A 56,321-nucleotide genomic window follows, 5' to 3' on the forward strand; every position below is an offset into this window, starting at 1 on the left:
CAATGTGTGGTGCGGTCATCGTGATGACTCCATTCGAGAGTGCTGTGAGAGGTTCACTCGAAGGATCACGCGGTGGCCGCACCACGTCCAATACCAGGACGATCACGGCGACCGCGCTACACCACTATGCGGGACTCAACTTCGGTCAGTCGATCGATCGACGGGTCGTCCACCAGGAGCACGCAGTAGCCGGGCAGAAATTGGGCGTCGCCGATCACCGCGAAGCTCTGTGGCAGTGCGGCCAGCACGGTCGGGTTCCGTCCGTCGTGCGCCGCACGGATGCGGTCCAGCTTCCAGTCCTCGGTCACGTGCTCGAGTATGCCGTCGCGCCGAGCGGCAAGCCCCAAGGGTCGAGGGTTGCGCGTGCGGCGCACGGCAGGGGATGGATCCCGAGCCGTCTTCCTTCCACTACTAGTTGACATAATGTCGATTATCGGATCGCAAGCAGCCGTCATATCCGGACGGGTTTTACGGACCTGATCGCCGCTCCCAGCCCAGGCCGTGTCCTGACGTGCGCGATGTCGGCCTCATCGACGTCGGTCTCTCGGACGGATGGCTGACGATTCGGAGGCGGCTACCTCGAGAGGTCAACGGATGTCGCGAGAGAGGACGTTCGCGATATCCGTTGACCTCTCACCGGCGACTAACGCGCAGCGCGTTACCGAGCCGAGACGATGCGCTGGAGTTCGGCCGGGTTCTCGATGCGGTGCGTCGCCAGCGAAAAGTCCTGTGCCGCGGTGAAATCGTTGTGTACAACGGCACAGTCGATCCCGGCGGCGACGGCGGAGCGCAGCCCTCTCGCCGAGTCCTCGACCACCAGCGCCTCTCCCCTGGCGGCATCGAATCGCTCCAACGCGGTCAGGTAGGGCTCTGCGTGCGGCTTGGCGCGATCGTAGTCCTCGCGGACGAGCACGAAGTCCATGAATCGTGTGAGTTGGCGCTTCTGGTGGATGAGATCGAAATCGGCACGCTTCGCAGTCGTCACGATCGCCATACGGACATGGCTCGACAATGCGGCCAGAACCTCGGGAACGCCTGCAATCTCGATGGATTCGGTCCGCAGATAATCCCGGTAGTACCTGTCACGCTTGTCACGCAGTCCGGCGATGACGCGCTCGTCGACGCCGGCCGCTCTGGCTTGTGCCCAGGTCGTCATACCGTCGGCGATGTCCCGGAGATACTGCTCGCGATCCAGTGGGAGTCCGATCTCTGCGAGAGCGCGTCGCCCGGCCTCGAAGTACCACGGCTCGGTGTCGACCAGGACGCCGTCGTGGTCGAAGAGGATGAACTTCTTGGGTGCCGTACCGGTGCTCATGGGAAACGCACTCGCTTCCAGTCGCCCTCGGAGACGACGCGAACCTCACCATCGACCACTGCAATCGCGGTCTGGTCATCGATGGCGTATGCCGGGGCAGAGATGGTCGCAGCCCACGCTTCGGCCTCGGCCAGTGAGTTGCCCGGCATGCCGTCCGGCGCGAGGTGGGGACAGATGGAGAAGTCGACGAGGCCGAGGGTCCGGTCGTCGCCGTTCGGCGGCCGCCACTGGATGAAGTCGTCACCGACCTCGGGTGTCATGACCATGCTTCCTGCGCTCAGGCCGACCCAGACGGTGTCGGCCAATGACGGGAGCAGGTCCACCAGGCCCGACTGCTGCATCCAATGGCACAGATAGAGCACGTCGCCGCCAGAGGCCAGCAGGGCGTCGGTCTCGCGAACCAGCGGAACCCATTGAGCTTCATCAAGACTCGGCAAGCTCGTGAGCTCGAGGACACCGACGGACTTCCACCCCAGATCCACCATCGGATTCGTCGAGCGACCACTGATGAACTCCCATGCCCTGACCCCGGGTCCGACCGCTGGATGTCCGTACATGGCCGTGGGGATGCACAGCGCAGTGCACTCGGCGATCGGCTTGCCGAGCATGTCGACCAGTGCGTCGCGGATGCTGTCGTTGGTGACTCCCCCGGAGGTGAGCAGAAGTCTCATGGCCGTCTCTCTACTGTGGGTCCGTCAGTGCCGGTCGACGTATGAGGGCGAGGTTACGGTTCGTCATTCTTAAGTGGTAGCGACAGCCTGCAACGCGGACCTCATCCGCAGCCACCTTGTAGATCAACCGGTGTTCATCGTTGATCCGCCGGGACCAGTAGCCCTGAAAGCCATGCTTCAGTGGCTCCGGTTGCCGATGCCCTCTTTTCGACGCGAGCAGGCCGCGCGTTAGCTGGGCTGCGCAACAGGTACGCCGTCTCCTTGAGCGACTCGTAGTCATCCAGCGACACGATGACTGTCGGCTCGTGGCGGGCACGCGTTATGACGACCTCTTCACGGTCGTCAACGACCGAGTCGAGCACTTCGGCATACTTCGAGCGCGACTCCGTGTAACTCATGGTCTTCATGGATGAGCACCTCTGTACAGGAAACCGTACCGAATGCTGAATATCCAGCAACACGTCGGCGTTGCTCGGACACGCGGGCGTTACCCGGCCCGGCCTGTCAGGGTCGATCACGCCCCAGGGCGCGCGTCGGAAGACGTGCCCCGCAGGCAGGGCTCGTATCCGGCGCGGTGGTCCATCGATCCAGCCCAGCCGTGCTGTGTCACGACATATACGTCCCCATCGAACGTTCCGCGGAAGTGATTGCTGTAGAGCCACGCACACAGCCAGTTGAACTCCCGTCGGCCCGCAATCACGTAGCCGTCACGACAGACCACGTTGTCCACAGCTGGTTCGGCTGTGGACAACCTGCCGCATGCTCGTGGCGAAGCTGCTTCGCTGTCGTGCCATGGGATTCAGCACGATGTACCTGGGACGCCTCGACATCCACCCGTCGCTCAACGATGCAGAGGCGGACTGGCTTCGTGCGTTCGTCGCGATCGACCGACGCTTCTACAGCGAGCCTTACGAGGTGGCCAAAAATCCACGTGCATTGGAACTCGATCGCTTGCAGCGACGACGGTCACACGACGAGGACGATGCCCTGAAGTCGCTGGGCCCGCGGGACGGCACGCCATACCCACATCTCGATTGGGGGCCATGTCCGGCTTGGATGACAGACCAGAGTTCGAGCACTTCACCTTCGACCATGTCGTCAACGGGGTGATCGCTGCGGAGCGCGACGACACACGTGAGCTGTTCCTGATCGTGTGCAAGGACAACACCATTCGACGAGAGCGCCTGGTCGCACCCGACCCTGCACCATGGGACATGTGACCGCGGATCTGTGCGAAGTCGACTGCGCCGCAACCCGCCATACGGTTCTCGAACCGCGCAGCCTGAGCGCACCCGTCACATCGTCAAGGAGCCAAACATGCACCTGTGGAAGACCTTCGCAGCCCTCGGAGCAGTCGGCCTCACCGCGGCCGTCATGCCCACAGCAACGGCCAGCAACCCGGAGCCACCGACCGTCCCGACCAAGGGCGCCTGCGCGTTCACCCCGATGGTCGACCAGACGTACTCGACCTTCGTCGGTCTCCCACCGGATCCGGCGAAGGCGACGCACGGCAACGCCGGGCTGACCCTGAAGACCAATCAGGGCGACATCCCCGTGGTGCTCGACCGAGCCGCCGCTCCGTGTGCCGTTCGCAGCATGGTCCACCTGGCACACCAGAAGTACTACGACGGCACCACGTGCCACCGGCTGACCGCCTATCACACTGCGCCGTATGCACTTTCGGTGCTGCAGTGTGGTGACCCGCTCGGCACGGGCTGGGGCGACCCGGGCTACTGGTTCAAGGACGAGCTGGGTTCTGCCAACGCCCTGCCGAACTGGCCCGGCTTCCCCGACGGCAGCCGGAAGAACTACACACGCGGCACTCTGGCCATGGCCAACGGCGGGCCGGACACGAACGGCAGCCAGTTCTTCCTGGTGTATGACGACTCGCGCCTCTCCCCCGACTACACCGTCTTCGGCCACGTGACGCCGGCCGGGATGACGGTGTTGGACAAGATCGCAGGGGGCGGCGTCGACCCGGGCACCGACGGCACGCCCGAGGACGGTGCGCCGGCGCTGACCACGATCATCGAGCGCGCGAAGAGCGGCGTCTGACCGTCAGCCCGCAGGGCCGAACGCACCGTCCACGAGAATCGGAACCACCGATGAGACGTCGCGTTCGGCCGCGACGGCGACATCGGACGCGAAACCCTTGGTAGCAAGCTCACGACCGCTCACCGCCTCATGCAGAACCGCCCCGAGATTGCCCTTCAGGCGGTCGAGAAGCGCTGCAGCAGCGAGCGACTCAGGACTCATCCGTGCGGCATACCCGCGAGCCCGAAGACAGGCAAGGATCGCTCCGGCGCCGAGCTGATCCTCCAACGCCGGGCGTAGCGAGTCGTCATACTCCCACCGCTCCCCCGCAGCGATCACCGCGACGGAGCGACCGCCCTGGAGTCCGTCCGCCAGCCACTGTGCGACGGCATCCGCGTTGCGGAAGCACCCGGCCACCACGAGCGAGTCCATGCCACGCAACGACGCTGCGATGGTGGAACCGTTCGGCGACGGCAACACGAGGCGCGGAACAGCCTCTCCCGCAAGCAATCCGGCCGGAGACAGGGACGGCGCTGACGGGCGTTCGGACTTCGTCGCCTCGAGCCTACCGACGGCGAGCACCGCATCGTGCGCGGCTGCGAAGTCCGCCGCCCGGTCATCCTTCCACGGGTAGGGAAAGACCGTCATTCCACGGCCGACGGCGATGGTCACCGACGTGGAGAAGCTGAGTACGTCGACGATCACCGCGACATCGGCACGCACCGCCCGCGCACCCGTCGGACCCCATTCGAACCGTATGTCGAAGTCGCGTTGTCCGAAAACGCTTGTCGCACCGGCAGATCCAGACTCGTTGTTGCTCACGACTTCCGGCCGAGATCACGCCGCAGCGGCAGCTTCTCGAACCCTGCCGAGACGTATGCCGCAACGGCACCGACGTTGGAGCTCGGCGTGCAGACCAGCATCGATGACGCTCCGAGTTCACGCAACGCGATGCCGGCGGCGTGACAGATGGCGCGACCGTACCCCTTGCCGCGGTGGTCCCGGTGCACGCCCAGCGGCTCGATCAATCCCGGCCTCCCGGCTCCGGCACCCCACACAGTCGTGGACGCCACCGGACGACCCTCGTCGTCATACCCGACAAGGCTGCGCGCGTCGGCGAAGGCCGCGCTCTGGGCCATGGACTGCCAACGCTGCTCGGTGAATGTCGATGTCGGGAACGCACCGCGCTGCACCGCCGCACTGTCCGCCGCGTGGTCCGCATCAATCACCTCGATCCGCAGCGAGGGCTCCGGCAGATCGGTCAGGGGGTGTCGCAGCGGTGTCCACTCCTCGTCCAGCTGCCATCCGTTGCCGTGCAATACATCTCGCACCAGTACGTCGTTCGGGACCTCGACAAAAACCTCGCCCTCGCCCAGCACACCGCGCGCCGGGTCTCCCAGGTCGGCGGCGAGCCGGCCCGCGAGTTCTGCGTCCTGGGCGAGGTCCGGTGCCATTGTCAGCCGGATCAGGTCCGGTTCGTCCGCCATACCGACGGCGATGATGCGACCGTCACGCAGCCACGTCCGCGTGGCGCGTGCCGTGCGCTCCGCGCCGAAGCGCTGGAACCAGCCCAGGTCACCCGGGTGGAACTGCAGGGGCAGGTCATCGCGCTGCCAGTCCCGCAGGGCGCCGTTGACCGCAGGGAGATCGGCGACACCGGGCGTGCGTAGTTCGATCGGCATACGCTGAGCGAACACCGCCGCGGAGACCGGCGGCAACCGATTTGCATCGCGCGCCCGACGGCGTCTTCCGGTCGAAGACGGCGACCTGCACCCTCATGATCGTCCTGCGCTCGATGCCGGACCGAGCGGCAACTGTGCGACGGTCTCGTGACGGGGCCGGCGGTGCGGTCCCTCGCCCAGGTATGACGCGACCAGCTCCACTTCGTCCACCCGCCACGTGTCACTGGTGAACGTGTCCAGGACCTGCAGCCAACGCCGCGCATCCATGGGGCGGCGCGGTCTCGCGACGCTCAGGTGGCCGACGAAGCGCTGCCCGTCCGGCGTCGCCCCGGCCGAGTTGGCCGCGTGCCGTACACCGGTCGCCAACGGCGTCAGATCGACGCTCGGACGTAGCCACAGGACGCGAGCTCCGAGCGGGTCGGGGAACGCTCCGGCCCCGCTCAACCGAAGCTCGCATGCGCTGTGCCGCAACGTGGTCCGGCGCAGCGCGTCGACGAGCTCGTCCTCACGGTGATCCGGCACGGCTGCCAGGAAAGCGAGGGTGAGATGCCACTGCGCGGGGTCGATCCACGTCATACCGTCGCGCGGCGCGAGGAACTCCGACAGCTGGTCGCGGACGCGCTCGGACGGACGGATCGCGACGAACATCCGGGTGGTGCTCATCGGTCGGCCTCCAGGAAGCGCAGCACTGCGGCGACCCGCCGGTCGGTGTCATCACCGGGCTCGAGTGCGAGCTTGGCGAAGACGTTGCGGATGTGCTTGTGCACCGCGTTGTCGGTGATGAAGAGCCGTGTGGCGATCGCCGCGTTGCCGAGGCCCTCGGCCATCACCGACAACACCTCGCGTTCGCGGGGGCTGAGCAACGCGATGCGGTCGTTCGCCCGCTGCCTGGAGAAGAGTTGTGCCACCACCTCCGAGTCTATCGCGGTGCCACCGTGGGCGACGCGCTGCAGTGCGTCGAGGAACGCCGCCACCCGCCCCACGCGCTCCTTGAGCAGGTAACCGACCCCTCCCGCTCCGTCGGCGAGCAACTCGGTCGCGAAACTCTGCTCGACATACGCCGACAACACGAGAACGGCGAGGCCCGGATGAGTACGACGTGCGGCGACGGCCGCACGGATGCCCTCGTCGGTGTGGGTCGGCGGCATCCGGACATCGACAACAGCAACGTCCGGCCGGTGCTCGTCCACCGCCAGCAGGAGCTCCTCCGGGCCACCGACTGCGGCTGCCACGTCGATCCCCTCCCCCTGCACGAGCAGGACCAAGCCTTCCCGCAGGAGCGCATCGTCCTCGGCGATCACGACCCGCACGGCAACTCCACCTCCACGACAGTCGGCCCGCCCGCCGGGCTCCACACCCTCAGCGTCCCATCGTGTGCCTCTGCGCGCCGCGCGATGCCGGCCAGACCGGAGCCGTCCCGCACCACCGCCCCACCGTGTCCGTCGTCCTCCACCCGGGCATGTAGCCGGTCTCCGGTGTGCGTGAGCACGACCATGGCATGGGACGCGCCGCTGTGCCGGGCGACGTTCGTCAACGCCTCCGCGACCGCGAAGTAGACGGTCGTCTCGACCGACACCGGTGCACGACCGGCTCGCACCCGCAGCGTGGCCGGCACCGGTGACTGAGCGACCAGGGCGGACAACGCGCCGTCCAATCCTTCGTTCTCCAACACGGTCGGCAGGATGCTGCGCACGACCGCACGCAGCTCGGCAAGCGCGGATTCCGCACTTGTCTGGACGCTTTCGAGGATCTGAAGCTCGCACTCCGTCCGCGTATCGGTGAAGTCGTCGCGGTCGCCTGCGCCGTGTTCGTCGGCGCCGTCCTGGTGACCGCGTGCCTGGTGATGGCCGAGACCGGACTCCGGTCGCACCTTCCCGCACATCGGCTGGCCGGCGCCGACCTGGTGGTCTCCGGACGCCAATCGGTCCCGACAGACCAGGATCTCGACGTGCCACTGCCCGATCGGGCACCCGTGCGCGCCGACGTCGTGCACCGCATCGCGGCCGTGGACGGCGTTCAGGACGCGTCGGCGGACACGACGTTCGCAGCCACGCTGCTGGCCGAGAACGGCACACCGCTTGCTGTCCCCGATGTACGGCACAACGGCCACGCCTGGAGCCGTGTGCTGTTGCCAGACAAGGCGTTCCGCGGTGTCCCGCCGCACGGGCGCGATCAGCTGGCCCTCTCGGTCGACGCGGCGTCGGCCGTGGGGACGGATGTGGGTGACCGCGTGCACGCCGTCCTCGACGGGCGGACTCGCACCATGACGGTCACCGCCGTGGTCGATTCGGCGCGGGGCGTGTATGTCGACCAGGCGACCGCACGCCGCCTGGCCCAGCGGCGCGGCACGGTCGATCTCGTGGCAGTCAGCGTGGACCACGGCACGCCCGTCGCGGAGGTGGCCGATCGCGTCCGCCGGGCGCTGTCCGGCACGGGCCTCGTCGTGACGACCGGTGCTGCCCGCGGCGATGTCGAGAACCCGTCTGCTGCGGCCGGCAGCGGGGAGTTGATCACGGTGGCCGGCTCTGCGGGTGGGGTGATCGTGCTGCTCGTCGGCTTCCTCGTCGCGGGAGCGGTCACGATCTCGGTCACGAACCGGGCCCGCGAACTCGCACTGCTGCGCGCGGTCGGTGCGACACCGCGACAGGTCCGTGCACTGGTCGCCAGGCAGTCGAGTCGCACTGCGTTCACAGCGATCCCAGCGGGTGTTGCTGTCGGCTATCTGCTGTCGCGACCATTGCTGACCTTGCTGGCGCACCACGACGTCGTGTCGTCCGAACTGCCCGTGGCCTGGAGCCCGGCTCCGGCAGTCCTCACGGCGCTGCTGCTGCTCGGTGCAGTCGGCGGTGCATCACGGCTGTCGTCCTGGCGCATCTCACGGGCGCCGGCGACGCGGGCGGTCGCTGACACGGGCACCGAACCCGCCACCGGCGGCGTGCTGCGGACGCGCACCGGCATCGCGCTGCTCGTCCTCCCGCTCGTCGCATCAGTGGTCCCGCTGTTCGCCCGCAACGACATCGCGCTGATCAGTGCGGCGTCGGGCATCCTGCTGGCGATGATCGGGCTGGCCATGGCCGCTCCGGCAGCGGTCCGGTCGCTGGGCCGACGCGCGTCACGCCGGCTCGCCGCCCGCAACCGCGCGGTGCCCACCTGGCTGGCGGCGAACAACAGCGGCGCCTATGCGCTGCGCACCGGTGGCGCACTGTCGGTGCTGGCGTTGGCGATCACATTGACGATGACGCAACTGTTCACCGGGACCACCATCGCGGCCGCCGCGCAGCACGACCAGGCCGCAGCGGCTCGTGCGGCAGCCGTCGTGACGGCGGACTCCGTCGGCGGCGTGACGCCGTCGACGTTGTCGGCCATCCGACAGGCAGCCGGTGTGCGCGCCGCGGTCCCGATGTCCGCGACCACCGTGGTGCTCACCTCGGTCAACGACGGGCAGCGGCAGGCGGAGGCTCTTCCCGCCACCGCACTGGGCCACTCGGCATCGTCCGCATTGGACCTGCAGGTGACTCACGGCGACCTGGACCGGCTGTCGGGCGACACAGCCGCGCTCGACTCCTTCACCGCGTCGACCAGGGGGATCGGGATCGGCGACCGTTTCACCGCCATTCTCGCGGACGGGTCGGTGGTGCATCCCCAGCTCGTGGCGACATACGCTCGCAGCTTCGGCTTCGGCAAGGTGGTGCTGTCGACGGACCTACTGACAGCACACGGCTCTCCCGCGTCGGACAGCGTGCTGATCGTCGCGCAGCCCGGGGCGACCGATCTCGTGCGGCACGTACGGGCGGCCGTGCGCGGCATGGCCGGCGTCGACGTGGCGGCCAGAGCCCTGCCTGCCTCGCTGGTCGGCGCCGCCGACCCGACGGCTGGAGTGAGCCTGCTCATCACCCTGGTGTTGCTCGGCTACGTGTTGCTGGGAGTCGCCAACCGACTCGTCGCGACGACCGCACGCCGGCGCAAGGAATGGGCTACCTTGCGCGCGATCGGCATGGCACCTGCGCAGATCCGGCGAATGGTGCGTGCCGAGGTCGGTCTCATCGTCGGCGGTGCGGTCGTCGTGGGGCTGGGCATCGCCCTGGTCCCGATGACGTTGATCAGCATCGGACTCGTCGGCGAACCGTGGCCACAGGGACCGCCACTGCCGGTGGCCCTCGTCTGCCTCGTGGTCGCGGCGACGGCGTATGGCGCCACCATGGTCACGACCCGCCGCACGTTGCGAGGCAGCATGACCTGACGCCGTGGCTGGGCGGGGAACCGCCGCCGCGGACGCGCCCGGGCGGCGCTGCTCGTCGAGGTATGCCGCCAGGAGACACTGAGAGCGTGAGTTGCCATGCCATGCCCGCGCTTTCGGCCCGCTGCGCCACACTGGAGGATGCGGAGGCACTGCTCGGCATCCGGCGTGAATCGGAAACCTGGCTGGCGTCGCGCGGCATCCGGCAATGGCCACCCGGTCACTTCACGATGGACCGGCTGCGCGGTCAGCTGGCCGCGGGCAGCTGGCTGGTCCTGGTCGACGACGTCGACCGGATCCACGCCGGCCTGGAGTCGCTGGAGGCCGACGAACTGTGGCCGGACGCACCACCAGGAGAGGCGCATTACATCCACGGCCTGATGGTCGACCGCCGCATCGCCGTGCCTGGCGCCGGCGGCCGGTTGCTCGACCACGCCGCCGCACGGGCCCACGCTGCCGGGGCGTCATACCTGCGCCTCTACTGCGTGGCGACCAACCCGGCCTTGCGCGACTACTATCTGCGCCGCGGATTCGTGGAGACCGGCCATCGCGACTTCGAGGACTCGTGGTTCAGCGCGCGGCTCTTCGAGAAACGGGTCTGAGTCCCACCGGAACCGATGCTCCCGCCCCCGGCAGCCCGTCTGCCGAGGTGAGGGACAATCGGCGCATGCGATGCGACTACTTCGAGGCCGGAGCATGTCGCTCGTGCACCCTGATGGGCGTGCCCTACGCGGATCAACTGCGCGATCTGCAGCGTTCCGTGGCGGAAACGCTGGACGGCCATGTCCGCCGAGACGCCTGGGACCATGCCGCGACCGGTCCGGAATCGCATTTCCGCAACAAGGCCAAGCTGGCCGTCGGCGGCACCCGGCACCGGCCGACCTTCGGAATTCTGGACGGTGACCTACGCGGTGTCGACCTGCGGGACTGCGGCCTGCACGAGCCAGGACTGCACCGCACGATCCACCAGCTCACCACATTCGTCACCGAACTCGGCCTCACGCCGTACGACGTGCCACGACGCAGCGGGGAGTTGAAGCACCTGATCGTGACTCACTCGCCGGACGGCGAGTCGATGATCCGCTTCGTGCTGCGCTCCCCCGGTCAGCTCCGTCGTCTCGAACGCGCACTGCCCGACCTCCTCGCCGCCGTCCCCGGCAGCCGGGTCGTCTCCGTCAACCTGTTGCCCGAACACAAGGCCGCGCTCGAAGGGACCGAGGAGATCGTGCTGACCGAGGCGACGTCGCTGCCGATGCGCCTGGACGACATCACCCTGCATCTGCGGCCGCGCAGCTTCTTCCAGACCAACACCGTGGTCGCCGCGCAGCTCTATCAGCAAGCGCAGCAGTGGATCTCGCAGCTCGCACCGGACAACGTGCTCGACCTGTTCTGTGGCGTGGGTGGATTTGCGCTGCATGCGGCGAAGGCTCTCGGTCTCGATACACCTCCCCCGCTGCGCTCCTCCGGCACTCGACCAGCGAGCTCCTCCTCCGGCACTGGACCAGCGAGCTCCTCCTCCGGCACTCGACCAGCGAGCTCCTCCGGCCGCCGGCCGGTGGTGGTGCGCGGTGTGGAGATCTCGCCGGACGCGGTCGCCAGCGCGCGCCTCAGCGCCGCGCAGCTCCTGCCCGGGGCGTCCGGCAGCGCCATCCGCTTCGAGGCCGCCGATGCGACCAGCGCGCTGGACGACGGTCGGCCCACGGACCTGGTGATCGTCAACCCGCCACGGCGCGGCATCGGTGACCTCGCCGAAGCGCTGGAACGCTCCGACGCCTCCCACGTGCTCTACTCCAGCTGCCACGCGGCCAGCCTGGCGGCCGACCTGGACCGGATGCCGTCATACCAGGTCCGGCGCGCCCGCCTGTTCGACATGTTCCCGCAGACGCGGCACCACGAGGTGCTGCTCCTCCTCGAGCGCTGACCGGCGAGCCGCATCATGACCGAACAGACGACCGACAGGACCAGTGCGCCCAGCATGCCGCGCGAGGTGTGGGTGATGGTCTCGGCCAGCTTCGTCATCGCGCTCGGCTACGGCGTCGTGGCTCCCGCGCTGCCGGAGTTCGCCCGCAGCTTCAACGTCGGCGTCACCGCGGCATCGGCCATCGTGTCCGCCTTCGCGGTGATGCGGCTGCTGTTCGCGCCCAGCACCGGCAAGCTGGTCAACCGCTTCGGCGAACGACCGATGTACCTGCTCGGCCTGTTCATCGTCGCCTTGTCCACGCTCGCTGCCGCTTTCGCCCAAAGCTATTGGCAACTGATGCTTTTCAGAGGCTTGGGCGGCATCGGCTCGGTGATGTTCACGGTCTCGGCGATGGGTCTGATGATCCGGATCTCCCCGCCCGCGATCCGCGGACGGGTGTCCGGCCTCTACTCCTCGAGCTTCGTGCTGGGCAGCATCACCGGCCCGATGCTCGGTGGTGCGCTCGTCGGCTTCGGGCTGCGCGTGCCCTTCGTCGTGTATGCCGTGGCCCTCTTCGGCGCGATCGCGGTCGTCCATCTGCAACTGCGCGACAGCACACTGGCCGTCATCGACGACTCCTCCGGCTCGGTGCCGGTGATGCCGCTCGCGGACGCGCTACGGATCGGCGCCTACCGGTCGGCGGTGCTGACCGCCGCAATCTTCGGGTGGGTCTACGCGATGCGCGTGTCGCTGGTGCCGCTGTACTTCGCCATCGTGCTCAAGCAGCCCGACGGTGTCGCCGGTCTCGCCCTGGCGACATACGCCTGTGGAGACGTGCTGGCGATGATCCCGTCCGGGCGCCTGTCGGACCGGATCGGGCGGCGTCCGCTGATCATCACCGGCATGCTGATCCTGGCCCTCGCCACGCTCGCCCTCGCCCTCACGCATTCGGTCGGTATCGCCTTCGGCTCGACGCTGGTCGCCGGCATCGGCACCGGCATGGTCAGCCCCTCCCAGCAGGCGGTGCTGGCCGACATCATGTTCGGCCACGGGCGTGGCGGGCCGGTGCTGGTGACCTACCAGATGAGCCAGGACATGGGCACGGTCATCGGCCCGGTCCTGGGCGGCGTGCTGGCCCAGGAGTGGGGCTTCCCGACCGCGTTCACCGTCACCGCGGTGCTCGCCGGGTGCGCCGCGGCCGCGTGGATCGTCGTCCGCGACACCCTGGTGATCCGCGAGGTATGACGGTCGGCCCGATCAGTGACGGGTCAGCCGGCGCAGCAGCGCACCGAGGACGGCGACGCCGCCCACCGCGGCCACGGCCTGCTTCCAATAGGCCTTCGCCAGCACGGGCAGCACCGTGGTGCCGAGGTCCAGCGTGTCGTCGTCCCCGCGCTGTGTTCCACCCGGTGAGGAAGCACCCGGCACGCGCGCGCTCGGCGGTGTCGGAGCGGGGATCTCACCGACCGTGCGCGGGCCGGCGCTGCGCTGCGGTGCGGCGACCGGCTCCGTGGCCGTGACATCCGCCGACGGCGCGACCGCGGGCGCCGCTTCGGCGGCCTCGGCCGGCTCACCGGAGTCACCGCCGGAGCCGACCTTCGTCTGCAGGCAGTCGACGAACTGACCGAGCAGCTTGTCCGACACGTCCTGGATGACGCCGCGCCCGAACTGTGCCGGCTTGCCGGTGATCGCCAGGTCGGTCACGACCTCGACCCTGGTCCCGCCGTCGGCCTCCGACATGGTCGCGGTGACCAACGCACCGGCCGTCCCGTTGCCGCGCTTGTCCTTGCCCTTGGCATCGATGACCATCCGGTGCGTGGCTTCGTCGCGTTCGGTGAAGGTGCCGGTCCCCTTGTAGACCAACGCGATCGGACCGAGCTTGACCTTGACGGTGCCATGGAACGTGTCGCCGTCGGCGTCGGTGATCTGGGCGCCCGGAAAGCACTCGGCGACAGATCGGATGTCCTGGAACGCCGCCCACGTCTCGTCGACCCCGGCCGGCACGGTGAAGGAATGTGTCAGATCCATGCGGTCATCCTCCCGCAGCGGCGAGCACCGCGCGACGCGTCAGCACCTGGGCGAGGTGCTTGCGGTAGTCGGCATCGCCGTTGAGGTCGGACGGCGGGTTGGTGCCGTCAGCCACGTCGGCGACGGCACTCCGTATGGCGTCCTCGGTGGCCGGCTGCCCCTGCAGGGCCTGCTCGACACCGGTCGCGCGAATCGGCGTGGAGCCCATGTTGGTCAGCGCGACCTTCGCCTCGGCGATCGTGCCGGCCTCGGCGCGCACGGTCGCCGCCACCGCGACGATGGACCACTGCTGCGCGATCCGGACGAACTTCTCGTAGTGCGCACCCCAGCCGGTGTGCTTGGGGATGCGGACCTCGGTCAGCAGCTCGTCCTCGCCGATCGCTGTCTCGAACAGATCGACGAAGAAGTCGGAGGCACCGACGGTCCGGGTGCCCCCGCCCTGGCCGGCGATGACGAACTGGGCGTCCAGCGCCAGCGCCGGAGCGCCGACGTCACCGGCAGGATCGGCGTGGGCCAGCGCGCCGCCGAAGGTCCCGCGGTTGCGCACCTGTGCGTCCGCGACCGTCCGCACCGCCTGGCCGAGCAGCGCCGCATGCTGCGCCACCAGCGGCTCGGAAGCGACGGCCGCGTGCGTGGTCATGGCACCGATGACGAGGTGATCACCGTCGTCGCGAACACCTCGCAACGCCTCGATCCTGCCCAGGTCGATCAGGAATTCCGGTGCGTTGAGCCGCAACCGGAGCACCGGGAGCAGTGACTGACCCCCGGCGATGATCTTCGCGTCGTCACCGTGCTCGGCCAACAGCGCGAGTGCCTCGTCGACGCTGGCCGGTGCGGCGTAGTCGAATGCTGCCGGGATCATTGACCCGCTCCTTCCGTCGCCGTGCCGGTATCGCCGGCCCGGCCGGCCGCGATGGCCGCGTAGACCCGTGCCGGTGAGCACGGCATGACGATGTCGGCGACGCCGAACGGCCGGACCGCGTCGAGCACCGCGTTGACCACGGCCGGGGTCGAGGCGATGGTGCCGGCCTCGCCGACGCCCTTGGTGCCCAGCGTGTTCGTCGTGGCCGGAGTCGACGCGTGATGCGCATCGAAGTCGATCAGGTCCGCAGCGCTCGGCATCAGGTAGTCGACGAACGAACCGGAGACCAGGGTGCCCTGGTCGTCGAAGACGGCGTCCTCGTAGAGCGCCTGCGCGATGCCCTGCGCCAGCCCGCCGTGCACCTGTCCTTCGACGATCAACGGGTTGATGATGTTGCCCACGTCGTCCACGCAGGTGTATTTGCGCAGCTTCACCTGGCCGGTCTCGGTGTCGACCTCCACCGCGCACAGGTGTGTGCCGTGCGGGTAGTTGAAATTCACCGGGTCGAAGGTCGCGTCCGCGTCGATCGAGGGTTCCATCCCGTCCGGCAGGTTGTGCGCGGTGAAGACGGCACCCGCGACGTCCTGGATGGACACCCCCGCCTCCGTGCCCCGCACCGTGAAGCGTCCGGTCGCGAACTCGATGTCGTCCACCGACGCCTCCAGCAGATGCGCGGCGACCGGCTTGGCCTTCTCGACCACCTTGTCCGCAGCCTGCACGAGTGCCTCGCCGCCGACCACCAGCGACCGGGACCCGTAGGTGTCCAGGCCCTTGACCGAGACCTGCGTGTCACCGTGCAGGATCTCGACGTCCTCGAAGGGCACCCCCAGCCGATCGGCGACGATCTGGCTGAACGCCGTCTCGTGGCCCTGACCGTGTGCACTGGTGCCGGTGGACACCTCGACCTTGCCGGTCGCCAGCATCCGCACGGACGCGTGCTCCCACCCGCCCGCGCCGTAGTCCAGCGACCCCAGCACCCGTGACGGGGCGAGACCGCACATCTCGGTGAACGTCGAGACGCCGATGCCCAGCTGCACGGTGTCACCCGACTCGCGCCGCCGCGCCTGCTCGGCGCGCAGCGCGTCATACCCGAAGAACTCCTTGGCCGTCGCGGTGGCGGCTTCGTAGTTGCCCGAGTCGTATTCGAGTCCGGCGACCGTGGTGAACGGGAACTCCTCGTGGGTGATCCAGTTCTTCTCGCGCAGTTCGAGCGGGTCCATGCCGAGCTCGTCGGCGAGGTCGCTCATCAGCCGCTCGATCGCGAAGGTCGCCTCCGGCCGGCCTGCGCCCCGGTAGGCGTCGGTCCACGTCTTGTTGGTCAGCACCGTCTGGCAGGCGAAGTGGTATGCCGGGATCTTGTAGATTGCGTTGTACATGAATGCGCCGAGCACCGGCACACCACCGCCGACGATGGCGACATACGACCCGAGGTCGGCGGTGAGTTCGACCTTGAGCCCGGTGACCTTGCCCTCCTTGGTGGCGGCGAGGGTGAGCTTCTGCCACTGGTCCCGGCCGTGGTGGGCGGCCATCATGGACTCCGAACGCGTCTCGGTGTATTTGACCGGCTTGTGCAGCTGGCGGGCGATCCACCAGGCCAGCCACTCCTCCGGTGTCACCTGCAGCTTGCCGCCGAATCCGCCGCCGACGTCCGGCGCGATGACCCGGATCTTGTTCTCCGGCACCCCGGTGGTGGCCGCCAGCGCGAAGCGCAGGATGTGCGGCACCTGGGTGGCCGACCACATCGTCAACTGTTCGCCGGTCGGGTCCACGACCACCGAACGCGGCTCCATGAAGGCGGGGATCAGCCGGTTCTGCCGGAACTCGCGCTCGAGGACCACGCCGTCCGTGCGCGCTTGGCTGATCGCGTCCTCGACGTTCCCGCCCGTGCCGGCCTCCGCGGAGTCGAAGACCCACAGCGCGGACTTGTTGGTGCCCAGGTCGGGGTGCGCGAGCACCGTGTCCTCGGCCGCCTCCTTCAGGTCGATCGCGGCGGGCAGCTCCTCGTAGTCGACGTCGACCAGTTCGGCCGCGTCCCGGGCCGCCGCCGCACTGCGCGCCACGACGACGGCGACGATCTCCCCGGCGAAGGTCACCCGGTCCGCCGGCAGCGGCGCGTGCACCGGCGTCTTCTGGTCCGGGGTGATCGGCCAGGCGTTGATCAGCACACCGGCGGACTCATCGAGGTCCGCGGCGGTGTAGACCGCGACGACGTTGGTCGCCTGCTTGGCGTCGGCGGTGTCGATGGAGGTGATCTTCGCGTGGGCGAACGGACTGCGCACCATCGCCAGATGCAGCATGCCGGGCAGCACGATGTTGTCGGTGTAGCGGCTGCTGCCGGTGATCAGCCGGCGGTCCTCCTTGCGGCGCCGGTCCTTGCCGATCTCGGCGGCCGGCCGGTCGTCGGTGACGGTCATCACTGCGCTCCCTTCCCGGCAGCGGCGGCGGTCCGCACCGCGCGCACGATGTTGTGGTAGCCGGTGCACCGGCACAGGTTGCCCTCCAGGCCCACGCGGATCTCCTCATCGCTGGGGTCGGGGTTCTCGTTCAGCAGGTCCACCGAGCGCATGATCATCCCCGGTGTGCAGAAGCCGCACTGCAGCGCATGGCATTCGTGGAACGCCGCCTGCACCGGGTGCAGGTCGCCGCCGTCGTATGTCGCGGCCAGACCCTCGATCGTGGTCACCTCGGCACCGTCGGCCTGGACGGCCAGCACGTTGCACGACTTCACCGCGTGCCCGTTCAGGTGCACCGTGCAGGCTCCGCAGTTGCTGGTATCACAACCGATGAGAGTCCCTGTCTTGCCTAGCTTTTCGCGCAGGAACTGCACGAGGAGCATGCGTGGCTCCACGTCGTCGGAGACCTTGCCTCCGTCGACGGTGAGTTCGATCCTGGTCATGTTCGGCACCCTTCGACTACGCAGACTGCTGGCGTCATGCCCGAACCTAGATGGCCCCGGGTTGGTGCAAGGTTGGCTTTACGAAGAGTCAACGTTTCGCCGCTGCGAGGCGGCCGCGCAGCAGCGGCACGGCCCGGTGCACGCCGGTGCCGATCCGGTGCAGGCAGGCCTCGAGGACCTCCGCGTCATACGGCGCGATCTCGCTGTAGCGCAGCACGGCGTCGGGGTCGGGATCGGCGAGCAACGCCTCGCGCACCGCGACCGCGACCACCTCGGCGAGCTCGGTCAGCGCCGGCGAGTCGGTGCCCGGCATCAGGTCGCCGCCGTATGCCGTCACCGCGGCCAGCACCTGACCGGCCCGGATCCGGTCGAGGACCTCCTCGACGTCGGTGACGACCGGAAGCATCAGCCGGTAGGGCCGGGACGAGATCGCCCCGCCGAGGGTGGACCGCAGGTGGGACACCTCCGCCTTGAGGGTCGAGAAGCTGACCGCGGCGTCGCCGTAGAGCAGGGCGTGCAGGCGTTCGAGCGACAGCCCGTCCGGGTGCAGTGCCAGCAACGCGAGGATCTCCGTCTGGCGCCGGTTGAGCAGCAGCCGTTCGCCGTCCAGCCGCGCCTCGGCCGCCCCCAGCAGCGTGAGCACGAGCCCCTGGTCGGCCGCCGGGGCTCCGTGCCGCGGGTGCTGACGGGTGTCGGGCATGGCGCTCTCGATCATCTGCGCCATCAACCGGGCCGTCGCCAGACCGATCGGGTGGGCCCGGTCCCAGGTCGTCGACAGATCGATGACGCCGAGGCGTTCACCGGTCACCGGGTCGTGCACCGGCGCGGCCCAGCAGACCCAGTTGTGCACGATCGGTGAGTAGTGCTCGGCGGAGAAGACGGTCGCCGGTGCGTCGAGGCGGCCGGCGAGGTCCAACGCGTTGGTGCCGACGCTGCCGTCGTCCCATCGACCGCCGGCGACGAAGTTGACCGTCTCGGCCTTGCGCCGCATCACCCGGCCGCCGTAGGTCCACAGGATCCTGGTCCGCGTGTCGGTGACGGCCAGCACCAGATCACCGTCCTCGGCGCTCCTGCGCAGCTCCTGCTCCACCGCGGACACCGCGGCCTGCAGCGGCGAATCCTGCCAGAACGCAGCGGTTTCGTCTTCGTCGGCCAGCGGCGCACCGGTGACGTCGAGCGCCCGGCCCTGGGCCGAACGACGCCAACTGGTCAGGATCTCCGGACGCACCCGGACCGCTTCGTCGCCCTCGGTGACGAAGGCGGTCCAGGCCCGGACGGCATCGATCCGGCGGTCGCGCAACGAGACGGCGGGCAGCACCATGACACCTCCAGTGTGAGCACCATCACACTATCTCGGGCCGCCGTCGGATCAGGCGTGAATGCGGCCTTCCGTCTCACCGAGCCGGCTGCCGCTGCCGCCCCATTGCCGCGCGATGATCTCCGCCGCGATGCTGATGGCGGTCTCCTCCGGCGTGCGTGCCCCGAGGTCGAGGCCGAGCGGGCTGTGCAGCTTGCGCAACGACTCCTCCGCCACCCCGATCTCGCGCAGCCGGCTGACCCGGTCGTCGTGGGTACGACGCGAGCCCATCGCGCCGATGTAGGCCACCTCCGGTGCCTGCAGGGCGACCTCCAGCAGCGGCACGTCGAACTTGTGGTCGTGGGTGAGCACGGTGATCACCGTGCGAGCGTCGATCCGTCCCGCCTCGATCTCACCGGACAGATAACGGTGCGGCCAGTCGACGATCACTTCGTCCGCGTCGGGGAACCGTGTGGTGGTGGCGAAGACCGGACGCGCGTCGCAGACCGTGACCCGGTAACCCAGGAACGAGCCGACCTTCGCCACCGCGGCCGCGAAGTCGATGGCGCCGAAGACCAGCATCCGCGGTGGCGGTGCGAACGCCGACACGAAGACTCGCATCCCGTCATCGAGGCGCTGTCCGTCGGGGCCGTAGGTGAGGGTCGCGCTGCGTCCGCTGGCGAGCAGACCGAGTGCGTCGTCGGCGACCGCGGAGTCGGCCCGGTCGCTGCCGAGACCACCCTCGGGTGCGGCCTCGGGCCGGATCACCAGTCTCCGGCCGAGCCAGGACGGGTCCGGGTGCTCGATCACCGTGGCGACGGCGACCGGCCGGTCGTGCTCGATGTCGTCGGCGACCGCGGCCAGTTCGGGGAAGCTGGTCTTGTCGACCTTCTCGACATACACGTCGAGGATGCCGCCGCAGGTCAACCCGACGGCGAAGGCGTCGTCATCGGAGACGCCGTACCGTTGCAGCACCGGGGTGCCGGATGCGACGACCTCGCCGGCGAGTTCGTAGACCGCGCCCTCGACGCAACCGCCGGAGACCGACCCCACCGCCTCGCCGCCGGGGCCCACGAGCATCGACGCTCCGGGCGGGCGCGGCGCCGAGCGGAACGTCGCCACCACCGTGCCGACGCCGACGGACTCGCCCTCGTCGTACCACTTCATCAGGTCTGCCAGCACTTCACGCACCGCCGACCACCTCCAACACCTGCTCGAACGCGCGCAGGGAGTGCCCTGCGACGAAGTGATCGCAGTGCGGCAGTGCCGCCACGATGCCCTGCTGCACCGGTTCGTAACCGTCCTTGCCGCGGTGCGGGTTGACCCAGACGACCCGGTGCGCCAGACGGCCCAGCCGGGCCATCTGGTCACCGAGCAGCTGAGCGTCACCGCGCTCCCAGCCGTCGCTGAAGACGACCACGACCGCACCGCGTGCCATTCCGCGCGCGCCCCAGCGGTCGAGGAACGCCTCGAGCGTCTCGCCCAGCCGGGTGCCGCCGGCCCAGTCGGGCACCTCGTCACCGGCGCGCACCAGGGCGCGATCCGGGTCGGCGGTGCGCAGCGCGGTCGTGATCCGGGTCAGCCGGGTGCCGAGGGTGAAGACCTCGACCGGTGCCCGGGTGGCCACCAGCGTGTGCGCGAGGCGCAGCAGCGCATCGGCATACGGCCGCATGCTGGCCGAGACGTCCAGCAGCAGCACGACCCGGCGCGCCTCGGTGCCGCGGCGCCGGTGCCGCACCTGGGCCGGCTCCCCCATCAACTGCAGGGAACTGCGCAAGGTGCGCTGCAGGTCGACCTCGCCGCGCCGCCACGGTGTATGACGCGAGGCGCGCCGCACCGGAGGGTGCGGCCGCAACGCCCGGATCATCGCGTCCAGGACCGCCTTCTGCGCGGCATCCAACGCGGCGACGTCCCGGTGGCGGAGAATCTCCGCCTCCGACGCGGCGGCGTGCACCAAGTCGCGCTCCCCCTGCCAGGCAGCGCCGTCCGGGTCGTCGGTCACCGGCAACGGCGCGGCGACGTCCTGGGGACGTTCCCGGGGAATACTGCGGGGCAGCCCCGAGCGGTCGCCGAACCATGCCTCGAAGACCCGGTCGAAGCGTTCCAGGTCGTCCGGACCGGAGCAGAGCGTGGCGCGTCCGGCGACATACACACCGGCCGGGTCGGCCAGTCCGACGATCGCGGCGGCGGTGAGGAAGTGGGCCGCACGGTCGTGGGTGACCCGCACACCCGCCGCCCGCAACGCCCGGGTGAAGGCGAGCAGGATGCGGTCCGGCTCGTGACTCATCTCGCGAGCATCCGGTCCAGGACGTGCTTGACCCGGTCGATGTCCTCCCGGTATTTGACCACCGCCCCCAGGGTGGCGGCGGCGTGCTCCAGATCCAGCTGCTCTGCTCCCAGCCGCTGCAGCGCGCGTGCCCAGTCGAGGGTCTCGGCGACACCCGGGGGTTTCAGCAGGTGCTCGCCGCGCAGTTGCTGGACCACCTCGACGACCTGCCGGGCCAGCGTCTGCGGCACGTCGGGCAGTCGCGAACGCACGATCGCGATCTCGCGCTCCAGCCCGGGGTGGTCGATCCAGTGATAGAGGCACCGGCGCTTCAGCGCGTCGTGCAACTCACGGGTGCGGTTGGAGGTGAGCACGACGCTCGGCGGCGTGGCGGCGGCGACGGTGCCCAGCTCCGGGATGCTGACCGACCAGGTCGACAGCACCTCCAGCAGGAACGCCTCGAACTCGTCGTCGGCGCGGTCGATTTCGTCGATGAGCAGCACGGCGGGGGCCTCCCGCAGCGCTCGCAGCACCGGGCGGGCCAGCAGGAAGCGTTCGTCGAAGAGCGACTTCTCCGCCTCGGCCGGGTCGAGCGAACCGTCCTTGCCGGCAGCCTCCAGGGTGCGCAGGTGCAGGATCTGCCGTGGGAAGTCCCAGTCGTAGAGCGCCTGGCCGGCGTCGATGCCCTCGTAGCACTGCAGCCGGATCAACGGCACGCCGTGAATCTGCGCGAGCGCCTCGGCGAGTGCGGTCTTGCCGGTGCCGGGCTCGCCCTCCAGCAGCAGCGGACGAGCCATCTGGTCGGCCAGGTAGGTGACGGTCGCCAGCGCCACGTCGCTCAGGTAGCCGGTGCCTTCCAGCGCCTGTGCCACCGCACTCGGTGAATCCATGCGTCCAGGCTAGTCAGTGCCGGGTTGGCGGGCGGTTGGGTGCGACCGGTCTCCCGACGGCTGCGCCGTGTCGACGTCGCGCCCGGTGGCCAGGTCACCGCACTCGACCAGCGTCGGCGCGTGCGGGCGCAGGTAGTCGCGGGCTCCGCGATCCCCGGTGGCGCTCGCCACCACGCCGGGCCAGTGGCCGCGACCGAGCAGCACCGGGTGACCGGGCACCCCGTGGTAGGCGGCACGCGCGAGCACGGCGGTCGTGTCCGGCTGCGCCAGCACCCGCTGTATGACGTCGGCGCCGACATCGGGCAGATCGACCAGTGTGAGCAGGCAACGCGTCTCGTCGGTGAGCGCGGCGAGTCCGGCACGCAACGAGGCCCCCATGCCGGTGTGCCAGTCGTGCGCGACGACGATCCGGACGGTCCGCTCACCGATCAGCGGCCGAGCCTCCTCCGCCCGCGCGCCCAGCACGACCACCACCGTGTCGCAGCCGGCCAAGGTGTCGACGGCATGCGCGAGCCAGCCGTCGACCAGTGCCTTCGGCCGGCCCATCCGGCGCCCGGCGCCGGCGGCGAGCAACACTCCGGCGGTCGTCATACGGGTCAGTATGCCGCCGGGCCGCCCGGCCATCTCGCCACCTGGGTCGCACTGCCGCCATACACCGTGGCGACCTAGGGTTGCCGGGTCATGCATCCCCTTGCCAAGCTCCGGATCGACGGCTTCATCGTGGCCATCCTCGCCACCGTCGTTCTGGCGAGCGTGTTCCCGGCGAGTGCGGGCTTCGCGCCCACTCTCGATCGTCTGGTCACGGCGGCAATCGCCCTGCTGTTCTTCCTGTACGGCGCGCGCATGCATCCGCAGGAGGCCGTCCGCGGCCTGCAGCACTGGCGCCTGCACGTGCTGATCCTGGCGTTCACCTTCGTGATCTTCCCGCTGATCGGCATGTCGTTGAAGGTGCTTCAACCGCACCTGCTGAGTGCCGAGCTCTACACCGGGGTGCTCTATCTGACACTCGTGCCGTCGACCGTGCAGTCGTCCATCGCCTTCACCTCGATCGCACGGGGCAACGTGGCCGGCGCGATCGTGAGTGCGTCGGCCTCCAACCTGCTCGGCGTGCTCCTGACACCGTTGCTGGTGATCGCGATGACCGGGCTGCACGTCATCGGCGGTGGCGGCGGCATCTCGATCAGTGGCGGATCGATGCTCGACATCTGCGTGCAGCTCCTGGTGCCGTTCATCGTCGGGCAACTGGCGCGACCCGTGGTCGGCGGCTGGGTCGAGGGACACAAGGCGAAGCTGAAGTACGTCGACCGCGGCTCGATCGTGCTGGTCGTCTACGCCGCCTTCAGTGAAGGTGTGCGACAGGGCATCTGGGGCGCGGTCGAGCCCGGCCAGATCGTCTTCCTGGTCGTCCTGTCGATCGTGCTGGTGGCCGCCCTCCTGTGGCTGACCTGGCACGCCGCGGAGCGTCTCGGGTTCGGACGGGCCGACCGGATCGCCGTGCAGTTCTGCGGCACCAAGAAGAGCCTGGCGAGCGGACTGCCCATGGCAGCAGTGCTTTTCGCGGGACACCAGGTGAGCCTCATCGTGCTGCCGTTGATGGTCTTCCACCAGGTACAGCTGATGATGTGCTCCTGGTTGGCCGCTCGGTATGCCGCCGAACCGGACGGCGCACCGCTGACCGCCTGAGCCGCCTCAGTCCGTCGCCGGCGCCGCGTCGCACTCCCGGCGCTCGATCGCCGCCGGCCGCCGTTGGGCGGCACGGATGCGGTCGACGTCGAGCTTCGCCGACCGGTCGAAGTAGTAGATGCCGTTCTGCTCCTGGAAGACGTCGGTCAGCTGGGTGTAGCAGTAGCCGAACATCAACGGATCGTCCAGCAGCGCATCGACCAGGCCGGTGAACCGCTGGTAGACCTCCTCCTCGGTGCCCACGGCCTGGCCGTAACCCCATGAGTCGTCGCCCTCCTCGGCCTGCGGGTTCCACCAGATGCCGCCGAACTCGCTGCAGAAGTAGGGCTGGCCGCGGTACGGGGTGGACCATTGGTCGTCACCGTTGGTGTAGGGCGCGCCGTGGGCGAGCGGTGCCATCAGCGCAGCGAACGTCGCCGGATCCTGTTCGTACAGATGCGAATCGTAGATGTCCGTCTCGTCGACGCGGTGCGCGTAGCCGGAAGCGTCGATCACCGGCCGCGTGCGGTCGGCGAGCTTGGTGGCCAGGAACATCCCCCGGGTCACATCGTCCAATGCGGTGATGCGGTCGTGGCGCAACTGGAACGTCTCGTTCAGCGGGCACCAGCCGATGATGCTGGGGTGGCTGTAGTCCCGCTCGACCGCCTCCAGCCACTGGGTGATGTATGCCGCGTCCGGCCGCTGGTTGTCCGCCGCGGCCGGACCGGGTTCGCGGCAGCCCCAGTCCCCGAACTCTCCCCAGACCAGGTATCCGAGCCGGTCCGCATGGTGCAGGAACCGCTCCTCGAACACCTTCTGGTGCAGGCGGGCGCCGTTGAAACCGGCCGCCATCGACAGTTCGATGTCCTCGATCAGCGCCCGGTCCGACGGTGCCGTCATCAGCCCGTCCGGGTAGTAGCCCTGGTCGAGCACCAGGCGCTGGAAGACCGGCTCGCCGTTGAGCAGCACCGCCGGACCGTCGATGGCGACCGATCGCAGCCCGGCATAGGACTCGACGGTGTCGAGGACGGTGTGATCCGCCTCGACCAACTGCAGCCGCACGTCATACAGGTGCGGGTCGCTCGGCGACCACAACCGGCGGTGCTGGTGCGGCACCGTCAGGTCGAGCATCGTGGTGAAGTCGCCTCCCGCCGGCCGTTCCACGCGATCCAGCACCGTGTCTCCGTCGCGGAGTTCGGCGACGACGCGCAGCCCAGCGGTCCGTCCGCGCAAGGGCAACTCCAGGTGGAAGACGCAGGCTCCGACGTCGGGGGTGATCCGCGGGCGTTCGAAGCGGGCCGCCGGCACCGGCTCCAGCCACACGGTCTGCCAGATGCCCGTGGTGCGCCCGTACAACGCCGCCCACCCGGTGTAGTCCCGGCTCTGCTTCCCGCGCGGCTGGGGGTCGCGGTGCGAGTCCCGGCACCGGATGGTGAGTTGTCTTGCCTCGTCGACGAATCGGTCCGCCGACCCGAGCTCGACCGTGAACGAGGTGAAGCCACCACGGTGCCGGCCGCGTTCGATCTCGCCGACCCACACGGTGGTGTCGTAATCCGCTGCGCCGATGTGCAACAGCAGATCGTGGCCGCGCCAGTGCTCGGGGACCCGCACCTCGCGGCGGTACCAGACCGCGTCCAGGAAGTCGGTGTCGCCGATGCCGGACAGGGTCGACTCGGGAGCGAACGGCACCGTGATCCGGTCGCGCAGCGCGGTGGTGAGCAGGCCGCGTTCCAGACCGCTGTCACCCTGGTCGATCTCGAACTGCCACGGCCCATTGAGGTTGAGCCATTCGGCGCGACGGAACGACGGGCGGGGGTATTCCGGTCGCGGGCACGTGTGCCGTGCGACGTCCTCGGTCATCGACGGGAACCTTTCGTCAGCGGGTGAGTGAGCGTCAGTGCGTCAGTGGATGGTCGGGCAGGTCGGCTCCCCCGGTGCTCGCGCGGACGGCGAGTCGATGGGGGATGACCACGTGGTCGTGGGACGAGCCCCGGCCCGCGATCTGGGGCAGCAACTGCTGCAGGGCGGCCCGCGCGAGGGCGTGCCGGTCGACGCTCACCGAGGTCAGACCGGGCACCGAGAACTGCGCGTCGTTCAGGTCGTCCCAGCCCATCACCGCGACCTCGTCCGGCACGATCACGCCTGCCGCGTCCAGCGCGTGCAGGACACCGAAGGCGAGTTCGTCGTTGAAGCAGAAGATCGCATCGGGGCGGATCTTCGCGGCGAGCAGGCGACGCGCCGCCGCAGCTCCTTCGACCCGCCCGTAGCCGCCGGGGGCGATGACCCATTCGCGACGCACCCGCAGACCGGCCGCGCGCATCGCAGCCCGGTAGCCGCGGGTGCGCAGAGCGCCGGTCTCGCCGCCGAAACCGTGCTGGTCCCCCACCACGGCGATCCGGCTGCGGCCACACGAGATCAAGTGATCGGTGGCATCACGGGACGCGCTCACGTTGTCGCTGCCGACCCAGGCCAGATCGAAGGTCGCGCCGTGCTCACCGAGCGCCACCAACGGCGCGCCCGCGTGCCGAGCGAGGTCGCTGCGGGTCATGCTCAAAGGACTGACGATGGCGCCGTCCCACAAGCCGTCGTCCAGACCCTGCCGCAACGGCGAGGTCTCGCTGTCCCGGCGGCCGTCGGTCTGGTCGACGACCACCGACAGGTCGCACTGCCGTGCCTCGGTCACCACGGCATCGGCGAGCTCGGCGAAGTAGTGCTCGGCGAGTCGTGGGATGAGCAGGCCGACCACTCCGGTGCGCCCGGAGCGCAGCCGCCGCGCCACCTTGTTGGGCCGGTAACCGAGCGCATCGATCGAGGCCTGCACCGTCGCTCGGGTCGCGTCCGCGACCTGCGGAAAGTCGTTGACAACATTGGAAACCGTGCGCACCGACACCCCGGCATGCGCCGCTACCTCCCGCAATGTGACCGCCACCCGAGGAAAGTTATCAGAAGTCCTTGCATCGTTGCATGCAACGATGCAAGGATCCATCGGGCACAAGGAGGTGCTGCTGTATGTCGAATCCCCCGGCCGAGCGATCGCCGCGCCGAACGTCCCCGCCGAGCCGAGTGAGCGGCCCGTTGCCCTCCCGCCGCGCACTGCTCGGTGCCGGTTTGGGCGCCGCCGCGGTCGGCGCGCTGTCGGGCTGCGGATCTCCGGTGACGAGAAATCTTTTCGGCGTTGCTCCGCCACCGAGCAAGCTCACCTTCTGGAACCTGTTCACCGGCGGCGACGGCGCCAACATGATCGCGATGGAGGACGTCTACTCCGCGCACCATCCGGCCACCGACCTCAACGCCACTGTGCTGGCGTGGGGCACGCCCTACTACACCAAGCTGGCGCTGGCCACTGCCGGCGGAGCGCCCCCGGACGTCGCGATCCTGCACCTGTCCAGGTTGCAAACCTTCGTCGACGCCGGCCTGGTGAGTGAATTCACTTCTGCGGAGCTGGATTCCGCCGGTATGCCGACATCCGATTTCACGCCTGCGGCGATCCAGAAGGCCACCGTCGGCGGGAAGGTGCACGCCGTACCGCTGGACACTCACCCCTTCGTGATGTTCTACAACGAGACCGTGTGCCGCAAGGCCGGACTGCTGGACGCCGACGGCTCCCTGAAGCCGATCCACGGACCGGACGAACTGACCGCGGCACTGCGCGCCGCGCAGCGGGTCACCGGCCACTACGGCGGCGTCGTCGCCGTCACCAACGACCCGTCCACGAATCTGCGGTTCTTCGCCACCCTCTACTACCAGCTCGGCGGCACCTTCCTGGCCGACCACGGCACGAAGATCACCATCGACGACGACCTCGCGATCAAGGCGCTGACCTACCTGCGCAGCCTCACCCGGAGCGGCCTGATGCCCAGCTCCGTCGACCCCACCGGGGTCACCTCGCTGTTCTCCACCGGCAAGGCGGGTTTCCTCTTCGACGGGGAATGGCAGATCCCGACGTACGAGGCGACATCGCTGAAGTTCAACGTCGTGCCCGTCCCCCACCTCTACGGTCCGAAACTGGCGACGTACGCCGACAGCCACTCCTTCGTCATACCGACGAACGGCGCGATGGACGCCGAACGCCGTTCGCATGCGGTCACATTCATCAAGTCGATCCTGCAGAACAGCCGCACCTGGGCCAAGGGCGGGCACATCCCGGCCTGGTTGCCCGTGCGTGACTCCGCCGCCTTCAAGGCGATGAAGCCACAGGCCAACTACGTCGCCGCGGCCGACGCGGCACAGTACGACCCGCCGGGTTGGTACTCCGGTGCGGGCAGCGAGTTCGAGAACGTCGTCGGGGCCGCCATCGCCGGATCCCAGTCCGGCGCCACGTCGCCCGCGGGTGCCGTGCGCGCGATGCGCGACGGCCTGCGGCCCTACGCCTCCGCCAAACCGCCGGTGGGATGAGGAGCAGCACACATGGCCACCACAGTCATCGATGACGGCACGCTCGTCAGCGCCCGTCCGGCCGTGCGCCGCAGACCGGGCGGCGGCAGCGACGAGAACCGTGCCGGCTGGGCGTTCAGCGCACCGTTCCTGGTGCTCTACCTGCTCTTCCTGATCGGCCCGGCCGTCTACGGCCTGGTGATGAGCTTCTTCAACGCGACATCCGTCAAGTCCGGGCTCGGCGAGTCGGTCGGGCTGGCCAATTACCGCGACATCTTCACCAGCTCCGACTTCTGGTCCTCGATGGGACACACGGTGTGGTTCACCGTGCTGACCACGCCACCACTGGTGATCCTGGCCTTCGTGTTCGCGGTGCTCGCCGAACGCGTCCGACGCGGAAAAGCGTTGGTGCGCTTCATCTTCTTCGCGCCGTTCGTGCTGCCGGTCACCTCGGTGACGATGATCTTCACCTGGCTGTATGCCGGCCAGATCGGCCTCATCCCGCACTGGATCGACGCACTGGGGATGACTCCCCCGAACGTGCTCGGCGAGACCAAATGGGCCTTCATCTCGGTGGCGGCGCTGACGGTGTGGTGGACGCTCGGATTCAACTTCGTGCTCTTCCTCGCCGGCTTGCAGGAGATCCCGACCGATGTCTACGAGGCGGCGGCCATCGACGGGTCGAGCCCCGCACGCACGCTGCGGTCGGTCACGCTCCCGTTGCTGCGGCCGACCATCGTGCTGGTCACGATGTTGCAGATCATCGCCAGCATGCAGGTCTTCAACCAGATGTATCTGATGACCGGCGGCGGCCCCGGGACCTCCACCCGCCCGGTCATGGAGTTCATCTACGACATCGGTTTCTCCGACTACCGCGCGGGCTACGCATCGGCGGCCACCATCGTCTACTTCGTCATCGTCGCGGTGGTCTCGGTCGTCTGGTTCCTGCTCCGCCGGCACTCCCGGAAGGCATCGTGATGGCTGTCCACGCGACCAACGCACTCGACTACAACGGTCGATCGCGCACGTTCAAGGTCTTCTCGGGCCTGGTGCTGGCCGTCTTCGCGGTCATCTGGATCATCCCGCTGCTCTTCGCGGTCGACACGTCGCTGAAGCCGGAGGGTGAGATCGCGGCGCGCCCGACCAGCTGGTGGAGCTCGCACTTCTCGCTCGACGCCTACAGCAAGGTCATCGACCACACGCCGATCATGACCTGGTATCTCAACAGTCTGATCATCGCCGTGCTCACGGTCGTCCTCACGCTTCTGGTCACCTCGATGATCGGGTTCGCACTGGCGCAGACGCGGTTCGCCGGCCGCGGCGGCTTGATCGCCTTCGTGTTGGCGGGTCTGCTGATCCCGGGCCAGATCCTCGTGCTGCCGCTCTACCAAATCGTGCACGGCATGCACCTGCTCAACACCTACTGGGCGATGGTGCTGCCGGCCGCTGCCGCTCCGGTCGCCGTGTTCATCTTCGAGTCGTTCTTCAGCGGCCTGCCGCGTGAGCTGATCGACGCCGCACGCATCGACGGCGCCTCGTGGTTCAGCATCTACTGGCGCGTCTGCCTGCCGCTGTGCCGGCCCGCTGTCTCCGCGGTCGCGATCTTCACCTTCGTGACCAGCTGGAACAACTTTCTGTGGCCACTGCTCGCGCTGAGCAATGTCGATCAGATGACCATCCCGGTGGGTATGGCGACCGTCGCCGGCGGCTTCGGGATCCTCTACGCACAGGTGATGGCCACCGCGGTGCTCGGCGCGCTGCCGCTCTTCGTGGTGTTCCTTCTCTTCCAGCGACACATCGTGCAGGGAATCGCCGGGACGGGGATCAAGTAGTCGCGGGCTGCGGGTGCGGCCGGCCGGCATTGCGGCGCAGCCGCTCAGCCACGAAGGACACCAGGTAGATCGCGAAGCTGGTGAATGCGATCAGCACGCTCGCCTTGATGTCGGTGTCACTCAGCGCGAGGCTGAGCAGGAATCCACCGTCCGCGGCCAGCAGCGCGAACAGCACCGAGAGTGCAGTGAACGCAATGGGGTTCGCTGTCCACCGGCGTGCTGCCGCGGCGGGGGTGATCGCCAGGCTGAGCACCAGCAGCGTGCCGACCACCTGCGCCGCTTCGGTCACGGTGAGCGCGAGCAGCAGCAGGAACACCAGGCCGAGCCGGCGCACCGGCACACCCCGGGCGGTGGCGACGGCCGGATCCACCGAGGCGAAGAGCAACGGCCGGAAGATCACCACCATGGTGATGACCACGAGCACCGCGAGCACGCCGAGGATCAGCACGTCCCTCGTCGAGGCCGACACGAGGGAGCCGAAGAGGATGTTGGTGGCGGCCGAGGAGAAGCCGTCGTAGAAGCTCAACAGAAAGACGCCGAGGCCGAGGCCGAAGGCGAGCACCACACCGATGGCGGTGTTGCTCTCGCTGCGGCGTCGGCCGAGCAGGGCGAAAGCCACTGCCACCACGCATGATCCGATGAGTGCGCCGCTGACGGCGTCACCAGCGATCAGCAGGCCGGCGACCGCGCTCGGGAAGGACAGCTCGGCGGTGCCGTGTACCGCGAAGGCCATGTCCCGCATCACCACGAACGGCGCCACCAGTCCGCAGGTCAACGCGATCAGCGTCGCGGCGATCAGGGCGTGCTGGGCGAACGGATAGTGCAGCATGTCCAGCATCTGGCTCATTCGCTGACCGCCAACTCGACGGAACCACAGTGATGGGACTGCTCGGGCGACTCGCCACCGCCGACGACAATGACCCGGCCGCGCACCCGCAACACGTCCACGGGTGCGCCATACAGACTGGACAGACGCTCGGTGGTCAGCACCTCGTCGGGCGTGCCGACCGCCCAGTTGCCGCCGACGAGATAGATGATGCGGTCGACATAGGGCAGGATCGGGTTGATCTCGTGGGTCACCATGACGACTGCCGTGCCCGCCGAGCGCCGGCGCCGGTCCAGGAGTTCGAGCACACCTTCCTGGTGCCGCAGGTCGAGCGACGTCAGAGGTTCGTCGCACAGCAGCACCTGGGGGTTGCTCATCAGGGCTTGCGCGATCCGCAAGCGTTGTTGTTCCCCTCCGGAGAGTTTGCCCACGGGCGCATCTGCGTATGACGCCGCGCCCACCGCGCGGATCATCTCGTCGGTCGCCACGCGCACGGCGGGACGCGCCCACGGCATACCGAAGCGGTGCCCGTCGGCACCGAGGGCCACCAGATCCCGTCCCCGCAGCCCGAGGTCGCCGTCGAAGATCTTCTGCTGCGGCACGTAGCCGACGTCCGAACTGCCGCGGGAGGGTTTGCGGCCCGCGACCTGTACGGTGCCCGCGGACAACTCCTGCAGGCCGAGCAGAGCTCGCAGCAGCGTGGTCTTCCCCGCACCGTTCGGGCCGAGGATCGCCACGAACTCCCCCGGCTGGACGCCGAGGTCGAGCTCCGACCACAGGGTGCGTCCGCCGAGCGTGAGGGTGGCGCCGCGGAAGTCGATCACCGGCGCCTTCGGTGGCGTGCCTGTCATGCTGATCTCTCCAGCGCCGCAGCAAGTGCTTCGGCCTGCTGCAGCTGCCACGACTGGTAGTCCGTGCTCTTGGCTGGCATCGTCTCCGTCACTGCGACCCGCGGGACGCCGGCGTCCTTCGCCTGTTGCTTCAGCTGGTCGGTCTGTTTGTCGGTGACCTGGCTGTTGTAGATCAGTGCGCGCACCGATCGCTGCTGCAAGGCCTTGTCGAAGGCAAGCGTATCGCCCGGGCTGGGGTCGTCCCCCTCTTCGACGGCCCGCGGGAAACCGGAGGGGATGCCCAGCCGCAGCCCGGCATCGGCCAGCAAGTAGCCGGCGACCCGCTCGGTGTACGCGATCTTCGCACCGCCGTCCTTGGCCCTGATCGTGTGCAGGACCTTCTCGACGGGTTTCAGCGACGTGGCGAACTTCCTTGCGTTGCGGCGGTATTCGCCGGCATTCTTCGAGTCGATCCTGCCCAGCTCGGTCGCGACGGCGTCGGCCACCTTGGGCATCGCGGGTATGTCGTACCACAGGTGCGGGTTGGCGTCCTTGCCCTCGACTCCCAACACCTTCGCTGCGGTGACCACGGTCTGGTGCCGTGAGCCGGCGGCGGAGGTCAGCTCGTCCATGAAGCTGTCGTACCCGAGGCCGTTCTCCACGACCAGGCGGGCGTCGTAGACCGTCGCGGCGTTCTTGGCGTTGGACTCGTACCCGTGCGGGTCCATGTTCGGATCGCTCAGCACCGAGGTGACGTCGACGTGATCGCCGCCGATCTGCCGGACGATGTCGCCGTACACGTTGGTGCTCGCGACCACTCCGATCCTGCCGTCCGACGTCCCCGCATCCTGACCGGAACCGCAGCCGGACAGGACGAAGACCGGCACGACCACGGCCGCGACCCACGCCAGACGCATGTGTTCCCTCAATTCGTATTGATAGTCATTCTCGTTAAGAACACACTAGCAGTGGCTGTCGGCCGGCACGAATCGGCGTCGCACGGCCGACTCCCCGCCGATCGAGGAGGACGAGGCGCCAGCCGAGCACCCCCTGCGCTGGTCGAGGAGGACGAGGCGCCAGCCGAGGCCGTATCGAGACCTCGCCCGCCAGCACAAGCCCTTAGGCGGGGTGGCCTGGGGGTGGTCCTTTACGACCATCGGTCACCTCTCGGGCGGGACGACGGGTCCGTCGGGGCGGATGACGGCGGCTTCGCGGGCGCAGTGCCGATACGTTTCACCGCAAACGTGTTCGAAGAATTTCTAGGTTTCCCCACGCCCCTGCGGTAGAATCAAAGTACGTCGAAAGCATTGCGCGGGAGGGAGGTTCGCGACATGGATGCCAATTCCCAGCTGACCGGCGAACCTCTCACGCTCTCCCGCGTGGGCACCGGTTCCGAAGACGTTGTCACACCTGCCGCGCCCGGTCGTGGACCGGAGTTACTCGCCGCGCTGCGCACGGTCGCGGACCTGTTGGACGAGGTGCCGGGGGCGGTGCACCAGCTCGGCACCGAGCAGGAGGACGAGTTGGTCGCGGTCCTGCTGCGGTTGCACGGCCGGTCCGCGCAAGTGGCCACCCTGGTGGCCGCCGACGCGGTCGACCGGGGTGTCGTGTCACCCTCGGATGCGGCCACCACCAGTCACTGGATCACCGGACACCTCACCGCACAGGCCGCGCACGGACAGGGCGGTGGGGTGCTGGTCGAACCGCGCACGATCCGGGCGATGGCAGCAGTGGCCGACGCCTGCCAGCACCGCAAGAACACCGTCATCACGCAAGCGTTACGGCAAGGGACCTGTTCGGTGGAATCCGCCCGAACCGCGCTGACCCAAGCCGACAAAATCGCACCCGTGATCCCCACCGCCGACCGCGACGAAATCCTCGGCTGGTACCTGCAGATCGACCCCGGCCTCGGATGCGCCGGGCTGACCCTGCTGACCCGGCGGATCCTCGCCCGATTCGCCCCCGACCAACTCTCCCGCGAAGACGAAAAACTCGAACGGGTCGAAACCCTGTCCTGGGGCACCACCCCCACCGGGATGACCCGGGTCGTCGCCGAACTGGCACCCGCCAACGCCGCAATCCTCAAAGACGCGATCACGGCCACCTCCGCACCCAAGCCCGCGAAACCCACCAACGACAGCCAGGAGCCGGTGCGGGACGAACGGTCCCCCGGCAAACGCCGCGTCGACGCCCTCATGGACCTGGTCGGTGCCGGCGCCCGCGCCGCGACCGGGGAAGGCGTCCAAGCCGCCGCAGCCACCGTGCTCCTGACCATGAACCTGGAAACATTGACCCACGGCAGTGACGGGGCAACCACCACCACCGGGGACGTCCTCGACGCCGGCGCCGCCCGCCGCCTGGCCTGCGCCGCCGACCTCATCCCCGCCGTCCTCGGCGGACCCAGCGCCCCCCTGGACGTCGGCCGCCGACAACGCCTGGCCACCAAAGCCATCCGGGCCGCAGTCATCCTGCGCGACCGGGGTTGCACCTTCCCCGGCTGCGACCGACCACCCGGATTCTGCGAAATCCACCACCTCACCCCCTGGTGGGCCGGCGGCCACACCTCCGTCATCAACTCCGCACTCCTGTGCAGCCGCCACCACCACACCGTCCACCGGCAGGGTTACATGGCCGAGGTCCGACCCGACGGCGTCCACTGGGACCTCACACCCGGGCGCATGCCCGGACACCACGCCGCAGCAGCGTGAAACCAGCTCTCGGCCGCTGTCTGGCTCCGACGCCACGAACGCGACCGCGAACGTCGCGCCCCAGGATTAGACGGCCTCGAGGACGAAGAAGAGGAAGCACAGGAACGACTTGCCTTCGTCCAAGCCGTCCGGGAGCAGTTCCACGGGAGTGTTCGGCGCCGGTGGTGGCTCGCTGATAGTAGTGATTCGGAAGCCCGCGGACGTGAAGGAGTCCGTCATGGTGTGCAGTGGCCGGTGGAAGAACGTCAGCCACACTGTGTGCCCGGAGAACTCGTAGTCCTCGGTGTACTTCGTCATGGCAAAGTAGTCCAGGTCGGGATGGACGACCGGGAAGATAACGGGGTGGTTCACCGACACCAGCAGTCGACCACCTGGCTTGAGCACACGCCGGATCTCGGCGAGCGGCGCGGACCAGTCATCCAGGTAATGCAGCACGAGCGAGGCGATGACATCGTCGAACTCCGCATCGCCGTACGGCAGCGGCTCAGCGAGGTCGGCGACACGCAGGTCGACCTCCGGGCCGAGGCGGGCGCGTGCCAACTCGATCATGGCGGCGCTTCGGTCGAAGCCGTGAACGTGAGCCCCGGCGTCACGGAGGGTGGCCGTCGTGGGACCCGAGCCGCATCCCGCATCGAGGATGCGCCGTCCGGAGACGTCCCCGGCGAGACGCAGCATCGCTGGCTTCTCGTAGTAGGCGTTGAACAGGCCGGTCTCGTTCTGTTTCGCGTACGCCTCGGAGAACCGTCGTAATCGGCGTCTGTCATGTGTCCGGCGAGCCCAGCCAGTCAGCAATCGTGCGACCCAGCGCGCGATCGGCAACGGCACTCATGTGGTTGCCGGGGATCTCCACGAAGGTGCCGTGCGGCACGGCATGCGCAAGCCGCTCGGCGCCCTCGCGGTGGTCGTCGTCCTGGGCACCGCACACCGCGAGCAGCGGCTGCGACACCTTTGCCAGCTCAGCCGGATCGGTGCGCACACTGGAGCGCCAGACACCGCGCAGGGCGACCGGGTCGGAACCGGTCTGCCGCATGAAGATGCGCGCCTTACCGGCGGCCGACCGCTTGTCGACCTCCTGATCGAGGTCGAACGCGGTCTCGTAGACGTCATCACGCGTCTTGAGGTTCTCGATGCCGGCCAGCCCCATCCCCGCGGTGATCACGTGCGCCGGCCGGGCACCGCGTAGCACCATCCGGATGGTGGTGTGCGCGCCGAGCGAGTAGCCGCCGAGGTCGTAGTCGGTCAGGCCGAGGTGCTCCACGAGCGCTGCGCCGTCCATGGCCAGCACGTCCGGCGGGTATGCCGCCGCGTCGTGCGGTTGCGCACTGTCGCCGTGGCCGCGCAGGTCCGGCATGATCACCCGGAAGCCTTGCTCGGCAATGGCTTCCGCGTGGCCGTAGCGGATCCAGTTGGTCAATGCGTTGGAGACGAAGCCGTGGATCAGCACGACCGGCCGGCCGTCACCCAGCTCGCGCCATACGAGCTGGGTGCCGTCGAACGAAGTGAATTGGTGGCGTGTCGTCTGATCCATCTAGGCGAGCGAGCCCATCGGATCCCAGGCGGGCAGCACGATCGGCTCGGCGTTCAACGCATCCTGCAGCTCGGCCGGCAGGCTGTCGCGTCGCGCGGCGATCTCGAAGACGTACTCCCCGAACCACGAGTCGTTCATCGTGTAGAAGCCCTTGTCGGCCCGCTCGTCACCCCAGGAGTTCTCGACACGCCACTTGCGCGGTGTGTCACCGTCCAGGTCGACACCGGTCAACAGCATGGCGTGCGTCATCAGCGTCTCGTGGAACTCCAGCCGCGCTGCCTTGTCCAGCTCGAAGCTGGTGTCGTAGATGCCGGCGAAATCGAACAGCGCCGCGTCCCAGACACCGGCCTCGCGCTCCATCATCTGTCCCACGTCACAGCCGAACCAGACCGGCTCACCGGACTTGATCGCCTCGGCCGCCAGCGTCTTCAAGGTGTCCGACGGGACGTTGAGGTAACGCACCGGCGCTCCGCCGACGATGTTGCCCAGATGGTCGACGGTGAAGGTGCGGCCGCGAGGGCTGGTCGAACGCGGGTCGTCCACCAAACACACGTAGTCATTGACGTCGACGGTGAGATAGCGATCGCGGAACTCCGCCGGTGTCAACATCCCGTCGCGGTGGAACTCGCCCTCGTCATCGGTCCACTGCCACTCGAACTCGGTGGGCGGCGTACCCAGGTGAATGGCCAGGATCCGGTAGGCCGCCGACATCACCCGCGAGCGGATCTGCTCGACGGCAGCATCGTCGCCTGCCACCCGGATGTCCCGCGCGGCCTGACGCAACAGGCTGCGCAGACTCTTGTTCATCGCCGCCGTGTTGGACGACGACTCCGTCTCCGGCATCACCGACTTGGGCACGACGCCGTGCTTGGTGACAAGTGCCGCAAACATGTTCCACTGCCCGCCGTCGCCCATCACGTCCTCCAGCACGAAGGACAGCGTGCGGTCGTCCGAGGGACGGTCGGACAGCTCGACGATCGACTGCAGGAAGTAGTTGCAGCGCTCGAGCTTGTCCCAGAAGAGGGGGTAGTTCTGCGAGAGCTCGAAGTCCTTGACGCCCAGCTTCTCCATCACACCGGCGCGCAGCAGATTGAGACCGGCGAACATCCAGCAACGGCCGCTCTTCTGCTGGTTGGTCACCGGCCACTTGTCGAGCCGGTGCGACATGGACCGGTCGATGCGGGTGACGACCGACCGGTCGAGCGCGACCTGCGTGATCGGAGTGCTCGTCACGGCGTTCTGGAACAAGCGATTGACCGAGCGGGCGTCGAACTCCTTGCGGAGAAGTTCGACGTCCTGCTCGGTCAACGGGTTTGGAGTGTGGCTCATGAACTCAGCTTCTCACGAGCCCGGGGAGGATGGACAGCGATCACCGCACTGGGTCGATGCTGCGCTCCTCCTCACGCTCGTAGTCATCCAAAGCGCCTGCGGCGCCACCGAATTCGTCGCCGACCTCGTGAGAGATCTGCTCGGGCGAGTCGGCTCCTGCGACGTGGTGACCGTCCTCGTCCATACCCTTGTCGGCGGCAGCCAGCGTGCGGTGCGCCGTGCTCAGCAGAACAGCCGCCAGGACCGCGGTCACCGCAGCGATGGCGAACGGCAGGTGCAGGTTGTAGTGCTCGACCAACTTGCCGGCGACGAACGGGGCGAGACCGCCGCCGATGAAGCGGACGAAGCCGTATGCCGCCGAGGCGACCGGTCGCTCGACCGGCGAGATCACCATGACCGCCTGGGTCGTCAGCGTGTTGTTGATGCCGATGAAGATGCCGGCCGCGATGACGGCGCAGATCAGTACCGTGCGGTGGGTCGGCCAGATCGCGATGATCGCCAGGTCGACCGCGAAGAGGGTGAGGGCGGCATACAACGTTGGGGCAGTGCCGAAACGACGCTGCAGCCACGGCGCACCGAAGACAGCGAAGATCGCGACCAGGATGCCCCAGCCGAAGAAGACGAAGCCGAGCTGGATCGCCGACAGCTTCATCGGGAACGGCGCGTAACCGAGCATGGTGAAGAACGCCCAGTTGTAGAACAGCGCCGCGACACCCATGGTCAGCAGGCCACGGTGGGTCAGCGCCTTCAGCGGGGCGAGCACCGAGGTGTGCGTCGCGGGCTTCGGGGTCTCCGGCAGGAAGAAGACGGTCGCGATCAGCGCGATGAGCATCAGCACCGAGACGCCGAAGAACGGTCCACGCCAAGACATTTCGCCGAGCAGTCCGCCGAGCAGCGGGCCGCAGGCGATACCGACGCCGAGCGCCGTCTCGTAGAGGATGATCGCGCCGGCGAACCCGCCGGTCGCGGAGGACACGATGACCGCCAGCGAAGTCGCGATGAACAGCGCGTTGCCCAGGCCCCAGCCGGCCCGGAAGCCGACGATGCCGTTGATCGAACCGGCCGCGCCGGCCAGCCCCGCGAACACCACGATGAGCGCCAGCCCGGCGATCAGCGTCTTCTTCGCACCGATGCGGCTGGACACCGCGTTGGTGATGAGCATCGCGACAGCGGTGACGACCAGGTAGCTGGTGAACAGCAGCGTCACCTGGCTTGGCGTCGCGTGCAGCTGCTCCGAGATGGCCGGCAGGATCGGGTCGACCAGACCGATACCCATGAACGACACGACACAGGCGAAGGCGACGGCATACACCGCCTTCGGCTGGTTGAACATGGAAGGCCGTTGCTTCTCAGCGGCCGCAGGATGACTCACTGCTTCGCTCCTTGCACATCTGGACGACTTCAGAACCATCCAGAACTATATGCATTGACTATATATATTTCAAGTCGAGGGCTCGCGGCGTCATCGGCGCAGCGCGCCGGCGACCGGTCAGGGAATCAGCAGCAGCTTGCCGGTGGTGCTGCGCCCCTCCAGCGCCTCGTAGGCGGCCGCCGCGTCACCGAGCGGGAACCGGCCGCCGACCTCGAGGGTCAGCGTGCCGCCGGCAAGGGCGCCGAGGATCTCGGCGGAGCGCCACAACAACTCCTCACGATCGGCGACGTAGGACGCGAGCGTCGGACGAGTGACGAAGAGTGAGCCCAACTGGTTGAGGACCTGCAGGTCGAGCGGGTCGACCTGCCCGCTCGCGCCGCCGAACAGCACGCCCATGCCCCGCGGCCGCAACGACTTCAGGGACGCGTCGAAGGTGGCCCTGCCGACACCGTCGTAGGCGACGTCGACGCCGCGGCCGGCCAGGCGACGAACCTCCTCGGCCAGCGCGTCGCCGCTGAATCGGCGGTAGTTGATCGTGTGGTCGGCGCCGAGCTGCCGTGCGATGTCCAGCTTCTCGTCGCTCCCGGCCGTCGCGATCACTGCGGCACCGCGGCCGCTGATCAGCTGCACCAGCAACTGGCCCACTCCCCCGGCCGCCGCATGGACGAGGGCGATCTGTCCCGACTGCACCGGCCAGGTGGAGGTGACGAGGTAGTGGGCCGTCATGCCCTGCAGCATCGCCGCCGCAGCGATGTCCAGGTCGAGTCCGTCGGGCACCGGGACCACCCGGGCAGCGGGCAGATCGGCCAGCTCCGCGGCACTACCCATCGGCCCGGCCCACGCGACGCGATCACCCACCGCAACGTCGGTCACCTCCGGGCCGATGGCCTCGACGGTGCCGGCGCCCTCCTGGCCGAGCACGAACGGCGTCTGCATCGGGTAGACGCCCTGACGCTGGTAGACGTCGATGAAGTTCACGCCCGCCGCGGCGACCCGCACCTGCACCTCACCCGGCCCCGGCGGCGGAACGTCGACCTGCTGCACCTCGAGCACGGACCGGTCACCCGGCTTCGTCACCACCAGAGCACGTGTCATGCGTGCAACTCTAGCCAGCGACCCGCGTGCGGCGACCTTCCGCGGTGCCGAACCTGGCGACGTAGTGCCACAGCTGTTTGACCGCCTGCGGGTGGTGCTTCCCGGTCCGCGCCACGTCACCGACGCGTCGCGGTGTCAACTCGCCGCCGAGCGCGTACTCCGTTGCCAGAGCCACGATTTCGGGGCCTCGAAACGCCGGGTGGGCGACGATGTCGGCCATGTTGGCCACGAACCCCTGGTGCCATTCGACCGGGCACGGCAGCTGCCGGGACGCCGTTTCGACGGTTGTGCCGCGGAAACTCGGATCGAGCACCATCGCCTCGACGTCGGTCGCCAGCTCGATGTGACCGTGCACGTGCGCCTCGACGTAGTCGTCGAGCAGATCCCGACCGTCTGCGTCTGCGAGCTCAGTGAGCGAACAGGACGCTGCCACACCGAAGTTCGCTGGACTGTCGAAACTGTCCGGGTAGCAGAACGTGGTGCGTTCCAGCGTGTGCGCCGCCAGCCGGATGTATGCGGACCCGAACCGCGGCGACCCACCCGTGCTGCGGAGCCGGTGATTCAACGCGCCGTACTTCGGGCGCAGCTCCGGGTCGGCACCGTCATACACGCCACCGAACATCCTTTGCTCCCAGCGGAACCGGTCGCCACCCCGGAACGCGGTCAGGCCACCGTTGCTCGTGCCCGTCACGAACTGTGACGTGTAGATCCCTTCGCGGGCAAGACGTTCGATGACGAGGTCGGACGACCCGGGCGAGGCCCACCGGTCAGGATGGAAGCTGCAGGTGACCCGCAACGCGGCGTTGAGCGGCGGGCCGTCGGCGCGTGACGCCACTTCGGCAACCGCCGCAGCGACCGGGCCGGGCGGCAGATAGGTCATGCCTCGAACGGAGTGGGGTCGCCGGCGCCGACTCGGACGACCTCGGCATACCCGTCGGAGAAGTCGACGACGGTCGTCGGCTCGATGCCGCACTCGCCGGAGTCGATCACGGCGTCGACCTGGTGGTCGAGTGCGTCCTTCACCTGCCAGCCGTCGGTCAACGGGTCCTCTTCGTCCGGCAGCAGCAGCGTGCTGGTCATGATCGGCTCGCCGAGTTCGGCGACCAGCGCACGCGCGACCGGGTGATCGCTGATGCGGACACCGACCGTCTTCTTCTTCGGTTGCTGCAGCCGGTGCGGCACCTCCGACGTCGCCGGCAGGATGAACGTGTAGGGCCCGGGCGTCGCCGACTTGATCGCCCGGAAGACCCGGTTGTCGACGTGCACGAGCTGCCCGAGCTGGGCGAAGTCGCGACACATGAGGGTGAAGTTGTGCTTGTCGTTCAACTGCCGGATGCGCACGATCCGGTCACGACCATCACGATTGCCCAGCGTGCACCCGAGCGCGAAGCACGAGTCCGTCGGATAGGCGATCAGGCCCCCGTCGCGCAGGATCTGCACGGCCTGCGCGATGCTGCGCGGCTGGGGGTCCCGAGGATGCACGTCGAAGTAGCGAGCCATGAGCCCACCGTACGACCCGCGAGCGTCAGCCGCCCCATTTGTCGGCGAGGGCGCGCACCACCTTCAGATCACGCGTGGTGGCGACCACGCCACCCCGCTCCAGACGCGCATTCGAGACCTTCGCCTCATGGGTCGGTTTGGCCAGCCACCAGTGCAATTCGGCACCGTCGGGGTGCAGCCGCTCGCCCGGCTCGGACCACTGCGCCAACTCCGCGGCGCGGTCCTGCGGCAACGGCTCCCGGAAGAAGGTGACGTAGCGGCGCAGGGTGTCGCCGGCCAACGGGTCCGACAAGCCGTCGGCATACGCGGCGACCGCCCGCAGTTGTGCCGGGCTGCGGACGACACACGGTATGGCGAAACCGAACTCGGCCTGAAGCAGCTTCTCCAACGCGACAGCGAGCTTCACCGGGCTGCGCATGGGAGTGCCGACGTGCACGTTGCCGCTCTGGATGTGCGTCTGCACGTCGTCGAACCCCTCCGCAGTGAGCACCTCGCGCAGGCGTTGCATCTTCACCCAGCGTCCGCCGACATTGACCGCCCGCAGCAGCACGACGTGCCGTGGCACGTCAGTCCGCCTGGTGCATGGTGACCTCGGTGGGGAGCGCCACGGTGCGGCTGACCGTGCAGAGCCGCTCGTGCGACTTCTGGATCGCGTCGGGCAGCACCGCCCGGGCCGCGTCGCCGTCGGTGCCCTCGGGGAAGGCGATCCGGAACGTCACGTCGATCGGGCCCATGTGATTACCATGTTCGTCGCGCAGCTTGTCCCCTTCCGCGACGACCTCGAAGCGGGTCGGCTCACTGCGGCGGGTGGTGAAGATGTCGACATCGATGCCGGTGCACCCGGCGATCGCGGTGAGCAGCAACTCGACCGGGGTGAACTGGTCGTCTCCCCCGCTGCCGAAGTCGAACGTGCCGCCGCGCGCGTTGGTCGCGCGGAACGTGCCGGGTGCGGTGCGGGCGATGGTGACGGAGCGGTGGGCGTCCGAAGGCTGAGTCGTCATGCTCCAAGACTGCCAGTACCGTGGTCATGGTGAGCGAGCGAAGCGAGCGTTTCAACGAATTCTGGGCGAAACGCGTGACCCGACGAAGGAGCGGAGGACCTCGTGGGGTGGGGCGAAGGAGGGGCACGCGTTGAGCGCACACTCCGAGCACAGCATCGTCCTGATCCGGCACGGAGCGACCGAATGGTCGCGCAACGGGCGCCACACCGGGACCACCGACCTCCCGCTGTTGCCCGAAGGCGAGGCCGATGCGCGCAAACTTCGCGATCAGGTCGCCGAGCTGGATGTCGTCGCGACGTTCTGCAGCCCGATGCAGCGGGCGCGTCGCACCGCCGAGCTCGCCGGGCTGACCGACCTGCGGTATGACGACGACCTGCGCGAGTGGGATTACGGTGCGTACGAAGGACTTTCGACGCCGCAGATCCGCGAGAAGCTCGGCGATCCGTCGTGGGAGATCTTCGCCGACGGCGTCGAGCCGGGTGCCACCCCCGGGGAGACGGTCGAGGACGTCGCGGCGCGCGTCAGCCACGTCGTGCGCCGCGTCGTGCCGCTCATGGAGATCGGCAACGTCGCTCTCGTCGCGCACGGCCACTCACTGCGGATCTTCGCCGCGATCTTCCTGCGGCAGGAGGCGCGGATGGGCGCCCAACTCATCCTCAATGCCGGGTCGCTGTCGACCCTCGGCTTCTACCACGGCACACCGTGCATCCAGCGGTGGAACACCGGCGGGGACCTCGCAGGGTAGCCATCAAGGGAGCTTCCAGGTGTGCACCGGCTCCCCACCGTGCATGTTGTCCAGGTAGTGGCGCAGCATCTCCACCAGTGCGCTGGCGCGATCCTTGCCCTTGGCCTCCAGGGCCCGCACGCAGTCGATCTGCCACGACGCGCCGTTCTGGCCGGTGCGGCAGCGCTCCTCGATGACGCCGAGGTAGCGGTCACGCACCTCGGTGGCGACGCCCCATGACTTCAGGCCCTCGTCCGCCATCGGCAGCAGGTGCCGCAGAGTGAGTTCGTCGGCGCGCACCTCACCGGAGCCCGGCCAGTAGACCTTGGCGTCGATCCCGCGACGAGCGCAGCCCGCGAAGTTGTCCTCCGCGGCCGCGAAACTCATCCGCGTCCACACCGGACGGTCGGAGTCGGCCAGTGTCCGCACGACTCCGTAGTAGAAGGCACTGTTCGCCATACAATCGACGATCGTCGGGCCGGCCGGCAGCACGCGGTTCTCGACCCGCAGGTGCGGGCTGCCGTCCACGATGTCGTAGATCGGGCGGTTCCAGCGATAGACGGTGCCGTTGTGCAACCGCAGCTCGGCCAGCTGCGGCGCGTCGCCCGCCTCGAACACCGCCACCGGGTCCTCGTCGGTGGACTCGGGCAGCAGCGCCGGGAAGTAGCGGACGTTCTCCTCGAACAGGTCGAAGATCGAGGTGATCCACCGTTCCCCGAACCACACCCGCGGGCGCACGCCCTGATTCTTCAGTTCGACGGCGCGGGTATCGGTCGCCTGCTCGAACAGCGGCACCCGACTCTCGTGCCACAGTTCCTTGCCGAAGAAATAGGGCGAGTTGGCCCCGATCGCCAGCTGCACCGCGGACATCGCCTGCGCAGCGTTCCAGTGATCGGCGAAGCGATGGGGCTGCACCTGCAGGTGCAGCTGCACCGAGGTGCAGGCCGATTCCGGCGCGATGGAATCGGCGAACATTGCCAGCCGATCCCCGCTGGAGCCCTCGATGTCGATGAAGATGTCCTCGCCCCGCGCGGCGAAGATCGCCTCGTTGAGCGCCGCGTAGCGAGCGTTGGCACTCATCCACTCGGTGGTGAAGTGCTCGGGCATCAGCGTCGGCAGGATGCCGATCATCGCGATCTGGGCGCCGGCCGCGTTGGCCTGCTGCTCGGCGCGGTTGAGGCTGTCACGCAGATCCTTCTCCAGCTGCAGCGCTGCATCGCCGGGCAACGGACGCGGGCTGACGTTGAGCTCGATGTTGTACTGCCCGAGCTCGGTCTGGTAGTCCTCGTCGGCGATGCTGGTCAGTACGTCGGCGTTGCTCATCGCCGGTTGCAGATCGTCGCCGACGAGGTTGAGCTCGATCTCCATCCCGGTCAGCTGGCGCTCGAAGTCGAAGCTGTGTGTGTGCAGCATCCGCTCGAAGACGTCCAGGTCCTGCCGCACCTTCTCGCGATACCGCTGTCGTTGCTCGCGGGTGTATGACGTGGCGGCGACTTCCTTGCCCATCAGAGCCTCCTCCTGGCGACCGGCGTGACGACACGCTTGCACATTCTCCGGCCGACCGGCGGAAAAACGCGGCTGTCCTCGTCATGCGGACGATCCGCCACACGCCGAGGATGCTGCCGGACGCTGTCGGCGGTGGCTCTTACCCTGCTGCCATGCGCCTGATTCACACCTCCGACTGGCACCTGGGACGCAGCTTCCACGGCGCCTCACTGGAGCAGGCTCAGGCGGCATACCTCGACCACCTGGTGGAGGTGGTGCGCACCGAGCGCATCGACGCAGTGCTGGTCTCCGGCGATGTCTACGACCGGGCACTGCCCGGCCCCGGCAGCGTGCAACTGCTCGATGAGACCCTGGTGCGGCTGCGCGACGCCGGTGCGACGGTGGTGATCTCGGCCGGCAACCACGACTCGGCCGTGCGGCTCGGCTTCGGCTCCCGGGTGCTGGCGCACGGCGGCGTCCACATCCGCACGGACCCGGCGTCGGTCGGATCACCGGTCCTGCTGGACGGCGTGGCCGTCTACCCCCTGCCCTACCTCGAGCCGTCGCTGTCCTGCTCGGCTCTCGACGCCACGGAGGCCACCCACGCCGGTGTGCTGCGCGCCGCGATGCGGCGCGTGCACACCGATCTGGCCGGCCGCGACGTGCCCGGGGTCGTGATGGCGCACGCCTTCGTCGTCGGGTCGGCGACCTGTGACTCCGAGCGGGACATCACCGTCGGCGGTGCCAGTGCCGTGCCGGCCGCCACGTTCGACGGCGTCGCGTATGCCGCCCTCGGCCATCTTCACGGCGCCCAGGACGTGGCCGGCGTCGGCCGCTACAGCGGCTCACCGGTGGCCATGTCGTTCTCCGAGACCGGTCACCGGAAGAGTTCGGTGCTCCTGGAGATCGGTTCCGGCGACCCGGCAGTGACCACCACGTTGATCGAGGCGCCCGTGACGCGGCCACTGGCCAAGCTGCGCGGCACCCTCGACGTGTTGCTCGCGGACCCCGGGCTGACGTCGGCCGAAAGCGCCTGGTGCCAGGTCACCTTGACCGACAGCAACCGACCGCTCGGGGCCATGGAGCAACTGCGTCGACGGTTCCCGCACACCGTGCAGCTGCTGTTCGACCAGCCCGTGCGGCAGTTGCGGGACCACCGCTACACCAGCAAGGTCGCCGGTAAGGAGACGCTGGACCTGTGCTGCGACTTCTTGGAGCACACACGCGGCGGCGCGTCCGCCACCGACGCCGAACGCAGCCTGTTGCGGCAGGCCCTGGAGCAGACCCGCCTGCAACGCGCCGCACAGGACGGCCCCGACCGCGTCCACACCGTGGGCGACACCGGTGCGGCATGAACACCACACGGAGCCTTCCGTCGACTCGCTGCTCGGACAGTTCGAAGGGGCCCGGCTCATGAGACTGCACCGGCTCCGGCTGCAGGCGTTCGGGCCGTTTGCCGGCACCGAATGGGTGGATTTCGACGACCTGGCCGCCGCAGGTCTGCACCTCATCCACGGTCCGACGGGCGCCGGCAAGACCAGCATCCTGGACGGCATCTGCTTCGCGCTGTTCGGCGGCGTGCCGGGCGGCCGGATGCAGGGACGCGACACGTTGCGCAGCGACCACGCCGATCCCGGTGTGCGACCCGAGGTCGAGTTGGAGTTCGGTGTGGGTGACCGCCGCCTGCGGGTCCGGCGGTCCCCCGAGCACCAGGTGCCCAAGAAGCGCGGCTCCGGCACTCGCACACAGCGCGGGAGTGTGACGCTCGAGGAGCGCCGCAACGGCGCCTGGCAGACGGTGGGGACTCGCCATGACGAGGTCGCCCAGACGATCGGTGACCTGCTGGGCATGGGCCTGCCCCAGTTCGCACAGGTCATGCTGCTCCCGCAGGGCGAGTTCACGGCCTTCCTGCGCGCCAAACCCGACGATCGCGGGCGGTTGCTCGAGCGGCTGTTCGACATCAGCGACTTCGCGGCCCTCGAGCAATGGCTCACCGCACACCGCAAGGCGTTGGAAGCGCGCGCGATCGAGGCGCAGGCCCGTCGTGCGGCCTTGCTGGCTCGCGCGGCGGAAGCGATCACCGAGCTGGAGGTCACCGAGCTGGAGGTCACCGGCACGGACGAGCCGGCCACGCACGACACAGCCTGGGACGGCAACGCGGCGGCACTCGACCGGCTCACCACGACGCTCTCCGAGGCGCTGACGACCGCCTTGGCCGCTGCGGATACCGCGGCGGGCGACGTCGACCGGTGGCGCGGCCGGCTACAGGCCGAGCAGACCCTGGCCGGTCTGCAGCGGCAGGCCAGGGCCGCCCAGCAGACCATGGACCGGGTCGCCGCCGAACGCCCTCGGGTGCGCGCAGCACGTGATCGGCTGAAGCTGGCCGAGCGGGCGGACCGGTGCACTCCGGCGATCGTGGCGCTCACCCGCCGCCGGGCAGCGCACGATGCTGCCCGGCAGGACGCCGACTTCCGACGCCACGAGCTCGTCCGGCGCGCCGCCTGGAGTGTGCCGGAGCCGTCGGCCGAGAGCGCTCTGTCGGAGTCGGCGCTCATGCCGCTCGCCGAGCGGGCCGAAGCGAGCGGAGCCGCACTGGCCGGGCACGCCGAGTTGCGCCGGCACCAAGACGACGTCGCCGGCCAGCTCGAAGCGGCCCGCACCGCCGTCGAGGAGGCCACGGCGGAGGTGGACCGTCGCCGCGCCGCTGTGGCCGCGGCCGGACGCCAGCTGGAGGACCTCGACGCACGCCGCGCCGCGGTGCAAGCGGCGGCAACTGCGCACCCGCACTGGGATCGCCTGCACCGCGAGGTCGATCTCGCGTGCCAGGCGCTCGACGCTGCGACGAGCGACGTGGACGCCGCGATCGCCGCCGGTGACCGCCACCGACAGACCCAGCGGCGCTGGGCGGCGGCCGAGCGCGAGGTGCTCCGCCTGCGGACCGCACGCGTCGACGGCATCGCCGCCGAACTGGCCGCCGACCTGGGCCACGGGGACCCGTGCCCCGTGTGCGGTTCGCCCGACCACCCCCGACTCGCTCGCCGCGCCGATGGTCATGTCGACGCCGAGCAGGTCGCAGCTGCGGAACACGCGGCCGGGACCGCACTGACCGCCGCCGAACGCGCGGGCAGTGCCTGGTCCACCACCGTGGGGCGCGCACACAGTTCCAGCCGGGCGGCGCTGGAGGCGATCGGCATCCTGGCCGCGACCGACGCGGAGCCGCTCGACGAGGTCGGCGCGGACCGGCAGCGGGTGCTGCAGTTGCGCATCGAGCTGCGCGCTGCGACCGAGAGTGCACATGCTCGGGCCGCGGCGGCGCTCGACGGCTTCGGTGACGCGGCGATGGCGACCGACGAAGCGAAGGTCGCCTCCGAGGCGTTGTCGGCGGCGCTGGTCGAACTCGCCGGTTCGTTGACCCCAGGTCGCCACGAGATCGCCGACCGCGCGGCTGCCGCCCAGTCTGCGGTCCGGCAACTGCAGGTGGTCGACGATCAGCTCGCGGCGTTCGACGCCGAGTGGCACGCTGCTCGGGATGCGGCTCGCACCGCAGAGGAGGCTGTGCAGCTGGCCTCCGCACGTGTCGAGGCGTTGCAGGAGCAACGAGCGGCCCTCGACACACGCACGCGGCAGATGGGCCGCGAGCACGACGACGTCTGCGGCTGCGCGCCGGGAGCCCAGGACCTCGACGCGACGGCCGATCCGGTCGCGACCCACCGGGAATGCGTCGCGCTGCTCGACCGGTTGGTGGCCGCCGCAGCAGCACAACGCGCTGCGGCCGCCGAGCTCGCCACGGCGCGCCAGGAACTCGACACCGTGCTGGAGCACACCGGTTTCGCGGACCAGGCCGCCGCGGCGGCGGCACGGCTCGACGAGCACGACGTCCGGCAGGTGCAGGCCATGCTCGAGCGGGCTCGCTCCGACGAGGAACGCGCCACCGGGGTCCTCGAACAACCGGAGGTCGCTGCGGCAGTCGCAGCTCCCCCTGCCGACTGCGACACCGTCGCCGCAGAACTGGCCGTTGCCGAGCGGACCGCCCGGCACACCCGCGATGCCGTCGCAGAGGTGCGCCGCGCCCTCACCACCCTGCAGCGCATCGGTGCCGAACTCGCTGCCCACGACGCAGAGCACGCCACGCTGCAGGAGGAGTTGTCGGTGGCCACCTCGGTCGCCACGGCGGTGACCGGCTCCGGCGACAACACGATGCGCATGCGGCTGACGGCATACGTGCTGGCCGCCCGGCTGGAGTCGGTGACCGCGCTGGCCAACGAGCGACTGCAGGTGATGACCGGTGGCCGTTACCAGCTGGAGCACACCGACGAGCGCGCTGCGCACGGCAGCAAGAGCGGGCTCGGCCTGCGCGTGCGTGATGCCTGGACCGGCACCACTCGTGACACGGCGACGCTGTCCGGAGGTGAGTCGTTCATCGCGTCCCTGGCCCTCGCGCTCGGGCTCGGCGACGCCGTCCTGGAGGCGGCCGGCGGGCGCCGGCTCGAGACGCTGCTGGTGGACGAGGGGTTCGGCTCCCTCGACGAGGACAGCCTCGAGCAGGTGCTGGACGTTCTGGACGGTCTGCGCGCTGGTGGCCGCACCGTCTGCATCGTCAGCCACGTCGACGAACTCCGCACCCGCATACAAGCTCAGATCCGGGTCCGCAAGACTGCGCACGGCTCGACGTTGCAGGTCCACACCGACGCGGTGGCGTGACACCGGGCCACGCCGCGGACACTGCCGCCGACGTGCTCCTTCCCGTGGGAAACTGGTGTGGTGCGGCCCATCAAACAGTCCAAGAAGCTCCAGGACGTCCGGTATGACGTGCGCGGACCGATCCTGGTGGAGGCCGAGAAGCTGGAGGCCCAGGGTCACCGCATCCTGAAGCTCAACATCGGCAACACCGCACCGTTCGGGTTCGAGGCGCCGGACGCCGTGCTGCGCGACATGATCCACAACCTGCCGCAATCCCAGGGCTACAGCGACAGCCGCGGGATCTACTCGGCACGGACCGCCGTGGCCCACTACTACCAGTCGCACGGATTGACCGACACCACCGTCGAGGACGTCTTCATCGGCAACGGCGTCTCGGAGCTGATCAGCATGGTGCTGCAGGCCTTCGTCGACGACGGCAACCAGATCCTGGTGCCAGCACCGGACTATCCGCTCTGGACCGGCGCGGTGTCACTCGCCGGTGGCACCCCGGTGCACTACCGATGCGACGAGGAGAACGACTGGAACCCCGACCTGGCCGACATCGAGGCCAAGGTCACCGCCGACACCCACGCTCTGGTGGTGATCAACCCCAACAATCCCACAGGCGCCGTCTACTCCGAGGACACCGTTCGGGGGCTGGTCGACATCGCCCGACGGCACGATCTGGTGCTGATGGTCGACGAGATCTACGAAAAGATCCTCTTCGAGGACGCCGTGCATCACCACGCCGCGACCTTCGCCGGTGACGACGTGCTGTGCCTGACCTTCAGCGGCCTGTCCACGGCCTACCGCGCCTGCGGCTACCGCGCCGGGTGGCTGATGGTGTCCGGACCCAAGCACCTCGCGGCCGATTTCCTGGAAGGCCTCACCCTGCTGGCCAACATGCGCATGTGCGCCAACGTGCCGGGTCAGCACGCGATTCAGACCGCGCTCGGCGGCTACCAGTCGATCAACGAGCTCATCGGACCCGGCGGGCGGTTCTACGAACAGTCCATGACCGCGTGGCGATTGCTCAACGAGATCCCCGGGGTCAGCTGCGTCAAGCCCCGCGGCGCGCTCTACTGCTTCCCCCGCCTCGACCCGGCGGTCTACCCGATCGAGGACGACCAGCAGTTCGTCATCGATCTGCTGCAAGCGGAGAAGATCCTGGTGACCCACGGCACCGGCTTCAACTGGTCCGAGCCGGACCACTTCCGGCTGGTGACCCTGCCGGACGTGGAGGTCCTCACCGAAGCCATCGGCCGGATCGCCAACTACCTCAGTGCTGTCCGCGCCGGCGCGCCGGTGGCAGCTCGTTGAGGTGACGTTGACATGACGATGCTGCACTGCCCCGCGACCGTGTTGCTCGCGCGACACGGCGAGGCGGCATACGAGAGCACGACCTGGTCCGGCGAAGGCGGCTCGCTGACCCGGGACGGCCGGGCGCAGGCCGCAGCGCTCGCCGACCGGTTGCACGGCCGACGCGTCGTCCACGTCTACAGCAGCACGATGGCCCGGGCGGTCCAGACCGCCGAGATCGCGGCCGCACGGCTCGGTGTCGACGTGACCACCCGCACCGGGCTGCAGGAGTTCGCGGTCGGCGACCACTACGGCGTCGCACGCGACACCGACCCCTTCGCCGCGACCTTCCGGCGCTGGCTCGACGACGACCTGTCACTGCGGGTGCCGGGCGGTGAGACGGGCGAGGAAGTGGTCGCGCGGGTCAACACGGTGCTGGGCGACATCGCCGACGCCCACCCCGGCGAGACCGTGCTGGTCATCGCGCACGGCGGCATACTCACTCTCGCCGTCCGCAACCTGCTGACCTTCGAATCGGGTGTCAAACCAGAGGTTTTCGCCAATTGCGCATTCGCCGAGACCGAGCTGCGCGGGGACGGCTGGCGGCTGACGGGCTGGTCGGAGCCGGACTGACCGGGACGGGCGGTGGGGCTGTCGGAGTCCTCTGCGAGGCTGCTCCCATGACGGATGACATCACCGGCCGGGTCGGCGCGCTCGCCTCCTTCTCCCTCCAGTGTCCGGACGCACCCGCGTTGGCCGACTTCTATCGGCGGCTGCTCGGTGGACGCGAGGCCTTCCGGGCTCCGGACGGCTCCGTCGTCGCGGTGGCCGTCGGCGACGTGTTCCTCACCGCCATGCGGGTTGACGACTACCGGCGCCCGATCTGGCCGGATCCCCACGGTCCGGCGATCGCGCACCTGGACATCGCGGTCGACGAGTTGGTCGTCTCCGTGTCGGAGGCCGAGGCCCTCGGAGCGGTCCAGGCATCGGTTCAGCCGGCCCCTCACCTCTTCCGTGTCCTCCTCGACCCGGCCGGGCACCCGTTCTGCCTGACGACGGCCCGGCCGGACTGAGCCGGCTGCCACTGCTGCGGTGCCACCGGGCGGGCAGCCCCGTGGCACCGCTCCGACGACGGACCAGGAACTCCTCAGTCCTCGAACGCCTCCGGCGCCGGGCACGAGCAGATCAGGTTGCGGTCACCGTAGGCACCGTCGATGCGACGGACGGGTGCCCAGTACTTCCGCAGCGGGTCCACCCCGTGGGGGTATGCCGCCTCGCGGCGCGAGTAGGGGTGCGTCCAATCGTCCGCAGCCAGTGACAGGGCGGTGTGCGGGGCGTGCCGCAGCACCGACTCCTCGGCCGTGACGTTGCCGTCCATGACCTGCTGGATCTCGGCGCGGATGGCGATCATCGCGTCGCAGAAGCGGTCCAGCTCCTCCAGCGACTCGCTCTCGGTCGGCTCGACCATCAGCGTGCCGGCCACCGGGAAGGACATCGTCGGCGCGTGGAAGCCGTAGTCGATCAGACGCTTGGCGACGTCGTCGACGGTCACGCCCGACTCCTTGGTCAGGCCGCGCAGGTCCAGGATGCACTCGTGCGCGACCAGTCCGCCCTCGCCGGCATACAGCACCGGGTAGTGCGCGCCGAGCCGCTTGGCGACGTAATTGGCCGACAGGATGGCCGCCTGGGTCGCCGTGGCCAGGCCCGCACCGCCCATCAGACGCACATAGGCCCAGGAGATCGGCAGGATCGACGCCGAGCCGTATGGCGCGGCCGACACCGGCCCGGTCTCCCCGGTGAGTTCCTCCGCGAACGGGTGCGAGGGCAGGTAGGGCGTCAGGTGCTCGCGGACACCGATCGGGCCGACGCCCGGACCGCCGCCACCGTGCGGGATGCAGAAGGTCTTGTGCAGGTTGAGGTGCGACACGTCGCCGCCGAACTTGCCCGGCCGGGCCAGCCCGATCAGCGCATTGAGGTTGGCGCCGTCGACGTAGACCTGGCCGCCTGCCTCGTGCACCAGCGAGCACAGCTCGGAGATGGTGTCCTCGAAGACGCCGTGGGTCGACGGGTAGGTGACCATGATGGCCGCCAGGTCCTCGCCGTGCTCCTTCAGCTTGCCCTTCAGGTCGTCCATATCGATCTCGCCGGTCGGGGCGGTCTTGACGACGACGACCTTCATCCCCGCCATCACCGCGGACGCGGCATTGGTGCCGTGCGCCGAGGCTGGGATGAGGCACACGTTGCGCGCCGACTCACCGCGCGACTCGTGGTAGCCGCGGATCGCCAGCAACCCGGCGAGCTCGCCCTGCGAACCGGCGTTCGGCTGCAGCGACACCGAGTCGTAACCGGTGATCTCGCACAGCCACTGCTCGAGGTCGGTGATCAGCTCGCGGATGCCCTCGGTCTGAGCGGACGGCGCGAACGGGTGCAGGTTCGCGAACTCCGGCCAGGTGATCGACTCCATCTCGGTGGTGGCGTTGAGCTTCATGGTGCACGATCCGAGCGGGATCATGCCGCGGTCCAGGGCGTAGTCCCGGTCGGCCAACGCGCGCAGGTAGCGCAGCATCGCGGTCTCGCTGTGGTGGGCGCTGAACACCGGGTGGGTCAGGATCTCGTCGGTGCGCACCAGGCTCTGGTCCCAGCTCAGCCCGCCGTCCGACGGCACCGGGGCGTTGACGCCGAATGCCGCGGCTACGGCCGCCAGCTGCTCGTCGGTCGTCGTCTCGTCGACGCTGACCGACACGTGGTCGCTGTCGACGCGCCAGACGTTGATGCCGCGCCGCAGCGCGGCCTCGACCACCGAGTCGGCGCGGCCGGGGACGACGGCGGTGACCGTGTCGAAGAAGCTGTCACTGATCAGCTCGACACCGCCGCCGCGCAGTGCCTCGGCGAGGCCGACGGCCTTGCCGTGCACCGAGCGGGCGATGTCGCGCAGGCCGTCCGGGCCGTGCCACACGGCATACATCGAGGCCATCACGGCCAGCAGGACCTGTGCGGTGCAGATGTTGGAGGTGGCCTTCTCGCGGCGGATGTGCTGCTCGCGGGTCTGCAGTGCCAGGCGGTATGCCGGAGCGCCGTCCGCGTCGACGCTCACGCCCACCAGCCTGCCCGGCATGGTGCGCTCCAGGCCCGTGCGGACACTCATGTAACCGGCGTGGGGGCCGCCGAAGCCCATCGGCACACCGAACCGCTGACTGGTGCCCACCGCGACGTCCGCGCCGAGCTCGGCGGGCGAGGTGAGCAGGGTCAGCGCGAGCAGGTCCGCCGCGACGGTCACCAGCGCCTTGACCTCGTGCGCCGCCTCGGCCAGCGCCCGCCAGTCGTGGATGACGCCGTCAGCACCGGGGTACTGGACCACGACGCCGAAGACGTCGCGCTCCCCCGCCGCGGCACGCAGCCCCTCGGTGTCGTTGACCGAACGCAGGTCGGCCACCACGACCTCGATGTCGAGCGCCGTCGCGCGCGTCTGCACCACCGCGATCGACTGAGGCATCAGCTGTGCGTCCAGCAGCAGGACGGCATCCTTGGCCGCCTTGGACCCGCGCCGCATCAGCGTCATCGCCTCGGCCACCGCCGTGGCCTCGTCCAGCAGCGACGAACCGGCGGTCGGCAGGCCCGTCAGGTCGGAGATGACCGTCTGGAAGTTGAGCAGCGCCTCCAACCGGCCCTGGGAGATCTCCGGCTGGTACGGCGTGTAGGCGGTGTACCAGGCGGGGTTCTCCAGGATGTTGCGGCGCACCACTGCCGGAGTGTGTGTGCCGTAGTAGCCCAGGCCGATCATCGAGGTGAGCACCTGATTGCGGTCGGCCTTGGCGCGCAACTCCTCGAGCACGGCCGGCTCGGACGGGGCGGCGTCAACCGCGAGGGCCTCCGAGGCGCGGATGCCACCGGGCACCGCCGTGGCGAGCAGATCCTCCATCGTGGAGTAACCGAGCAGACCGAGCATCGACGACATGTCGTCATCGGTCGGTCCGATGTGGCGGGACGGGAAGTCGGGCAGCTCGACAGCACTCATGAGGCGGCACCTTCGGTCGGGGTCGTGCGATGACGTTAGTGTCCTCAACTGTCGTCACCGGCGGTGCCTTCAGCGATGCCTCGGCCGGGCGGTCCTGGCGCCTGAGAGGTTCTGAGGTGGTTGCCCCTTCGGCGTCCGACCCGGTATGGCGGAACTCTCCCGCCCGGTGTCGTCAGCAAGCGCCAATTTATCAGAGCGCACATCCGGGCCGGTCCCGTCGGTCGCCCTGGACGACCACCATGGCACGAGAAGACCCGCAGCATCGCGCTGCGGGTCTTCGGAGGCAGTGGCTGCCGGGTCAGCCGGCGGCGTTGCGGCGGCTGCGTCGCTCGTGCAACTCGTCGCCGGGATGCGGCGCCGGCGCCTCGTCCTCGGGGCGCTCGCCGGGCAGCTCCGAGAGCGAACCTTCGACCTCGCGCCACACCGAGCCGAGCGCGATGCCGAAGACACCCTGTCCGCCGCGGAGCAGGTCGATGACCTGGTCGTCGGACGTGCACTCGTAGACACTCGCGCCGTCCGACATCAGGGTGATGCCGGCCAGCTCGGACACGCCGTGCTCGCGCAGGACGGTCACCGCGACACGGATCTGCTGCAGCGAGACGCCGGTGTCCAGCAGCCGTTTGATGACCTTGATGACCAGGATGTCGCGGAAGCTGTAGAGGCGCTGGTGGCCCGATCCGGTCGGATTGCGCACCGACGGCTCCAGCAGCCCGGTGCGTGCCCAGTAGTCCAGCTGCCGATAGGTGACGCCGGCCGCGCGGCACACCGCCGGACCGCGGTAACCGACCTGGTCGGTCATCTCCTCGGGCAGGTCGTGCGTGAACAGCGCTTCCTGCATCGGAGCGGGCGCGCTCGACACCGCGCTACGTGCTTCACCCTTGCTGACCACGACATCCTCCAACGATTTCCAGCATGCGCCGCGAGGCTCGTGCTGGGTTGCTCGAACTCGCGCGTGATGCTCCGCCAACGTATGGCCCGGCATGCGTGGACGCAACGACCGCGGCGCGTGTCGCGATCGCGTTTCTGTCCCTCACCTTCAAGTGAAGGTTGCGAGTCGGGGTCATGATTCCTCCGGACCCTCGTCGCCGACCTCGAAGTCCTCGGCGGACACGTTGTCCAGGAACTCGCGGAAGCGCTCGACCTCGTCCTCCTCCTCGACCGGGACGTCGACGCCGGCCTCGGCCAGCACGTCCTCGTCGACGAAGACCGGCACCTGGGCGCGCAACGCCACAGCAACCGCATCGGACGACCGCGCGCTGATCCGCTGGTCGCCGTCGATCACCAGCTCGGCGTAGAAGATGCCGTCCTCCATCCGGGTGATCATCACGCTGGACAACTCGTGACCCAGCCCGGTCAGCACATCCAGCAGCAGGTCGTGCGTCAACGGCCGTGGCGGGGTGACACCCTGTTGCGCGTAGGCGATCGCCGTCGCTTCCGGGGCACCGATCCAGATCGGCACGTATCGCTCGCCGTCCCGTTCGCGCAGCAACAGGATCGGCTTGTTGGTCGGCATCTCGACCCGCACACCCATCACATCGACCTGTTTCACAGCGACAACGCTACTCCCGTGCGAGGTCGGCGCGCACCAGCGCGAGGTGCAGCTCGAGACACTGGCGGACGAGTCCTTCGGCATCGACCTCGTGGGATGCGCCGGTCAGTCCCTGGACCAGTGCGACCTCCCGCTCGGCGGCCAGCCGGAAGGGGCGCAGGTGGCGCGCCTCGATGCCGTAGGACAACAGCGACGCGGCCGCGTGGGCGACCTGCAGATCCAGCCCGGTGTAGAGGCTGTCCGCATCCGAATGCACCAGGCCGAATGACTCCAGGTCCGCCAGCGCACGCGAGTCCAGGCCGGTCGCGCGCTGCAACTCGGCACGGGTCAGCCGGACCGTCTGCTCCCCCGCGGCCGTGTCGCCGTGCACCGCGGCCAGTGCCGGGTCCGTTTCCGCGGACGGCGGCTGCGGCCCGTCGCTGTGCTCGCTGGGC

At 69.0% G+C, this 56,321-nt stretch carries 55 protein-coding genes and 1 riboswitch (1 of these 56 running past the window's edge); of the genes, 17 read left to right on the forward strand and 38 right to left on the reverse strand.

Annotated elements, in window-relative coordinates:
* Nucleotides 1–116: 116 nt before the first annotated feature.
* The 5 genes from ACTHL4_RS03690 to ACTHL4_RS03710 all read right to left on the reverse strand — a co-directional run bounded on the left by ACTHL4_RS03690 (nucleotide 117) and on the right by ACTHL4_RS03710 (nucleotide 2,393).
* Nucleotides 117–308 (reverse strand): hypothetical protein, encoded by a 192-nt coding sequence (locus tag ACTHL4_RS03690; protein WP_440281385.1) that lies wholly within the window; start codon nucleotides 306–308, stop codon nucleotides 117–119.
* A gap of 350 nt (nucleotides 309–658) precedes the next feature.
* Nucleotides 659–1,315 (reverse strand): HAD family hydrolase, encoded by a 657-nt coding sequence (locus ACTHL4_RS03695; RefSeq protein WP_440281386.1) that lies wholly within the window; start codon nucleotides 1,313–1,315, stop codon nucleotides 659–661.
* The gene (locus ACTHL4_RS03700) at nucleotides 1,312–1,986 is read right to left on the reverse strand and encodes a Type 1 glutamine amidotransferase-like domain-containing protein (protein WP_440281387.1); all 675 of its coding nucleotides are present in this window, start codon (nucleotides 1,984–1,986) and stop codon (nucleotides 1,312–1,314) included. Before ACTHL4_RS03700 ends, ACTHL4_RS03695 begins: the two co-directional genes overlap by 4 nt.
* A 10-nt stretch (nucleotides 1,987–1,996) precedes the next feature.
* Nucleotides 1,997–2,206, reverse strand: a complete 210-nt coding sequence (locus tag ACTHL4_RS03705) for a Txe/YoeB family addiction module toxin (RefSeq protein ID WP_440281446.1) — start codon at nucleotides 2,204–2,206, stop codon at nucleotides 1,997–1,999.
* Entirely contained in the window at nucleotides 2,121–2,393 is a 273-nt protein-coding gene (locus ACTHL4_RS03710) for a type II toxin-antitoxin system Phd/YefM family antitoxin (RefSeq protein WP_440281388.1), read from the reverse strand. The genes ACTHL4_RS03705 and ACTHL4_RS03710 overlap by 86 nt, the downstream gene beginning before the upstream one ends.
* 645 nt (nucleotides 2,394–3,038) lie before the next feature.
* On the opposite strand from ACTHL4_RS03710, the gene ACTHL4_RS03715 reads away from it, so the two are divergent.
* Together ACTHL4_RS03715 and ACTHL4_RS03720 are read left to right on the forward strand one after the other, a co-directional pair.
* On the forward strand, nucleotides 3,039–3,206 hold the full coding sequence (locus tag ACTHL4_RS03715) for a hypothetical protein (protein ID WP_440281389.1): 168 nt from the start codon (nucleotides 3,039–3,041) through the stop codon (nucleotides 3,204–3,206).
* Nucleotides 3,207–3,303: 97 nt separating this feature from the next.
* Nucleotides 3,304–4,041 (forward strand): peptidylprolyl isomerase, encoded by a 738-nt coding sequence (locus ACTHL4_RS03720; protein WP_440281390.1) that lies wholly within the window; start codon nucleotides 3,304–3,306, stop codon nucleotides 4,039–4,041.
* 3 nt (nucleotides 4,042–4,044) lie between these two features.
* Here the strand turns inward: ACTHL4_RS03720 and ACTHL4_RS03725 are convergent, their stop codons facing one another.
* From ACTHL4_RS03725 to ACTHL4_RS03745, 5 genes are all read right to left on the reverse strand, one after another.
* Nucleotides 4,045–4,743: a 2-phosphosulfolactate phosphatase gene (locus tag ACTHL4_RS03725; RefSeq protein ID WP_440281391.1), complete on the reverse strand. Its 699-nt coding sequence runs from the start codon at nucleotides 4,741–4,743 to the stop codon at nucleotides 4,045–4,047.
* 95 nt (nucleotides 4,744–4,838) lie between these two features.
* Nucleotides 4,839–5,702 (reverse strand): GNAT family N-acetyltransferase, encoded by an 864-nt coding sequence (locus ACTHL4_RS03730; RefSeq protein ID WP_440281392.1) that lies wholly within the window; start codon nucleotides 5,700–5,702, stop codon nucleotides 4,839–4,841.
* Between the two features lie 93 nt (nucleotides 5,703–5,795).
* Complete coding sequence (thpR, locus tag ACTHL4_RS03735; protein WP_440281393.1) at nucleotides 5,796–6,365, reverse strand: RNA 2',3'-cyclic phosphodiesterase; 570 nt, start codon at nucleotides 6,363–6,365, stop codon at nucleotides 5,796–5,798.
* Nucleotides 6,362–7,012, reverse strand: a complete 651-nt coding sequence (locus tag ACTHL4_RS03740) for a response regulator transcription factor (RefSeq protein ID WP_440281394.1) — start codon at nucleotides 7,010–7,012, stop codon at nucleotides 6,362–6,364. The genes thpR and ACTHL4_RS03740 overlap by 4 nt, the downstream gene beginning before the upstream one ends.
* Complete coding sequence (locus tag ACTHL4_RS03745) at nucleotides 7,000–7,395, reverse strand: sensor histidine kinase (RefSeq protein ID WP_440281395.1); 396 nt, start codon at nucleotides 7,393–7,395, stop codon at nucleotides 7,000–7,002. The genes ACTHL4_RS03740 and ACTHL4_RS03745 overlap by 13 nt, the downstream gene beginning before the upstream one ends.
* Nucleotides 7,396–7,506: 111 nt before the next feature.
* Between ACTHL4_RS03745 and ACTHL4_RS03750 the strand changes: the two genes are divergently transcribed.
* From ACTHL4_RS03750 to ACTHL4_RS03765, 4 genes are all read left to right on the forward strand, one after another.
* Entirely contained in the window at nucleotides 7,507–9,942 is a 2,436-nt protein-coding gene (locus tag ACTHL4_RS03750; RefSeq protein ID WP_440281396.1) for an FtsX-like permease family protein, read from the forward strand.
* A gap of 86 nt (nucleotides 9,943–10,028) precedes the next feature.
* Entirely contained in the window at nucleotides 10,029–10,541 is a 513-nt protein-coding gene (locus tag ACTHL4_RS03755; RefSeq protein WP_440281397.1) for a GNAT family N-acetyltransferase, read from the forward strand.
* 65 nt (nucleotides 10,542–10,606) lie between these two features.
* Nucleotides 10,607–11,860 (forward strand): methyltransferase domain-containing protein, encoded by a 1,254-nt coding sequence (locus tag ACTHL4_RS03760; RefSeq protein WP_440281398.1) that lies wholly within the window; start codon nucleotides 10,607–10,609, stop codon nucleotides 11,858–11,860.
* A 15-nt stretch (nucleotides 11,861–11,875) separates the two neighbouring features.
* A complete protein-coding gene (locus ACTHL4_RS03765) occupies nucleotides 11,876–13,084 on the forward strand; it encodes an MFS transporter (protein ID WP_440281399.1) in 1,209 nt (402 codons plus the stop codon).
* Nucleotides 13,085–13,096: 12 nt separating this feature from the next.
* Here the strand turns inward: ACTHL4_RS03765 and ACTHL4_RS03770 are convergent, their stop codons facing one another.
* From ACTHL4_RS03770 to ACTHL4_RS03810, 9 genes are all read right to left on the reverse strand, one after another.
* Complete coding sequence (locus ACTHL4_RS03770; protein ID WP_440281400.1) at nucleotides 13,097–13,867, reverse strand: SRPBCC family protein; 771 nt, start codon at nucleotides 13,865–13,867, stop codon at nucleotides 13,097–13,099.
* A gap of 4 nt (nucleotides 13,868–13,871) precedes the next feature.
* Nucleotides 13,872–14,729 carry an FAD binding domain-containing protein gene (locus tag ACTHL4_RS03775; RefSeq protein WP_440281401.1) on the reverse strand — a complete coding sequence of 286 codons (858 nt, stop codon included), beginning with the start codon at nucleotides 14,727–14,729 and terminating at the stop codon, nucleotides 13,872–13,874.
* Complete coding sequence (locus tag ACTHL4_RS03780) at nucleotides 14,726–17,143, reverse strand: xanthine dehydrogenase family protein molybdopterin-binding subunit (RefSeq protein ID WP_440281402.1); 2,418 nt, start codon at nucleotides 17,141–17,143, stop codon at nucleotides 14,726–14,728. The genes ACTHL4_RS03775 and ACTHL4_RS03780 overlap by 4 nt, the downstream gene beginning before the upstream one ends.
* Entirely contained in the window at nucleotides 17,143–17,625 is a 483-nt protein-coding gene (locus ACTHL4_RS03785; protein WP_440281403.1) for a (2Fe-2S)-binding protein, read from the reverse strand. The genes ACTHL4_RS03780 and ACTHL4_RS03785 overlap by 1 nt, the downstream gene beginning before the upstream one ends.
* Before the next feature lie 88 nt (nucleotides 17,626–17,713).
* Nucleotides 17,714–18,946, reverse strand: a complete 1,233-nt coding sequence (locus ACTHL4_RS03790; protein WP_440281404.1) for a transcriptional regulator — start codon at nucleotides 18,944–18,946, stop codon at nucleotides 17,714–17,716.
* A 48-nt stretch (nucleotides 18,947–18,994) separates the two neighbouring features.
* Nucleotides 18,995–20,113 carry an XdhC family protein gene (locus ACTHL4_RS03795; protein ID WP_440281405.1) on the reverse strand — a complete coding sequence of 373 codons (1,119 nt, stop codon included), beginning with the start codon at nucleotides 20,111–20,113 and terminating at the stop codon, nucleotides 18,995–18,997.
* Nucleotides 20,106–21,209 carry a vWA domain-containing protein gene (locus tag ACTHL4_RS03800; protein WP_440281406.1) on the reverse strand — a complete coding sequence of 368 codons (1,104 nt, stop codon included), beginning with the start codon at nucleotides 21,207–21,209 and terminating at the stop codon, nucleotides 20,106–20,108. The genes ACTHL4_RS03795 and ACTHL4_RS03800 overlap by 8 nt, the downstream gene beginning before the upstream one ends.
* Entirely contained in the window at nucleotides 21,206–22,078 is an 873-nt protein-coding gene (locus tag ACTHL4_RS03805; protein WP_440281407.1) for an AAA family ATPase, read from the reverse strand. The genes ACTHL4_RS03800 and ACTHL4_RS03805 overlap by 4 nt, the downstream gene beginning before the upstream one ends.
* A 9-nt stretch (nucleotides 22,079–22,087) precedes the next feature.
* A complete protein-coding gene (locus tag ACTHL4_RS03810; protein WP_440281408.1) occupies nucleotides 22,088–22,669 on the reverse strand; it encodes a nucleotidyltransferase family protein in 582 nt (193 codons plus the stop codon).
* A gap of 90 nt (nucleotides 22,670–22,759) precedes the next feature.
* On the opposite strand from ACTHL4_RS03810, the gene ACTHL4_RS03815 reads away from it, so the two are divergent.
* Nucleotides 22,760–23,761, forward strand: a complete 1,002-nt coding sequence (locus ACTHL4_RS03815) for a bile acid:sodium symporter family protein (RefSeq protein WP_440281409.1) — start codon at nucleotides 22,760–22,762, stop codon at nucleotides 23,759–23,761.
* A 6-nt stretch (nucleotides 23,762–23,767) separates the two neighbouring features.
* Here ACTHL4_RS03815 and ACTHL4_RS03820 read toward each other — a convergent pair whose 3' ends face one another.
* Entirely contained in the window at nucleotides 23,768–25,600 is a 1,833-nt protein-coding gene (locus ACTHL4_RS03820) for a glycoside hydrolase family 2 protein (RefSeq protein ID WP_440281410.1), read from the reverse strand.
* Between the two features lie 34 nt (nucleotides 25,601–25,634).
* The gene (locus ACTHL4_RS03825) at nucleotides 25,635–26,669 is read right to left on the reverse strand and encodes a LacI family DNA-binding transcriptional regulator (protein WP_440281411.1); all 1,035 of its coding nucleotides are present in this window, start codon (nucleotides 26,667–26,669) and stop codon (nucleotides 25,635–25,637) included.
* Between the two features lie 224 nt (nucleotides 26,670–26,893).
* Here ACTHL4_RS03825 and ACTHL4_RS03830 point away from each other — a divergent pair, with 224 nt between their 5' ends.
* The 3 genes from ACTHL4_RS03830 to ACTHL4_RS03840 are packed head-to-tail and all read left to right on the forward strand — an operon-like array spanning nucleotide 26,894 to nucleotide 29,946.
* The gene (locus tag ACTHL4_RS03830; RefSeq protein ID WP_440281412.1) at nucleotides 26,894–28,135 is read left to right on the forward strand and encodes an extracellular solute-binding protein; all 1,242 of its coding nucleotides are present in this window, start codon (nucleotides 26,894–26,896) and stop codon (nucleotides 28,133–28,135) included.
* Between the two features lie 12 nt (nucleotides 28,136–28,147).
* Entirely contained in the window at nucleotides 28,148–29,092 is a 945-nt protein-coding gene (locus ACTHL4_RS03835) for a carbohydrate ABC transporter permease (protein WP_440281413.1), read from the forward strand.
* Nucleotides 29,092–29,946, forward strand: a complete 855-nt coding sequence (locus ACTHL4_RS03840; protein ID WP_440281414.1) for a carbohydrate ABC transporter permease — start codon at nucleotides 29,092–29,094, stop codon at nucleotides 29,944–29,946. The genes ACTHL4_RS03835 and ACTHL4_RS03840 overlap by 1 nt, the downstream gene beginning before the upstream one ends.
* On the opposite strand, the gene ACTHL4_RS03845 is transcribed toward ACTHL4_RS03840, so the two are convergent.
* Genes ACTHL4_RS03845 through ACTHL4_RS03855 form a run of 3 tightly spaced genes read right to left on the reverse strand, consistent with a single transcriptional unit; the run spans nucleotide 29,939 to nucleotide 32,519 of the window.
* The gene (locus tag ACTHL4_RS03845; protein WP_440281415.1) at nucleotides 29,939–30,793 is read right to left on the reverse strand and encodes a metal ABC transporter permease; all 855 of its coding nucleotides are present in this window, start codon (nucleotides 30,791–30,793) and stop codon (nucleotides 29,939–29,941) included. The genes ACTHL4_RS03840 and ACTHL4_RS03845 overlap by 8 nt on opposite strands.
* The gene (locus ACTHL4_RS03850) at nucleotides 30,790–31,623 is read right to left on the reverse strand and encodes a metal ABC transporter ATP-binding protein (RefSeq protein ID WP_440281416.1); all 834 of its coding nucleotides are present in this window, start codon (nucleotides 31,621–31,623) and stop codon (nucleotides 30,790–30,792) included. Before ACTHL4_RS03850 ends, ACTHL4_RS03845 begins: the two co-directional genes overlap by 4 nt.
* On the reverse strand, nucleotides 31,620–32,519 hold the full coding sequence (locus ACTHL4_RS03855; RefSeq protein WP_440281417.1) for a metal ABC transporter solute-binding protein, Zn/Mn family: 900 nt from the start codon (nucleotides 32,517–32,519) through the stop codon (nucleotides 31,620–31,622). The genes ACTHL4_RS03850 and ACTHL4_RS03855 overlap by 4 nt, the downstream gene beginning before the upstream one ends.
* Nucleotides 32,520–32,933: 414 nt before the next feature.
* Here ACTHL4_RS03855 and ACTHL4_RS03860 point away from each other — a divergent pair, with 414 nt between their 5' ends.
* Nucleotides 32,934–34,310: a DUF222 domain-containing protein gene (locus ACTHL4_RS03860; RefSeq protein WP_440281418.1), complete on the forward strand. Its 1,377-nt coding sequence runs from the start codon at nucleotides 32,934–32,936 to the stop codon at nucleotides 34,308–34,310.
* A 66-nt stretch (nucleotides 34,311–34,376) separates the two neighbouring features.
* On the opposite strand, the gene ACTHL4_RS03865 is transcribed toward ACTHL4_RS03860, so the two are convergent.
* The 9 genes from ACTHL4_RS03865 to ACTHL4_RS03905 all read right to left on the reverse strand — a co-directional run bounded on the left by ACTHL4_RS03865 (nucleotide 34,377) and on the right by ACTHL4_RS03905 (nucleotide 42,135).
* Complete coding sequence (locus ACTHL4_RS03865) at nucleotides 34,377–34,985, reverse strand: class I SAM-dependent methyltransferase (RefSeq protein WP_440281419.1); 609 nt, start codon at nucleotides 34,983–34,985, stop codon at nucleotides 34,377–34,379.
* Nucleotides 34,986–35,070: 85 nt separating this feature from the next.
* Nucleotides 35,071–35,838, reverse strand: a complete 768-nt coding sequence (locus ACTHL4_RS03870) for an alpha/beta fold hydrolase (RefSeq protein ID WP_440281420.1) — start codon at nucleotides 35,836–35,838, stop codon at nucleotides 35,071–35,073.
* Nucleotides 35,839–37,167, reverse strand: a complete 1,329-nt coding sequence (locus ACTHL4_RS03875) for an aminopeptidase C (protein ID WP_440281421.1) — start codon at nucleotides 37,165–37,167, stop codon at nucleotides 35,839–35,841.
* 40 nt (nucleotides 37,168–37,207) lie between these two features.
* Nucleotides 37,208–38,539, reverse strand: coding sequence for an MFS transporter (locus ACTHL4_RS03880; RefSeq protein ID WP_440281422.1), 1,332 nt, complete (start codon nucleotides 38,537–38,539; stop codon nucleotides 37,208–37,210).
* Nucleotides 38,540–38,656: 117 nt separating this feature from the next.
* The gene (locus tag ACTHL4_RS03885; protein ID WP_440281423.1) at nucleotides 38,657–39,634 is read right to left on the reverse strand and encodes a quinone oxidoreductase family protein; all 978 of its coding nucleotides are present in this window, start codon (nucleotides 39,632–39,634) and stop codon (nucleotides 38,657–38,659) included.
* Nucleotides 39,635–39,644: 10 nt separating this feature from the next.
* A complete protein-coding gene (locus ACTHL4_RS03890; RefSeq protein WP_440281424.1) occupies nucleotides 39,645–40,514 on the reverse strand; it encodes a DUF3626 domain-containing protein in 870 nt (289 codons plus the stop codon).
* A complete protein-coding gene (locus ACTHL4_RS03895) occupies nucleotides 40,511–41,134 on the reverse strand; it encodes an L-threonylcarbamoyladenylate synthase (protein ID WP_440281425.1) in 624 nt (207 codons plus the stop codon). Before ACTHL4_RS03895 ends, ACTHL4_RS03890 begins: the two co-directional genes overlap by 4 nt.
* Before the next feature lie 25 nt (nucleotides 41,135–41,159).
* A complete protein-coding gene (locus ACTHL4_RS03900) occupies nucleotides 41,160–41,699 on the reverse strand; it encodes a DUF1697 domain-containing protein (RefSeq protein WP_440281426.1) in 540 nt (179 codons plus the stop codon).
* Nucleotide 41,700: 1 nt separating this feature from the next.
* Nucleotides 41,701–42,135, reverse strand: coding sequence for an OsmC family protein (locus tag ACTHL4_RS03905; RefSeq protein WP_440281427.1), 435 nt, complete (start codon nucleotides 42,133–42,135; stop codon nucleotides 41,701–41,703).
* 130 nt (nucleotides 42,136–42,265) lie between these two features.
* Here ACTHL4_RS03905 and ACTHL4_RS03910 point away from each other — a divergent pair, with 130 nt between their 5' ends.
* A complete protein-coding gene (locus tag ACTHL4_RS03910; protein WP_440281428.1) occupies nucleotides 42,266–42,880 on the forward strand; it encodes a histidine phosphatase family protein in 615 nt (204 codons plus the stop codon).
* A gap of 3 nt (nucleotides 42,881–42,883) precedes the next feature.
* Here ACTHL4_RS03910 and ACTHL4_RS03915 read toward each other — a convergent pair whose 3' ends face one another.
* The gene (locus ACTHL4_RS03915; RefSeq protein ID WP_440281429.1) at nucleotides 42,884–44,365 is read right to left on the reverse strand and encodes a glutamate--cysteine ligase; all 1,482 of its coding nucleotides are present in this window, start codon (nucleotides 44,363–44,365) and stop codon (nucleotides 42,884–42,886) included.
* A gap of 152 nt (nucleotides 44,366–44,517) precedes the next feature.
* On the opposite strand from ACTHL4_RS03915, the gene ACTHL4_RS03920 reads away from it, so the two are divergent.
* The 5 genes from ACTHL4_RS03920 to ACTHL4_RS03940 are packed head-to-tail and all read left to right on the forward strand — an operon-like array spanning nucleotide 44,518 to nucleotide 51,396.
* Nucleotides 44,518–45,699, forward strand: coding sequence for an exonuclease SbcCD subunit D (locus ACTHL4_RS03920; RefSeq protein WP_440281430.1), 1,182 nt, complete (start codon nucleotides 44,518–44,520; stop codon nucleotides 45,697–45,699).
* A 58-nt stretch (nucleotides 45,700–45,757) separates the two neighbouring features.
* Entirely contained in the window at nucleotides 45,758–49,045 is a 3,288-nt protein-coding gene (locus ACTHL4_RS03925; protein WP_440281431.1) for an AAA family ATPase, read from the forward strand.
* 60 nt (nucleotides 49,046–49,105) lie between these two features.
* Nucleotides 49,106–50,344, forward strand: a complete 1,239-nt coding sequence (locus tag ACTHL4_RS03930; RefSeq protein WP_440281432.1) for a pyridoxal phosphate-dependent aminotransferase — start codon at nucleotides 49,106–49,108, stop codon at nucleotides 50,342–50,344.
* 12 nt (nucleotides 50,345–50,356) lie between these two features.
* Nucleotides 50,357–50,956, forward strand: coding sequence for a histidine phosphatase family protein (locus ACTHL4_RS03935; RefSeq protein ID WP_440281433.1), 600 nt, complete (start codon nucleotides 50,357–50,359; stop codon nucleotides 50,954–50,956).
* Nucleotides 50,957–51,003: 47 nt separating this feature from the next.
* Nucleotides 51,004–51,396: a VOC family protein gene (locus ACTHL4_RS03940; protein ID WP_440281434.1), complete on the forward strand. Its 393-nt coding sequence runs from the start codon at nucleotides 51,004–51,006 to the stop codon at nucleotides 51,394–51,396.
* Between the two features lie 74 nt (nucleotides 51,397–51,470).
* Here ACTHL4_RS03940 and gcvP read toward each other — a convergent pair whose 3' ends face one another.
* From gcvP to ftsR, 4 genes are all read right to left on the reverse strand, one after another.
* On the reverse strand, nucleotides 51,471–54,338 hold the full coding sequence (gene gcvP, locus ACTHL4_RS03945; protein WP_440281435.1) for an aminomethyl-transferring glycine dehydrogenase: 2,868 nt from the start codon (nucleotides 54,336–54,338) through the stop codon (nucleotides 51,471–51,473).
* Between the two features lie 79 nt (nucleotides 54,339–54,417).
* Nucleotides 54,418–54,510: riboswitch (glycine riboswitch) on the reverse strand.
* Nucleotides 54,511–54,636: 126 nt separating this feature from the next.
* On the reverse strand, nucleotides 54,637–55,176 hold the full coding sequence (locus ACTHL4_RS03950; protein ID WP_440281447.1) for a MerR family transcriptional regulator: 540 nt from the start codon (nucleotides 55,174–55,176) through the stop codon (nucleotides 54,637–54,639).
* 222 nt (nucleotides 55,177–55,398) lie between these two features.
* Nucleotides 55,399–55,887, reverse strand: coding sequence for a bifunctional nuclease family protein (locus ACTHL4_RS03955; protein ID WP_440281436.1), 489 nt, complete (start codon nucleotides 55,885–55,887; stop codon nucleotides 55,399–55,401).
* 10 nt (nucleotides 55,888–55,897) lie between these two features.
* Nucleotides 55,898–56,321 carry the 3' portion of a transcriptional regulator FtsR gene (gene ftsR, locus ACTHL4_RS03960; RefSeq protein ID WP_440281437.1) on the reverse strand. 260 nt of this gene lie beyond the right edge of the window, so 424 of the gene's 684 nt are visible here — the last part of the coding sequence; the start codon falls outside the window, past its right edge; it ends in the stop codon at nucleotides 55,898–55,900.

It is taken from the genome of Flexivirga sp., from assembly GCF_051955415.1.
In the GTDB taxonomy this organism is placed as follows: Bacteria; Actinomycetota; Actinomycetes; order Actinomycetales; family Dermatophilaceae; genus Flexivirga.

Coding starts and splice junctions, on each gene's coding strand:
- ACTHL4_RS03730 (WP_440281392.1), bottom strand. CDS start 5,702: ATGCCGATCGAACTACGCACGCCCGGTGTCGCCGATCTCCCTGCGGTC.
- ACTHL4_RS03695 (WP_440281386.1), bottom strand. CDS start 1,315: ATGAGCACCGGTACGGCACCCAAGAAGTTCATCCTCTTCGACCACGAC.
- ACTHL4_RS03810 (WP_440281408.1), bottom strand. CDS start 22,669: ATGACGACCGCCGGAGTGTTGCTCGCCGCCGGCGCCGGGCGCCGGATG.
- ACTHL4_RS03940 (WP_440281434.1), top strand. CDS start 51,004: ATGACGGATGACATCACCGGCCGGGTCGGCGCGCTCGCCTCCTTCTCC.
- ACTHL4_RS03860 (WP_440281418.1), top strand. CDS start 32,934: ATGGATGCCAATTCCCAGCTGACCGGCGAACCTCTCACGCTCTCCCGC.
- ACTHL4_RS03770 (WP_440281400.1), bottom strand. CDS start 13,867: ATGGATCTGACACATTCCTTCACCGTGCCGGCCGGGGTCGACGAGACG.
- ACTHL4_RS03710 (WP_440281388.1), bottom strand. CDS start 2,393: ATGAAGACCATGAGTTACACGGAGTCGCGCTCGAAGTATGCCGAAGTG.
- gcvP (WP_440281435.1), bottom strand. CDS start 54,338: ATGAGTGCTGTCGAGCTGCCCGACTTCCCGTCCCGCCACATCGGACCG.
- ACTHL4_RS03775 (WP_440281401.1), bottom strand. CDS start 14,729: ATGATCCCGGCAGCATTCGACTACGCCGCACCGGCCAGCGTCGACGAG.
- ACTHL4_RS03820 (WP_440281410.1), bottom strand. CDS start 25,600: ATGACCGAGGACGTCGCACGGCACACGTGCCCGCGACCGGAATACCCC.
- ACTHL4_RS03915 (WP_440281429.1), bottom strand. CDS start 44,365: ATGGGCAAGGAAGTCGCCGCCACGTCATACACCCGCGAGCAACGACAG.
- ACTHL4_RS03805 (WP_440281407.1), bottom strand. CDS start 22,078: ATGGATTCACCGAGTGCGGTGGCACAGGCGCTGGAAGGCACCGGCTAC.
- ACTHL4_RS03925 (WP_440281431.1), top strand. CDS start 45,758: ATGAGACTGCACCGGCTCCGGCTGCAGGCGTTCGGGCCGTTTGCCGGC.
- thpR (WP_440281393.1), bottom strand. CDS start 6,365: ATGAGCACCACCCGGATGTTCGTCGCGATCCGTCCGTCCGAGCGCGTC.
- ACTHL4_RS03950 (WP_440281447.1), bottom strand. CDS start 55,176: ATGCAGGAAGCGCTGTTCACGCACGACCTGCCCGAGGAGATGACCGAC.
- ACTHL4_RS03905 (WP_440281427.1), bottom strand. CDS start 42,135: ATGACGACTCAGCCTTCGGACGCCCACCGCTCCGTCACCATCGCCCGC.
- ACTHL4_RS03870 (WP_440281420.1), bottom strand. CDS start 35,838: ATGGATCAGACGACACGCCACCAATTCACTTCGTTCGACGGCACCCAG.
- ACTHL4_RS03920 (WP_440281430.1), top strand. CDS start 44,518: ATGCGCCTGATTCACACCTCCGACTGGCACCTGGGACGCAGCTTCCAC.
- ACTHL4_RS03785 (WP_440281403.1), bottom strand. CDS start 17,625: ATGACCAGGATCGAACTCACCGTCGACGGAGGCAAGGTCTCCGACGAC.
- ACTHL4_RS03850 (WP_440281416.1), bottom strand. CDS start 31,623: ATGACAGGCACGCCACCGAAGGCGCCGGTGATCGACTTCCGCGGCGCC.
- ACTHL4_RS03815 (WP_440281409.1), top strand. CDS start 22,760: ATGCATCCCCTTGCCAAGCTCCGGATCGACGGCTTCATCGTGGCCATC.
- ACTHL4_RS03875 (WP_440281421.1), bottom strand. CDS start 37,167: ATGAGCCACACTCCAAACCCGTTGACCGAGCAGGACGTCGAACTTCTC.
- ACTHL4_RS03760 (WP_440281398.1), top strand. CDS start 10,607: ATGCGATGCGACTACTTCGAGGCCGGAGCATGTCGCTCGTGCACCCTG.
- ACTHL4_RS03845 (WP_440281415.1), bottom strand. CDS start 30,793: ATGAGCCAGATGCTGGACATGCTGCACTATCCGTTCGCCCAGCACGCC.
- ACTHL4_RS03835 (WP_440281413.1), top strand. CDS start 28,148: ATGGCCACCACAGTCATCGATGACGGCACGCTCGTCAGCGCCCGTCCG.
- ACTHL4_RS03895 (WP_440281425.1), bottom strand. CDS start 41,134: ATGGCTCGCTACTTCGACGTGCATCCTCGGGACCCCCAGCCGCGCAGC.
- ACTHL4_RS03780 (WP_440281402.1), bottom strand. CDS start 17,143: ATGACCGTCACCGACGACCGGCCGGCCGCCGAGATCGGCAAGGACCGG.
- ACTHL4_RS03720 (WP_440281390.1), top strand. CDS start 3,304: ATGCACCTGTGGAAGACCTTCGCAGCCCTCGGAGCAGTCGGCCTCACC.
- ACTHL4_RS03865 (WP_440281419.1), bottom strand. CDS start 34,985: ATGCTGCGTCTCGCCGGGGACGTCTCCGGACGGCGCATCCTCGATGCG.
- ACTHL4_RS03935 (WP_440281433.1), top strand. CDS start 50,357: ATGACGATGCTGCACTGCCCCGCGACCGTGTTGCTCGCGCGACACGGC.
- ACTHL4_RS03790 (WP_440281404.1), bottom strand. CDS start 18,946: ATGGTGCTGCCCGCCGTCTCGTTGCGCGACCGCCGGATCGATGCCGTC.
- ACTHL4_RS03840 (WP_440281414.1), top strand. CDS start 29,092: ATGGCTGTCCACGCGACCAACGCACTCGACTACAACGGTCGATCGCGC.
- ACTHL4_RS03800 (WP_440281406.1), bottom strand. CDS start 21,209: ATGAGTCACGAGCCGGACCGCATCCTGCTCGCCTTCACCCGGGCGTTG.
- ACTHL4_RS03700 (WP_440281387.1), bottom strand. CDS start 1,986: ATGAGACTTCTGCTCACCTCCGGGGGAGTCACCAACGACAGCATCCGC.
- ACTHL4_RS03885 (WP_440281423.1), bottom strand. CDS start 39,634: ATGACACGTGCTCTGGTGGTGACGAAGCCGGGTGACCGGTCCGTGCTC.
- ACTHL4_RS03890 (WP_440281424.1), bottom strand. CDS start 40,514: ATGACCTATCTGCCGCCCGGCCCGGTCGCTGCGGCGGTTGCCGAAGTG.
- ACTHL4_RS03765 (WP_440281399.1), top strand. CDS start 11,876: ATGACCGAACAGACGACCGACAGGACCAGTGCGCCCAGCATGCCGCGC.
- ACTHL4_RS03855 (WP_440281417.1), bottom strand. CDS start 32,519: ATGCGTCTGGCGTGGGTCGCGGCCGTGGTCGTGCCGGTCTTCGTCCTG.